Source organism: Pseudoalteromonas sp. CnMc7-15 (genome assembly GCF_022347925.1).
GTDB lineage: Bacteria > Pseudomonadota > Gammaproteobacteria > Enterobacterales > Alteromonadaceae > Pseudoalteromonas > Pseudoalteromonas ruthenica.
The window spans coordinates 634,387-680,890 of sequence record NZ_JAKRFT010000003.1 but is presented as its reverse complement, the minus strand read 5'-3'; the positions used below and the strand labels follow the sequence as shown (position 1 = coordinate 680,890).

Genomic DNA, 46,504 nt, shown 5'->3' with positions numbered 1-46,504 from the left:
AGCGTTCTGGACCCACCTGACCCCATGCCGAACTCAGAAGTGAAACGGAACTGCGCCGATGATAGTGTGGGTTCGCCCATGTGAAAGTAGGTCATCACCAGGCTCCTAATTAGAGAGACCCGTTGCATTAGTGCAGCGGGTTTTTTTATGCCTGTAGGCAAGGCTTCAGCCTTGCATCACCTAGTCAGGGTAGAACCCTGACCCACAACATAACTAAACATCAGAAAAACCCCATACCCGTAGGCAAGGCTTTAGCCTTGTATCATATAGTCGGGATAAATCCCGACCCACAACACACCGAAACCCCTGTCACCACACCTGTAGGCCAGGCTTGAGCCTTGCAGCATCTAGTCAGGATAAATCCTGACCTACAACACCGCATCCCAGTCAGGGTAAACCCTGACCTACAACACAGGCTAGCCTGGCAATATGCCACTCTCCCTTCGCAGAGCGCCTCTTGGGTGCTATCTTACTGTTTACTATAGAGCAATTGAGTATTGAGAAATGGGAGAACTCTATCATTGGTTTGACTTGCTAGGAGTCGCAGTCTTCGCCATTTCCGGCACTTTGTTGGCGCACGAAAAATCAATGGATGGCTTCGGTGTTATTGTACTCGCTTCGGTCACAGCAATAGGTGGCGGTACACTGCGAGATCTCATTCTCGATATGCCAGTGTTTTGGGTGCATGACACCAGTTACTTTATAACCATATTAGTGACAGTGGCGATAACTATAGTGTGGTTAAATATCCGCCAAAGCTTTCCTCATTTCTTACTGCAATTGGCAGATGCGCTGGGGATAGCCTTCTTTGCAATTATGGGGGCACAAAAGGCATTGGGAGCAGGGGTGCCAGTGATGACGGCGGTGATCATGGGAGTCTTGACTGGCTGTTTTGGCGGTATGATCCGTGATGTGTTAGCGAGAGAAGTCCCTATGCTGCTTAAGGGGCCGCTTTATGCTATTGCCTGTGCTATTGGGGCTGGCTTGTATGCACAACTAGTTAGTATGGAAATAAACCAACAGCTTGCTATGTGGATTGGCGGGCTGACGACACTGATTGTGCGCCTTGCCGCTATAAGATGGCAATTAAGCTTACATGTTTTCCGCTATCACAACTAAACTGTTTAGAGAACTAACTAGTGTAGGAACAAGGATGTGTCACTGGCTCATGTATTTACTCGTGCTCAAGTCGGTATAGAAACACCACAGGTGACGGTTGAGGTCTATCTTGGCTCCGGGTTACCCGCATTTAATATAGTTGGGCTTCCTGAAACCTCGGTTAAAGAGGCCAAAGATCGGGTACGCAGCGCATTGGAGAACAGTCACTTTGTGTTCCCCAGTCAAAGAATAACGGTGAATTTAGCCCCCGCTGACTTACCTAAGGAGGGTGGTCGTTATGACTTGGCTATCGCTATAGGCATACTTATCGCCTCTGGGCAGCTAACGGTGTCGCAACCCTTGGCTTGTGAGTTTTTAGCTGAGCTTGGGTTAGATGGTAAGTTAAGGCCTGTACGTGGGGTGTTACCGGCAATGATGGCGGTGAGAAATGCGCAGCGTACAGCATATTTGAGTTCAGAAAATGAAAGGGAAGCTGAACTTGTCGCTGATGCGCAGTGTAAATGTGCAAATTCACTGCACCAAGTTTGGCTAGACCTCAATAATCAGCAGTCGCTACCTTTGCTCCTGCCACAGTCCGAGATGGTTAATGCCAGCCCTGAACTGCCAGTTGATTTTAGTGAGGTGAAGGGCCAAGAGTTGGCGAAACGTGTACTTGAGATAGCTGCTGCCGGCGGACACAATGTCTTGTTTACAGGCCCTCCTGGCACTGGAAAATCAATGTTAGCGCAGCGCATGGCAACGATTATGCCCCGGATGACGACGGATCAGGCATTACAGACCGCAGCCGTATATTCGGTTTCAGGACACAATATTGATTTGGCGAGCTGGCGGCAGCGACCTTTTCGGTCTCCACATCATACCTGCTCAGCAGTAGCCCTTGTTGGCGGCTCATCAAAGCCAAAGCCCGGAGAAATATCACTGGCACACAACGGTGTGTTGTTTCTTGATGAGTTGCCAGAGTTTGAGCGCAAAGTTATTGATAGTCTGCGCGAGCCCATGGAAACAGGTGTCGTCACTATCTCTAGAGCGGCGATTCAAGTTGAGTTCCCTGCGCGCTTTCAACTTATTGCAGCGTTAAACCCAAGCCCAACGGGACACCATACCGACAAAAGAGCCAATCCTGAGCAAGTGCTCCGCTATTTGTCTCGTATTTCTGGGCCATTTGTTGACCGCATAGACTTACAGATAGAGTTATCTAGAATCCCCAGCACTGAGTTATTGAAAGACAGTAAACAAGAGTCAAGTGCTACGGTCAGGAAGCGCGTTGAGCAAGCTTATGAATTCCAGCTGCAGCGCCAAGGGGTTGTTAATGCCTTATTATCCAATAAAGAGCTCAGCCAACATTGTCGGTTAGATACGAAAAGTCATGAATATTTGGCGCTAGCTAGTGAGCGCTTACAGTTATCTCCGCGCTCGCACCATCGTGTGATAAAAGTAGCTCGAACTATTGCCGATTTGAATGCAATGGCGAATATCCAAGTAGAGCATATTAAAGAAGCGCTAAGCTACCGTGCCTTTGAACGTCTACTGGCTCGGCTTGGGGAATAGCCATTGCGCGGTTATTTACCAGCTGTTAACATTGGCGCTTAGAACTGCTAGGAGTGAACAATGAAAGCGTGGATTTTAACCGTAGCGCTTGCCCCCATGTTAAGCTGGGGTAATGCCAATGAAGCGATGGACCTGTATTTAAATCAAGATTATCAACGCGCCTTTACTCTTTTTGAAAAGACGGCCGAGTTAGGCGATGGTCGCAGCCAATTTAACTTAGCTGTACAGTACCTACGTGGTCAAGGCGTTAAGGCCGACCCCGTTAAAGCGTATGCATATTTTTCTGTGGCCATGGCCAACGATTTCAAAATGGCGCAACAGGCCCGAAAGTCTGTTATTAAGCGTCTAAGCAGTGATGAATTACAACGGGCACAGCGCCTAGCTCAGCAGCTGATTGCCGAGATTGGTCGTCAAGGTAGCGCCACTGTACGCTATGAACTAAGCCGTGCACTGACATATAACCCCGCACCAAGCAAACGCATTAATCCACCCACTGAATACCCTAGCGGACTAAAGAGCGATGGGGTCCCTGGTGTCGCGAGCTATATTTTTGATATAGATAGTCAAGGTATTCCGAGGGATTATATTTTACTGCACAGCTACCCTGCACCAGAGTTCGCACAAAGTATTGCCGAAAAGCTGGATGAAACACGCTTTAGTTATTCAGGTGAAGTATTTCATAATGCGGTTATACGAGGGGTGTTTAGTGGCTCACCTGATAGCGAGGTGATGCAGCAGTTACGTACCAAGCAGCAACACTTATTACAGCAAGCCCGGCGTGGAGATGTTGATGCTCAAGCTGAGTTGGCTGAACTGCTAAGAGTACTCGATTATCAACCTGAGTTATGGCCAGTGGATAGCGACGTGCAAGTTGTGGCAAAGCAAGCGCCAATGGTTCGTTTTAATTCGATTACACAGCCTGATTTTACTCCTACAAAAACGATTGACCCCAGTTACTATAATTTCAACTACCTAGTGAACGTTGATAATCAGGGGCGTGTTCAAGAAGTGTCGGCTTTTGAGCATATTGATATCCCCAGTCAATTAGACGAGCATGCGCGGGAAGTGATGAGTCAGTGGTCACTGGGTGCAGAGCAGGGATTGTTGGGTGATAGCAACTGGTATTTAGCACGGTTTTTTTACAATAACCAAGAGCAACAGGCGAGCTATGAGAACCACAGCGTAGTAGCTTACGCTGATGTAAAACCTTTGGTTAATAAAGAAAAGGAGCAGCAATGGCGCTATTGGCAGCTCAAAGCAGCGGCAGCCGGGCATAGCGATATGCTTTATCAACTCGGTATTAACTGTAACCAACGATTGCTACTCGAAGCCGCCGAGCGCCAGCATAGTCGTGCTCAGCTCCAGCTTGGTCGCTGTTTACTTACACAAGCATCAGGGCAACGAGAGCAATTAGAGCTAGCTCGCTACTGGCTTAATGAGGCCGCTAAGCAGGGTGAGTTAATCGCGATGCGAGAGTTAGCTGGGTGGTATGTTCGCTACTCGGATAATGGCGCACAGCTCAAAAATGCTATTGCCCTTGCGGAGCAGGTCAGTGATGAGACCGACCATCCTTTAGCGTACGCCTATTTAGCGGCCGCTCACGCGAAGTTAGGTAATTTTGATGAGGCGATCGACTACCAAGAACAGGCTTTGAGTGAAGCAGAAGATCAGTCTTATGCGCAACAGCCTTTTGAGCAAACTCTAGCGGCTTATCAAAAAGGGCAGCTCATTTTTTAGCTAGAAGAGAGCATATAACCCTTGCCACGAACAGTGACAATACGTTTTTGCTCTTTTTCATCCCCTAGCTTTTTGCGTAACCTGCCGATAAGAACATCTACCGTTCTATCGGTTGGGCTCCAATCTGGCTGGCCTATTTCTTCCGATACTTTTTCCCGTGATGTGGCCTTGCCAGCATTGGCAATTAGGCAAATAAGCACCTTGTGCTCGGCTTCGGTTAGGCGCATCTCCTCACCTGTTGCGGTAACGAGAGTGCGATTATCTGGATGAAGCTTGAAATCTGCATATTCAATGTACTCGGTAGAGTCTTCTTGACTTGCCGAGCCGTTTAAGCGCTTATAAACCGCACGCATTCTTAACTCGAGCTCTAACAAATCAACAGGTTTACAAATATAGTCGTCTGCGCCTTGTGCAAGTCCGGCAATACGATCGGATTGTGAGTCTCTGCTTGAGAGCACGATAACGCCGATTTCTGTCAAAGTAGTCAGCTCTCTGGCCAACATCAGGCCATCCTGCTCTGGTAGTACAATATCGACAATAGCCAGTTGAATCGGCTGCTGGCCAGTTGCTTGTGAGGCCTGAACCATAGGCAAAGCATTACTACCCGTAGTATCTACATGGATAGTAAACTCAGTGCCCGTGAAGTGATTCTCTATGCGCTTTACCAGCAACTCATCATCTTCAACAAGTAATACATTAATCGACATTCAAATACACCTAGAATCAAACAGACAGCTGCGACTGCATTCAATATTATCAGCTTGCTCAATGGGAACAAATTTCAACCATACTTTACGATAAAGTTGAGGTTTTTGCATTATTCTCTGGCTGCATGGGGGCAGCCTAGGAAAGAAGAATATCTGAATGTTGGTTCAATAAACAGTAGTTGGCACGCTTAGATTGTTAACAACTGTTTCAAAGGTAGGTTCACTCAGTTGCTAGCTTGTGTTGTTTGTTGTTCAAGCCAGACGAGTAAATCCTCTCGAGAAAGCGGCTTGCACACCAGTGGCCCCTGAACATACATATGTGGAAAGCGTTGAGCTAAGTAGTCTAACTCCTGCGTGCTGCTTAATCCAACGGCACATAAGCGTAACTTGCGGTCAGTGGCCAAATCATCCAAGCGATAGACTATCTGTTGCGCAAAATTGTCGCGTTCAATATGAGAAATGAGAGGTTGTCCCACTTTGATTTCATCAAGTGGCAAACTCCTCAGTTGCTCCTCCTCAGTAAAACCACTGCCGAAGTCGTCTAAAGAAAGCTCAAATCCACGCATCTTCAAGCGGCTAATGGTCTCTAGAATATGCTTATCATTAAGTGGCTGATGCTCTGTCATTTCAATTAAGATGTCTGCTGGAGCAAGCTGATTAAGTGATAATATTAACGCTAACTTGTCAGGACAACTAAGGTCTGCGAGCTGGCAAGGGTGGAGATTAATTGCCAATTTTAGGTGCGAGCCATAAGCGTGCCGAAAAGAACTTAAATCTTTGGCAGCCTTCTCAATTAGCTGAAAGGTCAATAAGTTAAGTAACTCATTGTCACGAGCAACGTCAACGAAGCACTCAGCCATGGAATCACTATCTTGATAGCGAGGCAGTATGCGTGACATCACTTCTAGGCTCACCACTTTACCGTTACTAATGTGGCGCTTGGGCTGGTAAAGAGGAAGGACACGGCTGTGACTAATGGCGTCTAAAAGAGCGATTTCAGAAACGGTGCGCAAAGGGTCTCTAGAAGAAGCATGTAAACATTCAAGTTTCTGAATTAGGTGCTCAACATAATGCAAGTGCACGGGTTTTTCTATATTTCCCAACAAATGCACTTGGTGCTGCCTAGCTACGCGTGCGGCAAGGGCTATGATCTCTGGATGCATCTCGGATACAATGACAACAGCTCCTCCGTATTTGAGCTCCCCGAGTTTACGCATAAAAGCCATACCGTCCATGCCGGGCATGTTCAGATCTGTTAACACAATATCGTAAAGACTAGGTGCTTTTTCGATCGCCGTATAGGCCGACTCAGCGTCATCGAACGTAGACACTTCTTCAATACCTAGCTCATTAAACACCGCGCGCAGCACCACTAAAATGGCTGGTGAGTCGTCGACGATGGCAACACGGTATTTATGTTGCAGATTGGCTTGCGTGTAGGTTTTCATCCATTCTCCCTCTAATCCCTTATTGTAATGTAGAAGTGGTTGCTAAGCCCTGCAACTAAATGACACGAGAATTATTGGTAATTATCTAAAAACCCATCCCTTTGTATTGCTTTATGCCACTATCAGCAAAATAACACTGATGTAGCCACCAGTGATGAGTAATTGAATGATACAAAAGCCCATAATGTCTTTTGCTTTTAACCCAGCAATCGCCAGTACAGGGATAGCCCAAAAAGGTTGAATAAGGTTCGTCCAAGCGTCTCCCCAAGCGACAGCCATAGCAACCGAAGCGATAGGGACTTCTAACGCTTGTGCGGCAGGAATAACAAGAGGTGCTTGAAGCGCCCACTGGCCTCCTCCTGAGGGGACAAATATGTTGACCAATCCAGCGCTCAAGAAACTTAAAAGAGGCAGCGTTTGGCTATTCGCTAAAGACATCAGTGCGGCCGATATATTCTCAGCAAGCCCGCTCTCACTCATTATGGCCATCAGCCCTGCATAGAAAGGAAATTGGATAACAATGCCACTGCCACTGCGAACAGCCTCATACAGATGCTCAAGCAGAGAGTGTGTGCTGTGATGTAGTAAAAAAGCGCAAAATAAAAACAGCGCAATAACGACGTTAAGATTAAGCCCGCCCTGCTGTTGCACAAAGAAATGAGCTAGGTAGCTGAGACCCAGTAAGCCAACTACAACACACGGCCAACGAGCGTGGTCTATTCCTTTAGCTGGCGGCTTTACAGTTTTATCCTTGGATTGTAAACGTGTACGGTCTACATAAACGCTGTGCTGAGGCTTAGGTAATAATAAATAATTGATAGTAGGTAGTAAGATAGATAACCCTAGCAATAAAGACAGGTTCAGGGTTGAAAATAGCGTATCACTCGTGGGTAGAAGACCAATTTCACTTTCGCTGAAGTGTCCCGGTGTCGCTATAGTCAATGGCACAGAACCAGAGAGGCCACCATGCCAAACAATAAACCCTGAGTAAGCGCTGGCCACTAAGACGCGATAGTCGATACGGCAGTATTGTGCCACGGCTTTGGCAAATAATGCACCAGCGACCAAGCCAAAGCCCCAGTTAATCCAACTTGCTAACAGAGCTACAAAGGTTGTTACTATGACTGCTAAAGCAGGTGATTTTAATCGCCGCGCCACGGCATGTAAGTACCGTGATACAACGGGCGTTGTGGCCAATAGGTAGCCGCTGACTAACACCAATAACATCTGCATTGCAAAGCTCAGTAGGTTGCTTAAGCCACTTCCCCACATAGTCAATATGGCAGTTGGCGAATGAGGTGTAGATAACAAAGCACTGAACATCGCTAAGAATGTAAGCAAGATCACTATAACAAGAGGGTCGGGTAAGTACTTTTCCACTAGCGCTGCGAGTGGACGAGATAATGTTGTTAACATAGCCTGATGATGTATTTTTATTCTGAATGAACCTGTATTAACATATTTCATGGTCAGCAAAAAAGGCTAACTTTTAGCATGAACAACTAAATTATGCTTTTGTTATCCAAGTGTTTATTTTTAACCTATTGAAAATAAGGCTGTTTTTACTTGGCCTGAAACTTGATAAGTAAAAGAGAAACTAACTATATATTGAGGTAATTATGTCAGGACAAGGCTCTGGTGGTAATGTCATTGCGGCGCTATGTAACGTGTTTTTCCCTGGGTTAGGACAACTTGTTCAAGGTCGCATCTTAGCCGCGCTGCTTTTTGCGATTTTTGTTTTCGGTGGTGCGGCACTGTGGTGGTTGATTGTACCGGGTATCATCGCCGCAATTGCTTATGTGTGGGCCATTATCGACGCTGCGAAGTATCGCCGAGATTATTAGCATAGCCGCGATAATATACCCCTCAATAATGAGGGGTGTTTATTTTGTTATCAATTTAGCAACATGGTAAGGTTAAAAATTTTTATTGTTGCTTAAAAAACACCTATTCACGCGATCTACTTATAAACTCCTTTTTTTTGTAAATAAATATCGAAAATATAAGTTCTATTCTCATTAATTTAACATTCTGGGCTTTTATTGTTCTGCTTTTGGTACTTTGATATGGCTCGTAACGCCATGTGAATGTTGAGTTTTTATTCTTTGTGATTAATATTATGTTCACCTTGTTATCTCAAGGTGAACATAATATTAGGTTTGTTTTTATTATATATCTATAATGGAAACCTTACAGGGAAAGACAAAATGAAAAACTATAGCAAATTATCAACAGGTATAAAGTTGGCGCTCTGTGCGGCTAGCTTAGGTGCATACTCCGGTTTATCCCATGCGGCTGAGGAAGGTGTTGAAGAAGTAGAGCGTATTCAGGTTACCGGATCGCGGATTCGTTCAGCCGAAGCAATGTCAGCTTCACCGATTCAAGTACTTGACGGTGCCAGTATTGATAAGTCTGGTACTCTAAACCTACAAGACTTATTAATGGAAAATCCAACCTTTGGTACTCCAGCAATAAGTCGAACTAACTCTAACTTCTCTACATCCAGTGGTGGTGTTGCTACTGTCGATCTACGTAACTTGGGTACAGCGCGTACCTTAGTGCTAGTTAATGGTCGTCGCTACGTTTCAGGTGTTCCTGGCAGCTCGGCTGTCGATTTAAATACTATCCCAGCGCAATTTGTTGAACGCGTAGAAATTATGACCGGTGGTGCGTCTTCGGTATATGGTTCAGATGCTGTAGCTGGTGTTGTTAACTTTGTGCTCAAAGATGATTTTGAAGGTATAGAGTTTGAAGGTCAGTATGGGGAATCTGCAGAGGGTGACAACACTGAGAAGCAGTTTTCTGTAACAACCGGAACAACAACCTCTGATGGTGCAGGTCAAGTTATGTTCCACCTCGGCTATTCTGACCAGGGTGCAGTATATTCACGTGACCGTGATATCTCAGCTGTTGACCAAATTTCGGCTATCTATTTCAACGACCCGTATGAAAACCCAGGTTCAATTTTCGAATATGTCCGCCCTTACTACTCAAGCTTCTCACCTCAGGGTCGCTTTGATGCTGGCGATACACGTTTCACTTTTGATGAAAACAACAACTTAAAAGAAGGTTTTGACACCAACGGTGATAACGGTCCTGCCGATGGCTTTAACCGTTCTGGGCGTCGTACTATTGCGATCCCAACCGAACGTTACCTGTTCGCATCCAATGGTAGTTATGAGCTTGATGATAACCATAAGTTCTTTTACGAAGCGACCTATGCAGCGACAACATCGGTAACTGAACTCGAGCCTTTCCCGTTCGCATCAGATGATATTTACAGCAATGGTCGGGTACCTATTGAGTTTATGCGAAACGGTGAGCTTCTGCGTAACCCATATGTTCCAGATGCCATTTATAACAGCGCTACAGACACTGATGGCGATGGTATGAGGGATATTTTCTTCGCTAAGCGTCTAGCTGACATTGGTAACCGAGGCTATCAGGCTGATCGTGATACCTTCCGCTTTACTACAGGTTTTGAAGGCCAAATCAGTGATAACTGGTACTATGATGCTTATTACATCTACGGCAAAACGAAAGAAAACCAAGTTTCTAATGGCCTAGTTAACGTGCAAAACTTCCGTTATGCATTAGAAGCGGTTACAGATACCCAAGATCTGGATGGCGATGGCATTACAGATGAAGCAATCTGTCTTGATGAGACAGCACGTGGTTTCGGGTGTACACCAATTAATGTATTTGGTTTTAACTCAATCACTAGCGACGCATTCGACTATGTTAAAGCGCCAAGTATGTTGTCAACGCGAGTAGAGCAGGAAATTATTGGTGCTAACTTCACTGGTGAGCTATTTGAACTGCCTGCTGGTTATGTTGGTGTGGCGTTCGGTGCAGAGTACCGTGAAGAGTTCTCACGCAGTGAGTTCGATGCCCTGCAGCAAGCTGGCTTGAACGCAGGTAATGCTATTCCTGCTACAGAGGGTGAGTTTGACGTTACCGAATATTATGTTGAAGCGAACGTTCCTGTACTAGATAGCTTGTCACTCAAAGCAGCAGTACGCCTTTCTGACTATTCTACAGTAGGCAATACTGAAAGCTGGAACGTGGGCTTAGATTGGACTGTCGTTGATGGTGTGCGTGTTCGTGCAACGCGCGCTCGTTCAACTCGTGCTCCTAACATCGACGAGTTGTACTCACCACCTAGCCAGACTTTCCCAAGTGATCTTATCGACCCTTGTAATGGTGTCACTGCTTCTTCAAGCGGCGCAGCAGCAGATGCATGTCGTGCTGATGCTGGCGTAGCTGCGAACATCGCTGAAAACGGTGAGTTCACACTGAATCAATCTGATATTCAAGGTATCAGTGGTTTCGACCGTGGTAACACTGAGCTAACCGAGGAAGTGGGTGACTCTTTCACGGTCGGTATCGTGTTAACTCCTGAGAACATTATCTCAGGCCTAGATATCACTATCGACTATTTCGATATTGAAATCGAAGATGCAATTGTATCAACTCCTCGTCAATTCATTCTTGATCAATGTTATGGCGGTGGTGATACAAGCTTCTGTGATTTCATAACACGTCGTCCAACGAATGCTGGTAATAACAGTGCGGGCTCTATTGAATTTATCGATTCAGGCCAATCAAACAGTGGTGGTACCGCAACTGAGGGTGTCGACTTAACTGCAACTTACTCAACTGACCTAGGTCCAGGTATGTTTAAGTCGCGTCTAGCTTATACTTACCTAATTGATGGTTACGATATTCCATTACCAGGTGCTGATAAGGACAATTGGGCGGGAGAAATTGGTTACTCTGATCACAAAGCAAACTGGACGTTTGGCTATGATGTCGATGATTTCAGCTTCAACTGGTCAATGACCTATATTGGCGCAGCTGACTTTGATGATCAATTCTTAGCTGGCCTTGTAAGCGACAGTGCGCCAGATGGTTTACCTGCAGGTTATATCGGTATTGGCAGCGAGGTGTATCACGATATTCAGCTATCTTACTACATCACTGAGCAATACGAGCTATATGGTGGTGTTGATAACTTACTTGATAACGAAGCACCACGTATCTTAACGGGTATATCAGGTAATGACACTGGCACAGAAACTGATGCGGGTACTTATGACCCTATCGGTCAGCGCTTCTATGTTGGTATTAGAGCTAAGTTCTAATTATTACTGTTAAAGTGCATTATTAAGCCCCTCGCAGAGGGGCTTTTTTATGAGCTTAATACAGCCAGCCATAAAACAAAGCTCACCACACTTAATAGCGTGCTGAGCACAACCGCACTGGCTAAGGTGGCTGACTCTCGTTGCAATTGTTTGCTCACCAAATACGCATTAACCCCTAAAGGAGAGGCGCTAAGTAGCACCAAAAGCAAGGTTTGCTTTTGAGCTAAAGCAAATCCGTAGGTCGCAGTTAGGTATACAAGCGTCGGCAATACTGCGAGCTTTAACAAGGTTAACGTAAGAGCCGATTTGATGCCTGGCTTGATCTGATAATGGTGCAGGTTTGCCCCAAGCACAAATAAGGCGCCGGCGATGGCTGGCTCTGCCAATAATGTCAGTCCTTCATTGATTACCTGGGGTAGCGCTAAATTGACTGCATTCGCTAACAGCCCTAGGGCAATTGCCAGTATTACCGGGTTGATAACTAATTGCCGGATGATGTTTGGCCAAGTAACGCGCTGCTCTTTACCGGCGAAGCTGTAAGTTAGCAAAAACAATAACGCACTATGAAAGGTGATGATGACGAAAACCGTTGCGGCTACGTGCTTACCGAGTGCTTGCATCGCGATAGGTAAACCGATAAGTACAGTATTGGAATAACACGCCCCAAGCGCGCGAATGGCACTTATACTCCACTGCCCACAGCGGCACCGATAAAACCCCAGTACCAGTAGATACAGGCCGATAACGGGAAGATAGAAGCTAAGCATGACATCGAGGCTGACTGCTTTGCTGAGCTCAGCTTGGGACATATTAACAAACAAAAAAGCCGGAATGCTGATGTAAAATACAAAGCGGCTTATGCCACTAAGGTGTTCGGCTGTTAAAAACGAGCGTGCTGCACTAATGTAACCGGCTGTCGCCACGAAAATGAGTGGAAAAATTATTGCTAGGGTGTTGAACATAATCGATATAGGAAGCCGACAGGGTAGGCGTATACTAACATGATGCCGTTAGTGCTGATATCGCAGTACAATGAGCAGCTCGATTTAGCGTATCGATATTGCTATTATGCGCGCCGCATCTTTTTGGCAGCACTATTATGGAATACCAACTCTACTCAGACCCAACATGGGGTAAGCGGGTAAAAATATCTGACGAACACCGGCTTATTGCCCGTTGGTTCAATGACGAGCTCTATGAAAACGATGAGCTCATTGAAGCGTTTTTTACCGCTCTTGATAGCACTGCAGAGCAGCTCGTGCAGGGACGAGAAATGAGATTGCTACTCGGTGATGGTGAGGCGTGTTTTCAAAGTCATGGCTTATTTCATGACGACGAGCAGACATTGGCGCTTTATAGTGGGGATGACCTCGCACTTGATGAATCGGAGCTGCAAGCATGGTGCGGAGTCGAGGATTTACGTGCGTTAGCGAGTGCGTGGCGGCATTTTCGCTAAGGAGTATGGCGCTCTAACAGGCTACTGAGGCGGGCGATGCGCTCGCTCATACCGAGTATCAATTGATCTTTTATTTTCTCACGCACCACCACAGGTAATTTAGTTAAAGCCAGTGGCTCAATGGCTAACACTATGGTGTCGGTGAGCGCTTTGGCATTAGTGCTGCGCTCGCGGTGGGCAATAAAGGCACCTTCACCGACAAAGTCGCCAGGTCGAATATGGCCCAGTTCTTTATGGTCAGATTGGCGGAACACTACCAGCTCGCCGCTTAACACGATATATAACTGCTGGCTTTGCTCGTGCAACTTGAATACGTAGCGCCCTTGTTGGCATAAATACAGCTGCGAGAATGACTCTAAGAGCATTTGCCGCTCGGCTAACTCAAAGCTACGGAAGAAAGGCACGCGATTGATAATCTCCATGCGTTTATACATGGCTATATGTTCAATCAGCTTCATGCCTATCCTCTTCGTCGGTGCGTTAATTGGCGTTTATATTGCGCTCTTTTAGCTTACGCGTCAACGTGTTGCGGCCCCAACCGATGCGTTGAGCAGCATCCTGTTTATGCCCTCCACAGCTTGCAAGGGCCGATTTAATCAGCCTTGTTTCCAGCTGTGCCTGAATTTCTGGCCAGACATTGTCTTTGCCTTGCTTAAACTCATTGTTTAGCCATTGTTGGAATAAGTCCAACCAATCGGCATCAACTTGAGACGTTTGCGCATTGAGTATTTCTGGCGGCAAGTCTTCTGCGGTTACGTACTCACCGGGAGCCATTACCGTTAGCCAGCGACAGGTGTTTTCAAGTTGCCGCACATTTCCAGGCCAATTGAACAAGCGCATTTGATCGCATGCTTGAGGGCTTAGCGTCTTGCTATCAATTTTTAACTCTTGTGCGCTTTTATTGAGGAAGTACTCTGCCAGTTGCTCTATGTCCTCTGGACGTTCTCGCAAAGCTGGCAGCTTTAAGCGAACCACATTTAAGCGGTGGAACAAGTCTTCTCGAAACTTACCTTGTTGAGCTAAACGCTCTAAATCCTGGTGAGTGGCAGCGATGATGCGCACATCAACTTTTATACTTTGATGGCCGCCCACACGGTAGAATTCGCCATCGGCGAGTACACGCAGTAGGCGAGTTTGCACATCAAGTGGCATATCGCCAATTTCATCAAGGAAGAGCGTTCCGCCATTTGCTTGTTCGAAGCGCCCTTTACGAACGCTGTCAGCCCCAGTAAACGCGCCTTTCTCGTGACCAAATAACTCTGACTCCACCAAATCCTTAGGGATGGCCGCCATATTTAAGGCGATAAACGGATTGTCTTTACGTGGGCTGTGCTGGTGTAAGGCACTGGCAACCAGCTCTTTACCGGTGCCAGACTCACCATTGATAAGTACGCTCATGCTTGATGCGCTCAACTTGCCAATGGCGCGAAACACCTCTTGCATGGCGGGGGCTTCACCGATAATAACTGAACGCTTTTGTTCACTATTGGCCTTTTTCGCTTTTTTCTGCGAATGCGCACGCATGGCTCGCTCAACAACGCTAACAGCTTCTTCTAAATCGAAGGGCTTAGCTAAGTATTCAAAGGCGCCTTTTTGGAATGCCTGCACTGCGGAGTCTAAATCTGAGTGAGCCGTCATAATGATCACCGGCAGATTGGGGTTATCTTCGCTGATCTGCTCCAATAAGCGCATACCATCCATACCCGGCATGCGCACATCCGAGAGCAACACGGCCGGTTTTGAAAACTCCAAGGCACTGAGAACATCATGGGCGTTGGCGAAACTTTCTACCTCATAGCCTGCACGGGAGAGTGCTTTTTGTAATACAAAGCGAATTGACGCATCATCATCGACTAGCCAAACAGATTTCATCGTATACCTCGTGGCCCAATTACAGTGGCAAGTATAGTGTAAACTCGGTATGGCCCGGCCAGCTATCGCATTCGATAAACCCTTGGTGTTGGTCTATGAGAGTTTGGGCAATAGATAACCCTAACCCTGAGCCCCCCTCTTTATTGGTCACCATGGGGTAGAACAAGGTCTCTCTAACCTCCGGAGCAATGCCCGGGCCGTTATCAGTTATTTTGATCTGCAAGGCTTTCTTTAGTGTCGTATCGTGTCGGCGTACATGGTATCGCACTCGGGTTTTAACATTAATATGACCCCCTTCACTGAGTGCTTGCATAGCATTGCGCACGATATTGAGAAGCACTTGTTGCAACTTATCACCATCAGCTTTTACATCTGGAATGCTCGGATCATAATCTTTGTGCAAGGTAATTGCCTTGCTGCTATCCAAAGTACAAAGACGTAAAACGTTCTCTAGCGTTTGGTGAATATTAATAGCCTGTTTTTGTAAACGCTGATTCGGGCCGAGTAACTTGTCTACTAAATGGCGTAAACGGTCAGCCTCATCAATAATAAGCTGTGCACATTCATCCCGCTCCTGCTGATCAACCTCATACTGCAATAATTGCGCCGCTCCGCGTATTCCCCCTAAAGGATTTTTAATTTCATGAGCAAGGTTACGAATTAAGGTACGCGCCGCTTGGTGTTGATGCATTTGGTTGGACGCCTGATCAAGGCGAATTTCTTCGTCGGTTTGGCGAATTTCAAACAGCAGAAAATACTGATCTTGGTGGCTTAAACGCCGACAGTTGAGCGCCAAATTGGCATGGCGAGAGTCTACGAATACCACGTCAGCTCTGTGTTGGTGGCAATCGACCCCTTGTTTAAGGGTATAGTCAGCGATACGCTCCAATTCTACCGAGTGGTAATTAAATAATGCTTTGAAAGGCTGGCCCACAATGCGTTTTAAGCCTAGCCCAAGGAGTTCGGTACAGCTGGTATTGGCATACACCAGATTGAAATCTTGGTCTAAGACTAAAATAGCGGTATGTAGGTTTTCCCACATTTGTTGGAAAAAATCACGAGGAAGCTTCATTATTAATTTCGGTATTGCACCAATTTGGTGCGAGTTATCTTAGCAGTATTTAGCCGGGTTGCCCAATCGGTGTGCAACCCGGAGTGATATGCAGCTTAAGGGCCTGTGATCACTGAACGGCGATGCAGATAAAATGTCACAGGCTCAGAAGTAGCCAGCTGTTTACCATTGCCATCCACTAGGCGTAACCGTACTTGATGCGCCCCTCTATCAACATTACGCATAACAAATACCGTTGATGATTGTGGTTTATCGTAAGGCTTTCCGTCGAGCATAAGTTGCACGCGGTGGCCTTGCATAAAGCGCGGTGACACTTGGCCGGTAACATGTACAGAGCCTGTGTTATCACGAATTGTTTCTTCTTGATTTGGAGTGGTAATAGCGACTGAGAAATTAACTCCTTGGTCAGCGCTATTATCTTGCTCAAGAATTTGCGTGTTAGTTGAGGGCATACTCATCGCTGGGGAGTTTAACTTTACCTTCTCAGCTCCTTTTCTTGGAGAGTCAGAAAAAACTAATACACCGTTCTCATCCTTCCATACATAGATGCTTTTATTGGTTGCGTTGGCGTTAAAGGCACTCAAACCCAGAACCATGAAAACGCATAAGATAGACCACTTCGTTGTCACGCTACTTCCTATTTTACGTTTATTATTCTTATAGTTAGCCGAAAATTAACCAATTGCTTGGTTAAACCCTAACTTTAGTCTATTTACAACTTTTTTACCATAAAAAAAGCCTGCTAAGCAGGCTTTGAGAACACACATGATATAACTAAGTGGTAGTTATGCGGTTTACACGCTGTAGTACATTTCAAATTCTACAGGGTGTGTAGTCATGTTGAGCTTTTCTACTTCAGCTGATTTCAAGCCGATGTATGCATCAATAAGGTCGTCAGTGAATACGCCGCCTTGCGTCAAGAATTCACGATCCGCATCAAGTGAATCAAGAGCTTCTTGCAATGACGCTGCCACTGTTGGAATCTCTGCTGCCTCTTCTGCAGGTAAGTCATATAGATCTTTATCCATGGCGTCGCCAGGGTGGATCTTATTCTTAATGCCGTCAAGACCCGCCATTAGCATCGCTGAGAAGGCAAGGTATGGGTTCGCTGTAGGATCTGGGAAGCGTACCTCAATACGGCGAGCTTTCTCTGATGGAACCACAGGGATACGAATAGACGCTGAGCGGTTACGTGCTGAATAAGCAAGCATAACAGGTGCTTCGAAACCCGGAACAAGGCGCTTGTATGAGTTTGTCGAAGCGTTGGCAAAGGCGTTAATAGCTTTGGCGTGCTTGATGATACCACCGATGTAGTAAAGCGCTTCTTCTGATAGACCACCATACTTGTCGCCTGCAAAGATGTTCTTACCATCTTTACCTAGAGATTGGTGACAATGCATGCCTGAACCGTTGTCGCCAACCACAGGCTTAGGCATGAAAGTAGCGGTTTTACCATATAGATGCGCCATGTTGTGAATAACATACTTCATCTCTTGAATTTCGTCCGCCTTCAAAACCATGGTGTTAAAGCGGGTGGCGATTTCGTTTTGGCCGGCTGTTGCTACTTCGTGGTGATGAGCTTCAACGACTTGGCCGAGTTCTTCAAGCACCATGCAAGTGGCACTACGCCAATCTTGTGATGAGTCCACTGGAGCAACAGGGAAGTAACCACCTTTGACGCCAGGACGGTGACCGGTGTTACCGCCTTCGTAATCTTTATCTGAGTTCCAGCATGCTTCTTCAGCGTCGATTTTATACATTGACCCAGACATATCTGTTTTGTACTTAACATCGTCAAAAAGGAAAAATTCTGGTTCAGGGCCAAACAGAATCGTATCGGCAATACCTGTTGAGCGCATATATTCTTCAGCACGCTTGGCCACAGAGCGAGGATCGCGCTCATAGCCTTGAAGAGTTGAAGGTTCAACAACGTCACAACGTACGATAAGTGTTGTTTCTTCGGCGAACGGATCAAGCTTAGCGCTTTCAGCATCAGGCATCAGCACCATGTCTGACTCGTTAATGCCTTTCCAGCCTGCAATTGAAGAGCCGTCAAACATTTTACCGTCTTCAAAGAAGTCTTCATCAGCCTGGTGATGAGGAATAGAGACATGCTGCTCTTTACCTTTGGTGTCGGTGAAACGAAGGTCAACGAATTTTACGTCGTGCTCTTTAATAAAATCTAATACCGATTGTGACATGTGTCCTCCAACTATGGATTATTATTTGCTGCAATTTACTGCATTTGTGCATGGGTAAGCTTAAACCATGCCAAAAGTGTAAGCGTCTGTTTAGTAAGGGGTTACTTTCTATTTGGTAATCTCAAACTTATTTTTTGCACCAACAGGGTGCGAACTTGCTACATTGTAGTGCAAATTTTTCAGGCTGCATTGTCATGTATCAAGGGATGACTCAAATAAGGATGTGAGCGCACTAAAAAACACTGATAGCACAATCTCGGTGTCATTTTTATGTCAAGCGACTAGGCTATGTTAGGCACGGAAGTAAATTAATTAGCTGGATAAACTTTCATCTAGTGGCGTTATAAGGGATAATACGCGACCTTTTAAACTCGACACAGGTGGCCCGCGCCGCTGGGTGTGGATCATTTAGGAAATATGGGGTTAGCCTCTAAGTAAATATATGAGCATCGAAAAGTTAAGAAATATCGCGATTATCGCACACGTTGACCATGGTAAAACGACTTTGGTTGATAAATTGCTTGAGCAATCGGGCACACTACAAACCCGTGGTGGCAACGAAGAGCGAGTGATGGACTCGAACGATCTTGAAAAAGAACGTGGTATTACCATCCTAGCTAAAAACACGGCAATCAACTGGAAAGACTACCATATCAATATCGTCGATACCCCTGGGCACGCCGACTTTGGTGGCGAGGTAGAGCGCGTACTTTCGATGGCTGACTCCGTACTATTACTTGTTGACGCACAAGAAGGGCCAATGCCGCAGACGCGCTTTGTAACGCAAAAAGCGTTCGCGCAAGGGCTGAAGCCAATCGTTGTTATTAACAAGGTTGATAAGCCGGGTGCACGCCCTGATTGGGTTATGGATCAAGTATTTGACTTGTTCGATAACTTAGGTGCAACCGACGAACAGTTAGACTTTAAAGTTATTTATGCATCAGCGATTAATGGTTGGGCAACGCTCGATTTAGATGAGCCTTCTGACAACATGGAGCCAATGTTTGAAGCCATCGTGAAAGAAGTTGAAGCACCAGATGCGGATCCAGAAGGGCCGCTACAGATGCAAATCTCACAGCTTGATTACAACTCGTATGTTGGCGTTATCGGCGTAGGCCGTATTAAGCGTGGTACTGTGAAAGTAAATCAGCAGGTTACTATTGTCGGTGCTGATGGTAGTAAACGTAACGGCAAAGTGGGCCAAGTGCTTACTTACTTAGGTCTTGACCGTCATGATGCGACAGAGGCAACTGCCGGCGACATCATCGCGGTGAGTGGCCTTGGCGAGTTGAAAATCTCTGATACCATCTGTGATGTCAACACAGTTGAAGCGTTACCAGCACTGAGTGTTGATGAGCCTACTGTTACCATGACGTTCTCTGTAAACACCTCACCTTTTGCTGGCCAAGAAGGTAAATACGTCACCTCACGTAATATCCTTGAGCGTTTGCAAGCCGAGCTAGTTCATAATGTGGCATTACGTGTAGAAGAGACCGATAACCCTGATAGCTTCCGTGTATCAGGCCGTGGTGAACTACACTTGGGCGTACTTATCGAAAACATGCGTCGTGAAGGCTATGAACTTGCCGTGTCTCGTCCAGAAGTTATCTTGCGTGAAGTTGATGGTGAAATCCAAGAACCTTACGAAACAGTGACTATCGACTGTGAAGACGAGCACCAAGGTTCTATCATGGAGCAGCTGGGTTTACGTAAAGCAGAAATGACTGATATGTCTCCAGATGGTAAAGGCCGTATTCGTATGGACTTTATGATCCCAAGCCGTGGCTTGATTGGTTTCCAGACTGATTTCATGACGTTAACCTCAGGTTCTGGTTTGATGTACCACACGTTTGATCATTACGGCCTACACAAAGGCGGTAAGATCGGCCAGCGTATGAACGGTGTATTGATAGCGAATGCCCAAGGTAAGGCGCTGACTAACGCGCTATTTAACTTGCAAGAGCGTGGTAAGCTATTTATCGGCCATGGTGTTGAAGTATACGAAGGTATGGTTATCGGTATTCACAGCCGTGACAATGACCTTACGGTTAATGCCCTAAAAGGCAAACAGTTAACCAACGTGCGTGCTTCAGGTACTGATGAAGCGCAAACACTTGTGCCACCAATCAAGATGACCCTTGAGCAAGCGCTTGAGTTCATTGATGATGATGAGCTGGTAGAAGTGACTCCGGAAAGCATCCGTATCCGTAAGAAATTATTGACTGAGAGCGAGCGTAAGCGCGCATCTCGTGAATCAAAGAAGAGCTAATTAGCCCTTAATTTGAAAAACCCGCACTGTGTTGCGGGTTTTTTTATGCCTAAAGCAAATGCTCTGGGTGTTGTTACCTGTGTGAAATCGTTGGAATAAAGTCTTGCTCATTTCACTCTTTTCCTAGATAGGCAAGAACATTTAGTGCTGGATATGCGGTTAACACATGTCGATGGCCAAGGGGCATGGCAATTCACCATGACTATTGAAAAGTTAGATAGTGGGGTGGGGCAGTTTACTGTAGTACAACAAGTAGAACATGCCCGCCATCAAGCGGGCAGTGGGTTATCAAAGAGAGTTAGCTTTGATTCATTTGCTCAATAAAGCGGTTAGAGTCTTCGATTGAACGATTCATATCATCAATAAGTACTTGAATGTCGCGCTTAAGATTCGTGAATTCACCTTTTATCGCGGCGATTGCTTGCGCGTTGAGGTTGTGCTTAAGGTAGAGCACGTTGTCTTGTAAAGACTCTAACACGGGTTGCATCTTCGCCTCGCTGGCACGCATAGAGCGCAGGAGCTGCTCAAATTGGCGCTCAGTGGCACGCAACTTTTTACTGCTTTCGCGTTTAAGAGCGGCGCTTTGGTACTCTTCTAGTTCATCGGCCCATTCGTCAAATAGAGCTTCTGCCACATCTTCTACTTTATCAATGTTAGTTGAGACCTCATCAGCCGCCGCTAGACTTGACTCATAGTCATCATTGAGCTGCTCGTACGCGTCTTGTAAATCACCGCCATCGAAGTTAATTAACGTACTTAAACGCTCCAATGCTGACTGAAATTCCTGTTGTGAATCCTGCTGTGACTCTTTAGTTTCCTCAACGCGATCAACAAGGATATCTCGTTTATGTACGCCGACAGATTCCATTGCCGAATAGTAAGCGGACTGGCACGCTGTGAGCGTCATAAATGCAGTAGCTAGCGCGATTTTTTTAATCATTTTCAACCCTTGTATGGATACTTGATACTGTAAATTATGTGGTCGATTGCTATGATAAGCAAAAGGTTTTTCATATTTTAGGTAACTCATGCAGTTCAACGGTGAGAAAATCAAAGCGCAACTCTCCATCTGGGTAAAAGCACAGCCGCGCTGGTGGCGGTATTTTTTTACTCGGTGTATGGAAGATCAAATCACTGTTAACGCAGGCTATCTAGCCTATGTAACCCTGCTTTCCTTAGTGCCTTTAATTGCTGTAGGTGTGGCCATTTTCTCGGCTTTTCCTGGCTTTGAAGATACCCGTATTGCCATCGAAAGCTTTATTTTTAATAACATGGTGCCCACCTCAACGGATGTAATTAAAGAGCATATCGGCGCATTTACAGGGAATGCGAATAAAATGACCGCCGTGGGGGTCTCTTTCTTGGCTGTTGTGGCGTTATTTTTAATACGTAATATCGATCTCACCTTAAACCGGATTTGGCGTATCAAAAAGAAACGCCCTGCGGTTATTTCTTTCGCTATTTATTGGATGGTGCTGAGTTTAGGGCCAGTATTGCTTGGGTTAAGTATTGGTGCCACGTCTTACATTGTGTCTTTGGTGTCTTTTGCTGATGGTGGCATTCCTGGTTTTAGTGGTTTTGTTTTAAAGTCGCTTCCTTACGTTATTTCTACTGTTGGCTTTGTGATGCTCTATACTCTAGTACCAAATACACGAGTTCCATTTAGAGCAGCGGTTCCCGGGGCTATTTTTGCAGCACTGTTATTTGAGCTGACAAAAAAGGGGTTTGCTATGTACATCAGTCATTTCCCCTCATATGAAGTGATTTATGGGGCGCTAGCGACAGTACCTATCTTATTTGTGTGGGTGTATCTGTCGTGGGCTGTGGTACTACTCGGTGCAGAGTTCACTGTGTGTATCAGTGTGAGCAAGCCTCCTATCGATGATATTGTCGCCGAGGAGAAGCGCGCACTTAAGGAGTAACAATGGCATTGAGCTACCCCGTTAGTGCGCCACGAAAAACCCACCATGTCTTGGTCGGACAAGGGCACCAACTAGAAATTGAGGAACATGGCAGCGGGGATGGCTTGCCGGTGATTGTCTGTCACGGGGGGCCTGGTGGAGGGCTCAGTCGCTTTGAATGCGCACACTTTAATCCCGAGCACTACCGAATTTTACTTTTCAGTCAAAGAGGGTGTGGTAATTCCACCCCCCATAGTTGCGAGCATAATACCCTGGAACACTTGATTGGCGATCTCGAATGCATTCGCCGTCATTTGGGAATTGGCCGCTGGGTTGTGTGTGGAGAGTCTTTCGGGGCTACCCTAGCGATGGTGTATGCTTTGCAACACCGTGAGCACGTAAGCGCTTTGATGCTTTGGGCCAGCTTTTTTGCAAGCCAACAGGATTACGACTGGTGTTTGGGGAAAAGTGGCGCCGGAGCACAATTTTACCCTGAATATTATCGCCAATTTAACCCACAAAACCAGCCAACGTCAGCATTGATCGAAGGTTTCCATCAGCAACTTTTTAGTGACAGCGAGCCCACGCAGCTCAAAGCCGCCAAAGCATGGGTGGCCTGGGAGGAAACCTTATGTTGCGGCACGGCACCAAGTATTAAACTGCTAGAACCCGCTGCTCTTATCAACCGAGCACAGCTACAGCTGCACTACTTCAAACACCAGTTTTTTCTACGTGACGATATGCTCATGGACCATGCCAAGGAATTCGCAGGCCTGCCGGTATGGATGGTTCACGGGCGCCACGACTTGGTGTGTTCATACGCGCGAGCCCAAGCATTTGCCACGGCCGCACAAGCACATTTAGATATTTTTGAAGGCCTTGGTCACAGCTTGGCTGATGAGGTATATTGCCAAGCTCAATGTCGGGCAACCGACCATATGTATTTGAAGTTAAAGAGGCAGCAGTGCAAGGATTAATACAGCGCGTTAGTCGCGCCGAAGTCACCGTTGAAGGGCATGTAGTAGGGAAAATAGACCAAGGGATTGTGCTGTTATTAGGCGTAGAAAAGGCCGATAGCGAACAACAGGTCGACAAACTACTCCATAAAGTGAGTCACTATCGTATTTTTACCGATGAGCAAGGTAAGATGAATTTAAGCCTAAAAGACACCTGTGGTGAGCTTTTGGTGGTGTCGCAGTTCACGCTTGCCGCCGATACTCGCAAAGGGATGCGTCCTAGCTTTTCCAGTGCGGCAACGCCACAACAAGCTAGACAGCTATATGAGCTGTTTGTTGATAAAGCTAAAGCAGCAGGCATCACTGTGGCGACCGGACAATTTGCTGCAGATATGCAAGTATCATTAGTCAATGATGGCCCGGTGACGTTCAATTTAGCCGTTTAACGGGACAAAAACACTAAATGATTGGAGTAGCCTTTTACTTTAACCATATCGGGTGGCTTGCCAAAACAAGTTATCAACAAGTGTTTAAGTTGCTGCAACTGTGACTCATGGTGGGCCAAAAAGTTGATAAAGAGGTGCCCATCATGGTTCAACGCAGCGCGTATTTTGTCGTAAAACCGATGTTTGTAGAGGAACATTGGAGCATCGAGCTCACTGAATAAATCAATGATTATCCAGTCGTAACACCCAGGCTCACTCAGTACTTGCTCGGCATCGGCACAGCGTAAAGTGGTGTCATGACGACCACCGAAGTAGCGTTTATAGCAATGAATAATATCGGGGTTTTGCTCCACGGAAATAAGCTCGGTATCAGGGTAGCTGTGGTGTAAATAGTTGCGTATCGCCCCCCCACCTAGCCCCAATTCCAGAACTCTGTCCGGGGTGGGCAAGGTGTGCCAATACTGAGCAAAAATTTGTAGGTGCGGAAAAAGTAGGTGATTAGGGCGACTGCGCTCAATAATGGATTGCAGTGTTTGGTTTATCAGCAACCAGCGAAACTGTTTATGTTGGCGTACCTGAATACTTGTGCAGCCGAATTTGTGCCAATACAAAAGTTGGCCGATATTTGCACAATCAGCAACAAAGCGCTCGGAGACGGCTCCGCTATGTTCGATTACTGTTTCCATAACAACAGCATAGACACCTTGTGACATTTTACCTAATTGTGCACTAAATTTTACGGTGCGAGAAACCGCAGTGCTTTGGTCTTATTTTATCCCGTTGGTAAATCTTGTAAGGTGAGGCATCACTTTTTATCTGGAGTTGGCATGTTCGAAGTAACTATTCCGCAAAGTAGCGATGATTGGCAGGCCTATTATCATTTACGTTGGCAAGTTTTGCGTGCACCTTGGGAGCAGCCTAGAGGCAGCGAGCAGGATGATTTAGAACAAGAGTCAGAGCATCGGTTTATTAAGAATAAGGACGGTGAGGTGATCGCCGTGGCACGTTTGCACTTTAATAACTCGCAACAAGCCCAAGTGCGTTATATGGCTGTGGATGACGCTCACCGAGGCCAACATCTGGGTAGCCGGCTATTACATGAGCTGGAGAAAATAGCTTGGAATCAGGATGCGAGTGAATTGGTTTTGTTTGCTCGCGAGCGAGCTTTGAAGTTTTATCAACGCCATGGCTACGAGCTTAAAGAAAAAGCGCATCTTGCCTTTGGTGATGTGCAGCATTGGAAAATGGTAAAGCAACGCCCTAGCGAGCCAGGTTGGTTTCGTCATCCAGATTGGACTCAGGTCTTGCAAGACACTTGGCGCGAATCGATTCCTATCAGCGATAAGATGGGAATCAAAGTAGAAACGTATACTGACTGGCAGTTTAGTGTCAGTGCTGATCTGGATGCTAATGTTAATGTGCACAACACCATGTTTGCTGGCTCTGTTTATTCTATGGCAACGCTAGCAGGGTGGGGAGCAACTTATTTGGCACTTCAAGAGTCCCAACTTATGGGGGACATTGTGCTTGCTGATGCGCAGATAAAGTACCTTAAACCTATAAACAAAGAGCCTAGAGCCCAGGTTGATTTAACCCAGTGTGAGGGGAATGTTGGCGATTTAACAACCCAAGGGAAAGCACGTTATCAGGTGCCAGTACACATTTATGATGGCGACATTTTGGTCGGGGAGTTTACCGGCCGCTTTGTTATCGTTAAAAGTGAGTAAGATTAAAAAAGCCCCTGAAGGGGCTTTCTTTTATACTACAGAAGGTCGGTGAGTAGAATACCGACACCAAAGCGCTCGGTGTCTTGGTTGTAGTCAATCAAGCTTTCACCATAACCATTAAAGTACTGAGCATAGCCACGAAGACGGCCCCACACAGGGAAAGACCAATCTAGTTGAATGGCACCGCGATTATCCGAGTTTAGGTTGTTGCGCAGCATAAAGCTAAACTCATGCTCTTCGAAACGGCGCACGCCTTTAAGCTCAAAGTAACCCATGTATTTATAAATATCTGGATTGTCATCACCATCGGCAACCATAGGATCTTCTTTTTCATCTTCAGGGATGCGGTACCACGGCTTAAAGCTAAATACATAGCCGTCTTTTTCCCAAATAAAGTCGACGTATAAGCGGTTCCAGGAACGCGAGTAAGGTTGGCTACGGCCGTTGGATTGATGCACAGCACCCACTGCAATGGCCATTTCGTCGCCCCAAAGCACGTTTTCAGGGTCTAGATAATTAATCCAAAAAATTTCCGGCTCATAATTGGTTTCTCTAAATGGCGCAGAAATATCTTTGTTGTAATACTGCCAATAAGATTGCAAAGTAAAGCCGAAATAGACGGCTTGGTCCTCGTCACTGAAGTTGTCGTAAAGCGGTACTTTTAGCGACAGCTGATACTTAATTTCAACATTATCTAAGTTTTCGCCGGTATTGGTGTCGCCTAAAGCACTGATATCCCCAAAGGGTTCTTCATTAGGGTGCTTCATGTAGGTCACGGGCAAAATATAGTTGCGCTTGTGCGGCGTGATCACATTGCGGTTTTTCTCCGTCACCTCTTCACGAGCCTTGCGCTTATCAATGGCTGTAAGCTGTTTACTTTCTTCTAAATCAGAGCACTTTTTACGAAGCTCATCCAAGGTTTGTTTACCATCACCGGCAATCGCTTCATTAAGGATGCACTGTTTGACAATACTTAGCTCATTGTCTTGTTCGTTATTTGCATTTGTTGCAGGCTCATCCGCCCACGCATGGCCGATCAGGGTCAAAGCCAATAAAGTGTATCGCCAATTCATAAAAATCCGTGTGCTGAATAAAAGGGACAGAAGATGAAATCAATAGTACACCTTTTTAGCAACAAGCGGGTGAATTTAGGCTGAAAAAGTGGGCGACAAAGTCGCCCACTGGCAGTGAGTAAACTCACTGACTCTCACGCAATGGTTTACAACTCGAAGGTGTTGGTAAAGAATTTATAGAGTTCGGTGCCCTGATTTACACTCGCAGAGGCAAAATGGAGAATGGCAATCGCATCGCTGTCAGCACGTAAAGTGTGCAGCGGCGTTTCACTTAAATATCGCTCCATACGCAATATGTTGGCGATTGGAGTTCCCGCTGCAATCGGCTCCCCCAGTGGGGCTAAATACTCCACCATTCCCCCCATCGGGGCATAATAGGTTTTATAATCGCTGAGCATACAACCATAGCGCGTCATTTCTTTTGGGTAGAAGGGTGCGTCTTGCAACACGCCTTGGTAGTTAAGATAAGTTAAAATATTGTCGGCATCGTCTTTGGCGGCACTGAGGTCGATACGCTCTTGTGAGCCAAGCTCAACGGTAAATGCTTCCACAGGCACTTCAAAAGCACAGTCCAATGCATTGAGCTGAGCCTTAAGTTGCCACCAAGGGCAAAATGCCGCTTCATCTAGGGCACCGTCGAACTCATTGGGTATAAGTAAAACGTTAGCGATATTAAAATACTTAGCGCTAGCACGAGCATATTCAGGACAATACAAATGCTGAGTAGATATCGGCCCGGTGTGTAAATCTAAAACAATATCGGCCTGATGTGCGAGCTGCTGAAGTTGCAAAGCGATGCGCTTACCCGTTGACAGCGTGTGCGCAGGGGCCTCAAGTTGAGCGTCGACACTCGCAATTAGCGCGTGCTGAAATGTATTGCGAATTTCGCCGCTAGACAGATGCGCGCATTGCTCGGCCATGAGCTTTGGCAACTGGCTATCGTAATGATACATACGATTCCAGTTAACACCGGTAATAGGGTCAAAGCGGCCCAGTGTGAACTCGCCTGATTTTTGGTTGCAACCAATGGGGTTCGCATAGGGGACTAGGGTGATGTCGCCGTTAAGCTCTAGGGTCTGTAACTGCTCCAATAGTTGGTAAATGACAGCATTACCTTGCACCTCTGCGCCATGCATATTGGCCTGAATATACACGCTTTTACCTGTGCCATTACCCTTTAAACGGTAAACTGGAATGGTTAATGGCAGGCCATTGGCTACCTCACCCACATAAATGTTTTCTTGACTGACAGGGTGCATATTTACCTCAGATAAAAACTGGCCGGTTGTGGCTCGCGAACCACGCGCAAAGTGCCGTGCTCAAACACGTATTCACCAGCCAATGAGTGGCACAGAAAAAATGGCATACTCTCGGTGAAGCCATAGGCTCCGGCCTGCATAAACACGAGCCAATCATGTTCATCAATATCCTCAGGCAGCGAGTGTTGTCCTAGGCTATCCAGCGCCGTACACAAAGGTCCATGGATACGATAGTTTACCTGTTCGGCTGTACTTCGGCGTAATAACTGCGCGGGGAAGTTTTGCCCTGCCACAGCGGGGCGTAAAAGATGATTAATACCACCAGCGACGATCAGTTGGCGCTCGCCATAATTTGTTTTTTGTTCAATGACGGGGTCTAAATAGTAACCACATTGTGCGACGGCGTAACGGCCCAGCTCCATCCACAACTCTTTTACGCCGCTTTGCCGCTTAATATCGCGCAGTGCGCCGAGCACATCCTGCCACTTTAGCGGGCTGCTTTCGCTGTCATAAGGAACGCCTAAGCCGCCACCCAAATCCAGTACTTGCATGGCAAAACCAAGGCGTTCACAGAGTGTTTGTAATGGCGCTAACATGCTTTGCCATAGGTGAAGCAGCTGGGCCGCATCAAGCATGTTGCCCCACTGAAAAATATGCAGGCCAATGCAATTCAGCGCAGGATAGTCGGCTAAGTAGAGCCCTTGCCACTGCTCTGGCGCTAAGCCAAACGGAGTCAGGGTATTGCCACCGAGCGGATTGCGCTCACCCTCTGGCCAGCGCAACTGCACTCTGAGCAACACATCCACTTCAATACCTTGGTTATACGCCAGCTCATTAAGCCAGCGAACTTGATTGATACTCTCCAACACAAAGGTACGTACCCCAGCGTCTAAGAATTCGCCTAACTGCTGGCGCGATTTTGCCGGCCCGGTGTTGAGGATGCGTTGTGCACCAACATGCTGTGAAAGCACCTGATTGAGCTCACCGCTGCTGGCGACATCAAAGTCAAAGCCAGCGGCTGCCAGAGTCTCGACAACCGCAGATAAAGGATTAGCTTTTACCGCATACCATAACTTCACCACATCTTGCGCCATCAGCTCATCAAGGTGCTTACGTAGACTGTCAAGATCGTAGACAAAGCAAGGTTCTTGGCGCTCCTGAGTGAGGGTATCAAAAGCGTTTAACAATGCGCCAGAGACAGGCATTAGCGTAATACCTCTTCTAACTCCAGCGATGCATCGCTGTGCTGATCGCGATATTTTACGATAAGCGCACAGCTCATACTGAGCCCTTGTTCGCGTCCCCAAGTGCTAGAGCTTGGGCGGGAGCCAGGTATAACGATGGCGTTGGCCGGAATCGCTTCGCCCTTATCGAGTTGTCGCTCGTTAACGCAGTCATATACTGGGATAGTGGCGCTTAAACGTACACCAGGGGCGAGTACCGCACCTTGGCGAACCACCACCCCTTCGACAATGACACAGCCCGCGCCGATAAAGGCATCATCTTCAATCACCACAGGGTTAGCGCCAATTGGCTCGAGCACGCCACCTAATTGCACGGCGGCACTGAGGTGAACGTTTTTGCCCACTTGCGCACATGACCCCACCAAGGCATGACTGTCGACCATAGTTCCACTATCGATGAAGGCACCAATATTGACATATGCAGGTGGCATGATGATGGTGCCAGGGGCAACGTAAGCGCCTCGACGCACAGCACTACCGCCAGGCACCATACGAACATTATCTTGGGCGCTAAAACCGCGAGGAGCTAGATTATGCTTATCAACAAAGCCGCCCGCAAACTCGGTGTTATTACCATTTTTGAAGGCTTCGAGAATGCCTTTTTTTACGTCCACATTGGCGTGCCATTGGCCGTGTTCGTCTTGTGTTGCGGCGCGTACGTGGCCGCTTTCGAGGTCATTTAGTAAGTCTAACCAACTCATAACTGAGGTACCTTGTTAACTAATTTTATCAATGTGCCCACGCAACAATGCGTTCATGGGCATTAAGAAGTGGTTGTGTGTCATTAAGCTCAAGGTGGCTTAATGGTGGTCGTAATACCGGGCTGTTGAGGCGTTCAAGAGCATGCAAAAGGCACTTAACGGGCACTGGATTGGCTGCACTGAACAGCGCATCAATTGCACTGCGCCAGGTGACAAAGGCATTGATGCTTTGCCCTTGAAGGCATTGTTGTACCAGGTGCTGTGTCTGCTGTGGCCAGACGTTGGCGGCCACAGATACAAGGCCCGCTGCACCGGCCTGAGCAAAATAAGGCATCAGCGCGTCGTCGCCACTGAAAATTGCTAACTCAGGCGCGGCTTCGCGGTAAGTCTCAAATTGTGCAATATCACCGCTGGCTTCTTTAAGTGCCCAGCACAGTGGGTGCTGCTGTAGCTGTGCTAAGACTGTTGGGGGAATACTAACTGCGGCGCGTCCGGGCACGTTGTACAACATGCACGGCTTTTTGCTGGCATCCAGCAGTGCCGAGTACCAATGTAGCTGCCCTTGAATACCCGGTTTAGCATATAGGGGCGCTCCCAGAAGGTAGGCGTCTATGGGGTGTTGGTTACAAAAACTAAGCCATTGTAGTTGCTGGCTAAGATTAAACCCCCCCACGCCAACCATCAGTGGCACACGCAAGGTGAGCGCCGTAACGTGACGAACTACGGCTTGTTGCTCATCTATACTGAGAGCCAGAGCTTCACCAGTAGAGCCAAGAATAAGAATGCCGTTTCCCGCTTGCTCTTGCTCGCGCACAAGTAGGGTTAAGGTGTTAAAATCAATACTGCCGTCAGCATGCATCGGAGTGATCAATGCTGTCCAGACAATGGTATCTGCTAAAGAATGAGTTGTAGTCATCTCTCACGAACTTAGTGCGAGTTCGATTGAATTAGGAAGGGGTTGCCCGCCTCGCATCGAACTGGTTAAATTCGAAGAGCGAATGGGCTTAAAACACAGAGCCAAATGGGCCCAGCGTTACTAAGACCAGAAGCTCTCCACCAAAAACATAGCGCTAAGCGCTTATGGTGACAGTCGCTGGGATTCAACCCATGCGCCCGAGACAGTAAGTAGCAAACTTTACAGGTCTCTCGGCGTACATTCCCCTCGTTATGGTGCTTTGGAGTTTGCTCTCCTTCCCATAACTACCTGAATGACGCTCCTCTTCTAGCCCTTGCGACCACAGCACATGCGGCCGACTCAATAAGGGTGCCTTTTTATTCAATCACTTTATGCTTAACGCTGTCAACGCTAAAGCGAGAACAAATTTTACAAAGGCTGATTTTGTGTCAGTATTAAGGGGTTATTGCAAAGGCCCTCTTATGCAACGTCTTACCAAACACTTACAAAAACGTTATTTCTGGGCAGCCAGTGTGCTTGTTGTTGTCATACTTAGCTCTACAGTGTATGTGATGAAAAGTATCAATATGCAGCGAAATGACGCGAAAGTAATAAATATTGCAGGTATGCAGCGGATGCTTTCGCAGAAGATTGCATTGCATAAATTGGCCGTCAATGACCGTGCTGTAAGTTTTGAGCAGCAGCAACTCGCTCGTGCCACTATGCGCTTTTATAATAACCATGAGTTTTTATTAGGCTCACAGTTGGTGCAGCAAAGCCCTCAGGTGCTGGCGCTTTATCACCAGCAGGGCTTGGATGGTCGGGTGCGCCAGTATGTGCAGTTAGCGAGTCGCAGCGATGCACCTTTAAGTGCTTTTCAGGGTCAAAAACTACTGTCGTTATTGCAGGACTTAGATGCTGTTGTCACCGTATTAGAGTCAAAATCTAAGCAAAAAATAGAACATTTACAGCTTGTTATTCCCCTTTTAACGCTGGCAGCCATTGCTACTATTTTATGTGAGTGGTGGCTCATCTTTAATCCTTTGACACGTCGAGTGTCAGCCATTCTTTATCGGCTTCGTTACCAACGGCGTCAAGCCGCGCATGCGCATCGGGTAAAATCTGACTTTTTAGCTAATATGAGTCATGAGCTAATGACGCCAATTACGGGGATTATTGGCCTATTGGACTCTCATAATGCGGCTGGTCGCGAAGAACAGCAAACGGCATTGGGCTGCGCCCGACATTTGCAGGCGCTAGTGCAAGAAATGTTGGAATTGCAGAAGCTTAAGTCGGGAGCGTTTACTACTTTAGTGACCGAGCAGTCATTAAAGCAAACGGTGAGTGCAATATTGGCGCCTTGGCAGCTTAAGTCTGAAACCCTGCAGCGATTGAGTGTCGAGGGTGAAGATAGCCTACCTGTTCAAGCACAAACTGATCATCTGCATTTAATCCAAGCAGTTAATCAGCTATTGAGCAACGCCTTTATACATACGCGCGCTGCGGTGCATGTGCAATTTGAATACCATGAACCATCTGGGCTGCTGAGTGTTGTCGTTAAAGATAACGGCGATGGCATTGCTACTGCTGATATTGAGGCTGCTCAGCAACATGCTGTGTATTACAACACCGAGCAGGTACAGCACTTTCAGGGCGCGAAATTAGGTCTCAGCCTCGTGTATGCGTTGGCTCAAGAGGTGGGTGGAAGCCTTACGATTCGTAGTACCACAACAGGCACTGAGGCCAAGCTAACTTGGCCCGTACTTACTATCGACAAAGCCCGGTTAGAGCCAAGCAGCCAGCATGGCGATATTCTGATTGTTGAAGATAACCCAATAAATCAGTTAGTGCTTGCTAAACAAGCTCAGCAAATAGGCTTTAACACCACCATTGTTGATGATGGTGAGCAAGCACTCAATAAATTACTAGAACATCACTATCAATGCGTATTAATGGATTTAAATATGCCAAACAAAGACGGCATAAGTACCATTATTGAGATTCGTGAGCGCTTAGCGCTCAGCGTGCCTATTTTTTTGGTGACTGCCAGTCAAGATGAGCATCGCATCGCGCAGAGTATCACTGTCGGTGCCAATGCCGTACTTAACAAGCCGGTCAATACTCAGCAGTTGAGCGCGTTATTGAAAAAACACGTTATTGAGAGGGCTGCCTTTTCGTAACCGTAAATCCTTGTTCGCGCAGTAGGTTAACGAGCCCATTTTTTTCCGGTAAATGGAGCGCACCTACGGCGATAAACAGTGACTGCTGCTGCATTGGCTGGTTAAGTTGTGCGACCCAGTTTTGATTACGCTCAATAAGTAAAATATGCTCGTTAAGTTGGCCGAATTCAGAGTCATCAAAAGCATCGTGGTAGTACTGCCTCAGTATGTCAGTATCTCCCTGCTTCCACGCGCTGATCAATCGAGCAAAATAGTGGTCGAGGTCTTTGAGTTGGCGAAAAGTATCGTTGACCATTTCATCAGCGTAATTATCTAAGGCGCTGAACATTTCTAGTTGCTGCTCTAGCGACTCGAGCTCCATTATCGGCTTACCTATTGCGTTTGCCTTAGCTAACACTTGCTTGTCGATTCCGTTTTGCTCTGAATAGCCTGCATTTTGATACTCGATTTGCACCATAGTGAGTAAAACGGCCCAAGGCTTTAAGCCCGAGAACATGGCAATATTAATACTCTTTTGTGCAAAATAGTCACTGAGGCGTTGATAATTTTTACTGCTCAGTTCAGTTTCTAGCGTGCGGCCGTTACGCAGCATCATTAGCGGCATGGAGCGTTGTTGAATCTGCATAGGTGAGAGCGCGCTAATATCTACTTCAACGACCACTTTATCACTGCGGCTGATTGCTTGCTCAACATAAGAGGGGAGGCCTTTCATTGCTTCATCACCAACATGCACAGTGCCAAACAAATAGGAAGTAACGCCATTTTTCTCCACTTGCCACAGTGCCGGAGTGGTGTTTGCGAGGCAGAGCTGAGTGAAAAATGCAAAACAAATGTACAGCAGTGGCCAGAAGGTTTTTTTCATAATGGTATCCAGAGGTAGTTGTTTTTAGCCAGTGTAACTGAGTTCGGTAATTTAGCCTATTGGCTGACCATTTTTACTAAAAATATTCAGCTGTTACAGCACACTATGTTAAATACGTTTTAATGTCGCAATGAAAAAGTTGGAATTATTTTTCTCTTAACTGACTTTTGAGGTTTTTTTATGTGATTAATGTCGTCATTTTTAGTTGTTTCGCATTGTTTTTATGGTTGACTTAGAGGGGCTGCCAAGGTACTAATAGAAAAAGAGCGCAGAAATGCGGTAACAAACTTAAAAAAGCGAAGCGAAAAGTACATGTTGAATACGCAACTTAGCCTAGTCCTAGTGATTAACGTCGTGGTGATTATTATTACCACGGGGGCTTTGTAGTGCGTTAAAAAAGTAATTTCGCAAAGAAGCCCCCCGCACTGAAAAGTTCGGGGGGCTTCTTCGTTTATGGGCCAACACATTGAGGAATGAGGAAAAATGACTGGCGCAGAATTAGTGATCGACATATTAGCCAAAGAGGGCATAAACGAGGTATTTGGTTACCCTGGTGGGGCCATCATGCCCATTTACGATGCCCTTTATGAATCTCCAGTCACTCATTACTTAACTCGCCATGAGCAAGGAGCTGGCTTCGCCGCTGTGGGTTATGCATGCAGTAGCGGCAAACTGGGTGTGTGCATGGCCACTAGTGGCCCGGGAGCCACAAACCTGATCACCGCCCTTGCCGATGCCATGATGGACTCCGTGCCGTTATTAGCCATCACCGGGCAGGTACCCACAGCGGCAATCGGCTCGGATGCATTCCAAGAAGTTGACGTCTTGGGAATGTCTCTTTCATGCACTAAGCATAGTTTTATGGTTGAGCGCAGTGAAGATTTAGCGCATACCCTGCAACAAGCCATCCACTTAGCTCAAAGTGGTCGTCCAGGCCCTGTGCTTGTTGATATTCCAAAAGATATTCAAATGAATGAGGCGCATTACCAGCCTTGGCTAGCCGAATCAGAGCCGACGTCGCAACCTTGCCAGCAACAAGTTCAATTGGCTAATCAGTTGCTAAGCGAAGCTCAGCGGCCAGTGGCCTATATCGGTGGTGGGGTTCAAAGTGCTGGAGCCCAGCAGCAACTCATGCAGTTTCTATACAAGACCAATATGCCAGCGGTGCAAACACTTAAGGCGTTAGGCAGCGTCACACCGGATTATCCACTTAATTTGGGCATGTTAGGTATGCATGGCACTAAGGCCGCTAACTTGGCGGTACAAGAATGTGACCTGCTGTTGTGTATAGGTGCCCGTTTTGACGATCGCGTGACCGGCAACCTGACTAAGTTCGCGGCGAACGCGAAAGTTGTGCACCTTGATATCGATGCTGCTGAAGTTGGCAAGCGAAAGCCTACAGATGCATCGCTGGTGGCGGATTTAAAAATATCACTGCCGCAATTGCAGTGTTTTGTCAGCGAGCCGCAATGGTGTAACTATGTTGAGGAGCTAAACCAAGAGCATGCGTGGCGCTACGACTACCCCGGTGAAACCGTGTATGCACCAGCTTTACTTAATCAACTGTCGCAGCAGCTAAGTGCCGATGCAGTGGTATGTTGTGACGTTGGTCAGCACCAAATGTGGGTCGCGCAGCACATGCAATTTAGCCACCCGAGCAACCATTTAAGTAGCGGCGGCGCAGGAACTATGGGGTTTGGTTTACCTGCTGCCATTGGCGCGAAAATCGCCCGCCCCGAAGATACCGTGGTGGTGGTCTCTGGTGATGGCTCCATCATGATGAATATTCAAGAGCTGGCCACCATCCGCCGTAATAATTTAGATATTAAAATAGTGGTTATTGATAACCAAAGGTTGGGTATGGTGCGCCAATGGCAGCAGCTATTTTTCGCTGAACGCTACAGTGAAACGACCCTTTCTGACAATCCAGATTTTGTCGCTTTAGCGCGCGTTTTTGGCATCGCAGGGCGCTGCATCACTTCCCAGGAGCAAGTACAGGCTGCGCTTAGCGAGTTGCATAGCAGTGACGGCCCGTATTTGCTGCATGTGTGTATTGATGATGCCGATAACGTCTGGCCATTGGTACCGCCAGGTGCCGCGAACGATCAAATGCTGACGCAAACAAACCAACAGGGGCAACCATGAAACATCGCTTAACTTTACATCTTGCCAATCAAACCGTCGCCGTTGAACGCTTTTTACGAGTTGCTCGCCACCGTGGTTTCAAGCTAACGGCGTTGGAATTAGCCAGCAGTGAAGAGCATTATGCTATCAATATGACTGTCGACAGCGACAAACCCATCTATCTTTTAACGCAACAACTGAATAAGCTGGTAGATGTGCAAAGCGTGACTTTGCAACAACTACAACAACAAGCGATTTAGCGCTGCGACCAGCAAGGCGCACAGCAACACGGATTTATAAGAAGGTATTAACACATGACACAAACATCCGAATTAATCTGGCACAACGGCGAGATGATCCCTTACCAGCAAGCCACCACGCACGTATTAAGCCATGCCTTACATTATGGTAGCTCGGTATTTGAGGGGATCCGTGCCTATGACACCGCTAATGGGCCGGCTATTTTTCGTTTAACTGACCATATGAAGCGGCTTTTTGATTCAGCAAAAATCTACCGCATGGAAATCCCATTTTCACTGGAAGAATTAAATCAGGCGTGTAAAGAAGCGGTGAAACAAAATGGCTTTAGCGATGCTTATCTGCGCCCGTTTGCCTTTTTAGGTCACGTTGGTTTGGGGTTAAACCCCAAATCACACCTAGCCGATGTCACCGTAGCGGCCATGGAATGGGGCGCCTATCTCGGTGAGGACAGTCTCGCTCAAGGCGTTGATGTATGTATCTCTTCATGGAACCGCCTAGCGCCTAATACCATGCCCACGGCGGCAAAAGCGGGCGGCAACTATTTGTCTTCGCAGCTTATATCAGGTGAAGCCAAGCGTAACGGCTATGTTGAAGGCATTGCCTTAGACACCAATGGGTGTTTGAGTGAAGGAGCAGGCGAAAACCTCTTTGTGATTAAAAATGGTGTGCTATACACGCCACCGACCACCGCCTGTATTTTACCTGGCCTGACCCGCGACACCATTATGACGCTTGCCAAAGAGCGCGGTTATGAAGTACGTGAAGAGTCAATAGCCCGTGAGGCATTGTACCTTGCCGACGAATTCTTTATGACCGGTACGGCAGCCGAGGTCGTTCCGGTGCGCAGTGTCGACCAAATTCAGGTTGGCGAAGGTCAGCGTGGCGCTATCACCGAAGAGCTGCAAACCGCCTATTTTGATTTGGTCAAAGGGCGCAGTGAAGACCCGCGCGGCTGGCTAGAGTACGTAAACGACTAACGACGAGGTGCCACTAGCACCACTATTTTGGGAATGAGGTAAGTCAAGGCAGCCACGGCTGCGCTTGCAAATATATAGAGGTAAACATGGCAAAACTGCGCAGCGCAACAACCACCGAAGGACGCAAAAGAGCAGGGGCTCGGGCGCTTTGGCGAGCGACCGGCATGAACGACAGCGATTTTAAAAAACCGATTATCGCGGTGGTTAATTCATATACTCAGTTCGTGCCAGGGCACGTGCATTTGAACCAGCTCAGCGAGCTAATGGCACACACCATTCGTGATGCCGGTGGGGTGCCACGTGAATTTAATACCATCGCCATTGATGACGGTATCGCCATGGGCCACGGCGGCATGCTGTATTCTCTGCCGTCACGAGACCTCATTGCCGATTCGGTGGAGTATATGGTTAATGCTCACTGTGCCGATGCCATGGTATGTATCTCTAACTGTGACAAAATCACCCCAGGGATGATGTTAGCCGCGTTGCGATTAAATATTCCGGTGATCTTCGTTTCTGGCGGGCCGATGGAAGCGGGCAAAACCCGTCTTGCGGATATCGACATTAAATTAGATTTGGTTGATGCCATGATCAAAGGCGCCGACCCTAGTGTCAGCGATGAAGACTCAGAACAAGTAGAGCGCTCTGCGTGTCCAACCTGCGGCTCATGCTCGGGTATGTTTACCGCCAACTCGATGAATTGTTTATTGGAAGCCCTAGGCTTGGCTCTTCCAGGAAACGGCACCACGTTAGCAACGCATAAGGATCGGATGCAGCTTTATGTTGAAGCCGGTCAACGCATCGTAGATTTATGTCAGCGTTACTATGGCCAAGAAGACGACTCGGTGCTGCCGCGTAACATCGCCAATCAGGCTGCCTTTATGAACTCAATGACGTTGGATATCGCCATGGGCGGTTCATCCAATACGGTGTTGCATTTATTAGCCGCCGCCCAAGAGGCAGGGGTGGATTTCGATATGAGTGACATTGATCGGCTTTCACGCAGCACCCCATTTTTATGTAAAGTCGCTCCTGCGACGCAGCAATACCATATCGAGGATGTGCATCGCGCCGGCGGGATTATGGCCATTCTCAATGAATTGGCGAAAGCGGATAAGTTGGATTTATCCGTCGGCCATGTTGGGGGGGCCAACCTTGGCGAGGTGATCGCTCGCTATGATGCCAGCAAAGAAGAGAACACGTCGGCGCGCACATTTTACCGTGCTGGTCCTGCTGGCATCCGCACCACCAAAGCCATGAGTCAGGATTACCGTTGGCAAGAGATGGACTTGGACCGCGAGCAGGGCTGTATTCGCAGTGTCGAACATGCCTTTCGCCAAGATGGCGGGCTGGCGGTGCTTTATGGCAACTTAGCTCCCAACGGCTGTATTGTGAAAAGCGCGGGGGTCAGTGATGACATGTTAGTGTTTAAAGGCACTGCCAGGGTGTTTGAATCACAAGACGATGCAGTGGAAGGCATTTTAGGCGGCCAGGTACAAAAAGGCGATGTGGTGGTGATCCGCTACGAGGGCCCCAAGGGCGGCCCGGGCATGCAGGAAATGCTGTACCCGACTAGTTATCTAAAATCCATGGCCTTAGACAAGGATTGTGCGCTTATTACCGATGGCCGCTTTTCCGGTGGTACGTCGGGCTTTTCTGTGGGCCATGTTTCTCCTGAGGCTGCCAGTGGCGGTGCGATTGCTTTAGTTGAAGATGGGGATGAAGTGATACTCGATATCCCCAATCGGGGTATCAATCTGGGTTTATCGCAGCAGCAGCTTGAGGCGCGGGCACAAAAACAGCAGCAACGTGGCAAAGATGCATATAAGCCGCTCAACCGTAATCGTCCTGTAACAGCCGCGCTCAAGGCGTATGCGCTGTTGGCAACCAGTGCGGACAAAGGCGCTGTTCGCGACCTTGAAAAGCTTGAGGAGTTAAGCTGATGGCCGCCTCCGAGCTTGACTATTTTCGCGCTATTATCCAAGCCAATATGGAGCCTTTGGTTAAGTTCACAGAGGTCAGTGAACTGACTGCGTTAGAGCAAAAACTAGGGTGCAAGGTGTGGCTTAAGCGTGAGGACCAACAACCCGTTTACTCCTTTAAGTTACGGGGTGCATACAACAAGCTAAGGCAACTGGAAAAAGGCAGCAAGGTGATCACCGCCTCAGCTGGCAATCACGCACAAGGAGTGGCGTTAAGTGCCACCGAGTTAGGGCATCAAGCCATTATCGTGATGCCCCTTACCACGCCGCAGATCAAGGTCAGTGCAGTACGTGGCTTCGGCGGTGAGGTGATTTTACACGGCCATCACTTTGATGCTGCAAAAGCCCATGCCTTAAAACTGGCCGAGCAACTGCAGGCGGTGTTTGTGCCGCCATTCGATGATCCCGATGTGATCATTGGCCAAGGCACGATTGCGCGCGAGCTAATGCAGCAGCTTCCGCAGTTGGATGCGGTGTTTGTTCCGGTTGGCGGCGGCGGTTTGTTAGCCGGTATGGCGGTGTATATTAAATCGCTGCGCCCAGATATCCGCATCATTGCTGTGGAGGCCGAGGAAAGCGCCTGTTTGCAAGCGGCTATGGCCGCCGGAAAACCTGTAGAGCTCGAGCGGGTGGGCAGTTTTGCCGATGGCGTCGCGGTGAAGACCATCGGCAGTGAAACCTTTCGTCTGGCACAGCAGTTTTGCGACGAAGTCGTGACCGTCAGTGGTGATGAAATTTGTGCTGCGGTACAAGATATTTTTGTCAGCACGCGGGCTGTAGCGGAGCCCTCTGGCGCGCTGTCTTTGGCAGGGCTAAAAAAATGGGCGACAACACAGGCTCAGCAAGGAGCTAATTTAGCGGCGGTGCTCTCCGGGGCGAACTTAAATTTTGACCGTCTTCGTCACATCGCCGAGAGAACGGCGCTCGGTGAGAAGAACGAGGCGTTATTGGCGGTGACCATTAAAGAAGAGAAAGGTAGCTTTAAGCGCTTTTGCCAATGCTTAGGCGGGCGTGCGATCACTGAGTTTAATTACCGTTATGCCGGCCCGGGTGAAGCACAAATCTTTGTCGGTATCGGGTTGCGTCAAGGTGTTAGTGAGCTTGAAGAACTACTCGGTGAGCTTGAACATCAGGGCTATCACTATGTTGATATGTCCGACAACGAGCTTGCTAAATTACATGTGCGTTATATGGTTGGCGGCAAGCCGACACAGCAGCTACAAGAGCGGGTACTGCGCTTTGAATTTCCCGAATACCCTGGTGCGCTAGCGCGGTTTCTCGATACTTTGGGGAGCAAATGGAATATTAGCTTATTCCACTATCGTAATCATGGGGCTGCGCTGGGTAATGTGTTGGCGGCATTTGAAGTACCTGGGCAAGATTATAATGCCTTTGATGAGCACTTGAAACGCCTTGGATATGGGTTTGTAGAAGAAACAGGTAATTCGTGTTATCAGCAGTTTCTCGCACACAACGGCTGCGAAGAGGAGGGTAAAATTGCCCAACAAGCTGGTATTTAAGCCTAAGCTTTAATATAGTATTAACAGCATTAGCACAAGGAAGTACAGTGAAGCAGCGCATGGAATGGAAAAAGGGCCTACTGAGTTTATTTTTGCTTTTTGGCCCTTTTTTTTCAGTAATGGCCAGCCCTACTAAAGTGACCTTACAGTTAAAATGGCGACATCAATTTCAATTTGCAGGTTATTATGTTGCCAAAGAGCTGGGTTATTACCGTGATCTGGGCTTAGAGGTCGACATTGTCGAGGCTGTTGGTAACGACACTGACAGCGTGGCCAAGGTGCTCGATAATCATGCTCAGTTTGGTATCAGTCACTCCGGTTTGCTTAAGCATCGTCTGCAGGGTCAGCCTGTAGTCGCAATGGCCGCACTGATGCAATCCTCCCCCTATTGCTGGCTAGTAAAGAAACACTCACCAATATTCGCTCCGCAAGATTTCGATAGTAAGAAAATCAGCTCGCTTAGCGCCAGTGAGAATGCTGAGCTTATCACTATGCTTGCCAATGAAGGCATACAGCCAGAGGTTGTTGATATTGGTGCTCAGGAGCCATTGGCTGCATGGATTGAAGGGCGCCTCGATGCCATTCAGGTGTACATTACCAACGAGCCCTATACCTTGGCGCAACAAGGTATTGATTATCGTCTCGTATGCCCAAAGCAACATGGCTTCAATGTATATGGTGACGTGTTGTTTACATCACAGACCTTTCTTGATGCTCAGCCTGAAGTGGTAGCGCGTTTTTATCAAGCGAGCATGCGCGGTTGGCGTTACGCGTTACTCAACCTACAGCACAGTATTGCCCTCACTAAGCGTCATTATGCCGTTGATAAAAGCTTACAAGAGCTGGCTTTTGAAGCAGACCAACTCAAACCTTTGATGATGCGAACTGGCAGTACGCTAGGTGCAATGTCTGATGCGCGATGGCGACTGATTGCAGAGCTTTATGCACTGGATGATAAGCCTATGCAGGAGTACTTTCGCGGTTTTATGTACCAGCCAATACAACAAAGTGGTATGCGCTTGTCGTGGATGTTCATTTTGGCTATTGCCATCATCTTAGTTGCCGTCCCGACTTATGTTCGACTCGTGGTGCAAGCGCGAAAATCTAAATAGTATAGTGGCGAGATAAAGTTTTCTGCGCTTGAGCCAAGCGATTTGATATAATCTAACAATTGCAGTCCGTTAGTCTTTCTCATGCCATCGTTAACATCGCACTTTCAACGCCTAGATCAATTGCTTAATGACACTCGAGATTACTGGCAATGTGTAGCATTTTCATGCGAGCACTACCCTTGGCCTGAACTGACAACGGTGCTGGAGAATCTCAGCGATGAGCAAGTGGCTGAGCTTGATGCCCAGCCATCACAGTTAATAGACTACTTCAGTGCTCATATTGATCAGCTTTCGCAGTTGCCAGAACTAACCGATTTGCCTACCAGCACACAGGCACAGCCTCAAGCGCTACCATTTTGGCTAAGTAATGGTATTAAAGGCCGTAAATTGACCCAGCTACAGTGCTTTGTTGATGGACTCGCACCTGCGCAGGAAGGCAGTACCGTCTTAGAGTGGTGTGCGGGTAAAGGTCATCTCGGGCGCCTCCTCGCGCACCAACATCAGGTACCCGTGCATAGTGTGGAAATTCAGCAGCATCTATGTGAGCAAGGTGAACAGCTAGCGGATAAGCTAAACTTACCGATTCACTTTCACCAAGGCAATGTACTGACAGATGATTTTAGTGCCCTAATTGAGCAGTGTGATCACGCTGTTGCCCTACATGCTTGCGGTGGCTTGCATCAATCCTTGTTACGTCAGGCCTGTCAGCAGCAAACACCTCGTATTTCAATTTCTCCCTGTTGCTATCATCTGTTTATCGATGGCGACTATTACCAACCAATGAGCGCAGCTGCACAGGCAAGCTCATTGCAGTTGACCAGCAGTGATCTAAAACTTGCGCTGCAACAAACAGTGACTGCACCACAGCGAGTGCGGCGCGTGCGGCAAAAAGAGGTGTTATGGCGACTCGGGTTTGAACAGTTGGTGCGTGAGCAATTTAAGCGCTCACAGTACACGCCCGTGCCTTCGGTTGGTAAGCAGATATTCAGCGGTGAATTCTCAGATTTTTGTTTATGGGCGGCACGAGAAAAGGGCTTAACCCTGCCAGAAAAGTGCGATTTTACTCGCTATTTGAAGCTCGCAGAGCAAAGGAAGCGCATGACGGAGCGAATCGAACTGGTAAGACATCTCTTTAGAAGGGCAATAGAAGTTTGGCTGGTTTTAGATCGTGCTTTATATTTGCAGCAACACAATTATCAGGTGGGCCTCAGTGAGTTTTGCGAAACTGAAATCACACCTCGTAATATCTTAATTGAAGCCAGCATAAACAGTGAGATGCAATGAAGAATCTAGGTCACCTTTTTGAAAGTAATAGGCAATGGGCTGAACGAACTACGGACCATGACCCAGAATTTTTTCAAAAGTTATCGCAGCAGCAAAGCCCTAAATATTTGTGGATTGGTTGTTCAGATTCTCGCGTCCCTGCAAACCAAATAGTAGACCTTATGCCCGGCGAGTTATTTGTTCATCGCAACGTCGCCAATGTTGTGGTGCACACTGATCATAACTGTTTGTCGGTGATGCAATATGCAGTAGAAGTTTTGAAAGTTCAGCATATTATGGTGGTGGGTCATTATGGCTGTGGCGGCGTTAAGGCAGTGCTCGATGAGGCCAAGCTGGGGTTAATTGATAATTGGTTACGCCATGTTGATGACGTTAAAGCCCAGCATTTATCACTGTTAAATAGCGCACCTGAGGCTCAGCGTCTGGCTCGCTTAATTGAGCTTAATGTGATTGAACAAGTACGTAATGTTTGCCGTACCAACATAGTCCAAGATGCATGGGCTAGAGAGCAGCCGTTGACGGTGCATGGTTGGGTGTATGGGCTTGAAAACGGCCGTTTACATGACCTCGATGCCGTGGTTCGCTGTCATCAAGAGCTACACAGCAGCTACAAAGAGGCGCTGCACAACGTTGCCTTGCGCGTGAGAGCTAATGCGCAATAACGAATAGTTGGGCAGCCAATCTCGTCTCGAATTAACCTTCGTCTTGGTTTTCTTGGTTACCCTGAATTTGCGCTTCTAAAAGCGCCACTTTTTGCTCTAGCGCCGTCAGCTTTTCACGTGTTCTTACTAGCACTTGGCTTTGAATATCGAACTCTTCGCGGCTCACGAAGTCCATCTCTGAGAGTTTATTTTGCAGTACTTGTTTAGTCTTACTTTCAAAGTTTTCGGCCATATCGCGCATGCCTTTAGGCATGTTACTGCCAATCTGGCGAGCAATTTCTTCAATTTTTGCAGGGTTTATCATTGCACAGCTCCTTTTCTCACAGACTTAAGTGTAACTAACCTCAAGCACAAATAACAACTTGTTTGCCTTAGAGCAACGTTTATATACGCTGTATCTAACCCAAGTCACAATACAGTTTGCGTTAGTGCATACTTATTTATTTGTCACGGCCCTGATATCGCGGCTGTATCACTTGCGCTAATAAGATAAAATACGTAGCCCACGGATACTCAGATTAGGTTTTATGAAGCTCAACCCTCAACAAAACGAAGCAGTGAAATACATTAGCGGGCCTTGTCTCGTCCTCGCTGGTGCGGGCTCTGGTAAAACCCGCGTGATCACTAATAAGATAGCTTATTTGGTTCAGCAGTGTGAGTATCGAGCCCGTAACATCGCAGCGGTAACCTTCACCAACAAGGCTGCCAAGGAAATGCGTGAGCGCGTTGCGCAAACTTTAGGTAAGCAAGAGGCCAAAGGGCTGTGGGTATCCACCTTTCATACCCTCGGCTTAGAGATAATTAAAAAAGAGTTGAAAACCTTAGGTTTCAAAGCAGGCTTTTCACTCTTTGACGACCAAGATACGAATCAGCTTCTCAATGAGCTGACCGCAGACGAGCTAGATGGTGACAAAGACTTACTTAAGTTGTTGAAAATGCAAATCAGCGACTGGAAAAACGAGCTGATCTTGCCACAACAGGCTATTGCGGCTGCTCGAGAGCAGCAAAAAGCCCTTTTTGCACAACTTTATGCCCGCTATCAAACCCAGTTGCGTGCTTACAATGCGCTCGACTTTGACGATCTGATTATGATCCCGACGTTATTGCTTAATAGTCATGCCGAGGTGCGTGAGCGTTGGCAAAATCGCTTTCGTTATATGCTGGTGGATGAATATCAAGATACCAATACCAGCCAATACCAATTGGTTAAGCTATTGGTCGGGCAGCGGGCGCGCTTTACTGTCGTAGGTGATGATGACCAATCTATTTATTCGTGGCGCGGGGCAAAGCCACAAAATCTCGTACAATTGAGTAAAGACTACCCGCATCTGCGTCTTATCAAGCTAGAGCAAAATTACCGTAGTGCTGGACGCATTCTTAAAGCGGCTAATATTCTCATTGCCAATAATCCGCATGTTTTTGATAAAAAACTGTTTAGTGAGCTGGGCTTTGGTGATCAGATTAAAGTCATTGGTACTCGCGATGAGGAACACGAAGCCGAACGTGTGGTAGCAGAGATTATTTCCCATAAGTTTACCAAGCGCACAAGCTACCGCGACTACGCTATTCTATATCGCGGTAATCACCAAGCGCGGGTGTTTGAAAAGGCGCTGATGAGTAACCGTATACCCTATAAAATCAGTGGTGGGATGTCCTTCTTTGCGCGTGCTGAGATCAAGGACATGATGGCTTACCTGCGATTGCTGGTAAACCAAGATGACGATAATGCGTTTTTGCGCATCGTAAACACTCCCAAGCGTGAAATTGGTCCTATGACCTTGGAGAAGCTGGGTTCGTTGGCGAATGACAAGCACATTAGCTTATTTGCTGCATGTTTTGAGCCCGAGCTTGCACAGCGTTTACAAGGGCGAGGTTTTAACGCGTTAATGGGGTTTGCTCGGTGGGTCTTGGAGTTAGCCGATAACTGCCAACGTAGTGACACCCTTGAGGCGGTGAAAGACTTAGTGCGACAAATTAATTATGAAGCCTATTTGTATGAGACTTCGACTAGCGCTAAAGCCGCTGAGATGCGCATGAAGAATGTCTCTGAGTTATATCGTTGGATCACTGACATGCTCACTGGTGATGCTGACAATCCAGCCCTTACCCTACCTGAGGTGGTGATGAAGCTCACCCTGCGCGATATGATGGAGCGTAATGAAGAGGAAGATGACAGTGATGCGGTGCAACTACTGACACTGCATGCCTCTAAGGGCTTGGAGTACCCTTATGTATTTATGGTCGGTATGGAAGAGGGGCTGTTGCCACACCAAACCAGTATTGACGAGGACAATGTTGAAGAGGAGCGTCGCTTGGCCTATGTGGGGATCACCCGAGCGCAACAAGAGTTAGTGATGACGTATGCCAAAAGCCGTCGTCAATTTGGTGAAACCATGACCCCAGAAATTAGCCGTTTTGTGGAAGAACTCCCGCAGCAAGATTTGGCTTTCGAAGCACGAAAAGCACCACAAAATCAGCAACAACGCATGGAGCAAGGGCAGGCCCGAGTGGCTAATTTAAGGGCCATGCTTAAGAAGGAATAGCGTGAAGTGGTTGTTGCTCGGCAATGGCGTGTTGCTGACCAATAAAGTGGTGTACACCGTGATGCTCAAGCAGCGAGCGATAATTAAGAATACAGGGCCCTTTAGCGATCACCATGCAGTCATTTAGTTGTGTGACTGCCAACACGCCTTGCAGCATATGATCGTAACGTGGGTCCTGTAATACTCGACGGCTAAAGGTAGCATTGAGTAATACACAGAAGT

Annotated in this window: 41 protein-coding genes, 1 rRNA gene and 1 riboswitch (1 of these 43 cut by a window edge); of the genes, 23 read left to right on the top strand and 19 right to left on the bottom strand. The window is 47.2% G+C overall.

The window, feature by feature from the left end; translation table 11 throughout:
- The 4 genes from rrf to MHM95_RS10395 form a co-directional block, all read left to right on the top strand.
- Window positions 1-103, top strand: a 5S ribosomal RNA gene (gene rrf / locus MHM95_RS10410); the annotation flags it as partial.
- Between the two features lie 401 nt (window positions 104-504).
- Entirely contained in the window at window positions 505-1,119 is a 615-nt protein-coding gene (locus tag MHM95_RS10405; protein ID WP_138549070.1) for a trimeric intracellular cation channel family protein, read from the top strand.
- Between the two features lie 36 nt (window positions 1,120-1,155).
- The gene (locus tag MHM95_RS10400) at window positions 1,156-2,667 is read left to right on the top strand and encodes a YifB family Mg chelatase-like AAA ATPase (protein WP_239385226.1); all 1,512 of its coding nucleotides are present in this window, start codon (window positions 1,156-1,158) and stop codon (window positions 2,665-2,667) included.
- A gap of 60 nt (window positions 2,668-2,727) precedes the next feature.
- Window positions 2,728-4,404, top strand: a complete 1,677-nt coding sequence (locus tag MHM95_RS10395) for an SEL1-like repeat protein (RefSeq protein ID WP_022946697.1) — start codon at window positions 2,728-2,730, stop codon at window positions 4,402-4,404.
- On the opposite strand, the gene MHM95_RS10390 is transcribed toward MHM95_RS10395, so the two are convergent.
- From MHM95_RS10390 to MHM95_RS10380, 3 genes are all read right to left on the bottom strand, one after another.
- Window positions 4,401-5,111 carry a response regulator transcription factor gene (locus tag MHM95_RS10390; protein ID WP_045980468.1) on the bottom strand — a complete coding sequence of 237 codons (711 nt, stop codon included), beginning with the start codon at window positions 5,109-5,111 and terminating at the stop codon, window positions 4,401-4,403. The two genes, MHM95_RS10395 and MHM95_RS10390, sit on opposite strands and share 4 nt — an antisense overlap.
- Before the next feature lie 224 nt (window positions 5,112-5,335).
- Window positions 5,336-6,559: an EAL domain-containing response regulator gene (locus MHM95_RS10385; RefSeq protein ID WP_239385225.1), complete on the bottom strand. Its 1,224-nt coding sequence runs from the start codon at window positions 6,557-6,559 to the stop codon at window positions 5,336-5,338.
- 111 nt (window positions 6,560-6,670) lie between these two features.
- Entirely contained in the window at window positions 6,671-7,975 is a 1,305-nt protein-coding gene (locus tag MHM95_RS10380; RefSeq protein ID WP_239385224.1) for a TIGR00366 family protein, read from the bottom strand.
- 203 nt (window positions 7,976-8,178) lie between these two features.
- On the opposite strand from MHM95_RS10380, the gene MHM95_RS10375 reads away from it, so the two are divergent.
- The gene (locus MHM95_RS10375) at window positions 8,179-8,403 is read left to right on the top strand and encodes a hypothetical protein (protein ID WP_022946693.1); all 225 of its coding nucleotides are present in this window, start codon (window positions 8,179-8,181) and stop codon (window positions 8,401-8,403) included.
- A 363-nt stretch (window positions 8,404-8,766) separates the two neighbouring features.
- Window positions 8,767-11,703 carry a TonB-dependent receptor gene (locus tag MHM95_RS10370; RefSeq protein WP_239385223.1) on the top strand — a complete coding sequence of 979 codons (2,937 nt, stop codon included), beginning with the start codon at window positions 8,767-8,769 and terminating at the stop codon, window positions 11,701-11,703.
- Window positions 11,704-11,750: 47 nt separating this feature from the next.
- On the opposite strand, the gene MHM95_RS10365 is transcribed toward MHM95_RS10370, so the two are convergent.
- Window positions 11,751-12,665: an AEC family transporter gene (locus MHM95_RS10365; RefSeq protein ID WP_239385222.1), complete on the bottom strand. Its 915-nt coding sequence runs from the start codon at window positions 12,663-12,665 to the stop codon at window positions 11,751-11,753.
- A 137-nt stretch (window positions 12,666-12,802) separates the two neighbouring features.
- On the opposite strand from MHM95_RS10365, the gene MHM95_RS10360 reads away from it, so the two are divergent.
- Window positions 12,803-13,159 (top strand): YacL family protein, encoded by a 357-nt coding sequence (locus tag MHM95_RS10360; protein WP_022946690.1) that lies wholly within the window; start codon window positions 12,803-12,805, stop codon window positions 13,157-13,159.
- Here MHM95_RS10360 and MHM95_RS10355 read toward each other — a convergent pair.
- The 5 genes from MHM95_RS10355 to glnA all read right to left on the bottom strand — a co-directional run bounded on the left by MHM95_RS10355 (window position 13,156) and on the right by glnA (window position 18,304).
- Window positions 13,156-13,617 (bottom strand): cyclic nucleotide-binding domain-containing protein, encoded by a 462-nt coding sequence (locus tag MHM95_RS10355; RefSeq protein ID WP_045980464.1) that lies wholly within the window; start codon window positions 13,615-13,617, stop codon window positions 13,156-13,158. The genes MHM95_RS10360 and MHM95_RS10355 overlap by 4 nt on opposite strands.
- Before the next feature lie 22 nt (window positions 13,618-13,639).
- Window positions 13,640-15,031 carry a nitrogen regulation protein NR(I) gene (gene ntrC, locus MHM95_RS10350; protein ID WP_022946688.1) on the bottom strand — a complete coding sequence of 464 codons (1,392 nt, stop codon included), beginning with the start codon at window positions 15,029-15,031 and terminating at the stop codon, window positions 13,640-13,642.
- A gap of 19 nt (window positions 15,032-15,050) precedes the next feature.
- Window positions 15,051-16,103 (bottom strand): nitrogen regulation protein NR(II), encoded by a 1,053-nt coding sequence (glnL, locus tag MHM95_RS10345; protein WP_045980463.1) that lies wholly within the window; start codon window positions 16,101-16,103, stop codon window positions 15,051-15,053.
- 95 nt (window positions 16,104-16,198) lie between these two features.
- Window positions 16,199-16,732 carry a DUF4124 domain-containing protein gene (locus tag MHM95_RS10340; RefSeq protein ID WP_239385221.1) on the bottom strand — a complete coding sequence of 178 codons (534 nt, stop codon included), beginning with the start codon at window positions 16,730-16,732 and terminating at the stop codon, window positions 16,199-16,201.
- A 165-nt stretch (window positions 16,733-16,897) separates the two neighbouring features.
- On the bottom strand, window positions 16,898-18,304 hold the full coding sequence (gene glnA, locus MHM95_RS10335) for a glutamate--ammonia ligase (protein WP_022946685.1): 1,407 nt from the start codon (window positions 18,302-18,304) through the stop codon (window positions 16,898-16,900).
- A 442-nt stretch (window positions 18,305-18,746) separates the two neighbouring features.
- On the opposite strand from glnA, the gene typA reads away from it, so the two are divergent.
- Window positions 18,747-20,573, top strand: a complete 1,827-nt coding sequence (gene typA / locus MHM95_RS10330; protein ID WP_239385220.1) for a translational GTPase TypA — start codon at window positions 18,747-18,749, stop codon at window positions 20,571-20,573.
- Window positions 20,574-20,726: 153 nt separating this feature from the next.
- Window positions 20,727-20,897 (top strand): hypothetical protein, encoded by a 171-nt coding sequence (locus MHM95_RS10325; protein ID WP_156148010.1) that lies wholly within the window; start codon window positions 20,727-20,729, stop codon window positions 20,895-20,897.
- Here the strand turns inward: MHM95_RS10325 and MHM95_RS10320 are convergent.
- Window positions 20,872-21,513 (bottom strand): DUF2959 domain-containing protein, encoded by a 642-nt coding sequence (locus MHM95_RS10320; protein ID WP_026111368.1) that lies wholly within the window; start codon window positions 21,511-21,513, stop codon window positions 20,872-20,874. The genes MHM95_RS10325 and MHM95_RS10320 overlap by 26 nt on opposite strands.
- An 88-nt stretch (window positions 21,514-21,601) precedes the next feature.
- Here MHM95_RS10320 and MHM95_RS10315 point away from each other — a divergent pair, with 88 nt between their 5' ends.
- From MHM95_RS10315 to dtd, 3 genes are read left to right on the top strand one after another with little or no spacing between them, the layout of a single operon-like run.
- Window positions 21,602-22,495, top strand: coding sequence for a virulence factor BrkB family protein (locus MHM95_RS10315; RefSeq protein ID WP_130148017.1), 894 nt, complete (start codon window positions 21,602-21,604; stop codon window positions 22,493-22,495).
- A 2-nt stretch (window positions 22,496-22,497) separates the two neighbouring features.
- Window positions 22,498-23,451 carry an alpha/beta fold hydrolase gene (locus tag MHM95_RS10310; RefSeq protein ID WP_138549096.1) on the top strand — a complete coding sequence of 318 codons (954 nt, stop codon included), beginning with the start codon at window positions 22,498-22,500 and terminating at the stop codon, window positions 23,449-23,451.
- The gene (gene dtd / locus MHM95_RS10305) at window positions 23,439-23,876 is read left to right on the top strand and encodes a D-aminoacyl-tRNA deacylase (RefSeq protein WP_239385219.1); all 438 of its coding nucleotides are present in this window, start codon (window positions 23,439-23,441) and stop codon (window positions 23,874-23,876) included. The genes MHM95_RS10310 and dtd overlap by 13 nt, the downstream gene beginning before the upstream one ends.
- Here the strand turns inward: dtd and MHM95_RS10300 are convergent.
- Window positions 23,873-24,562 carry an SAM-dependent methyltransferase gene (locus MHM95_RS10300; RefSeq protein WP_239385218.1) on the bottom strand — a complete coding sequence of 230 codons (690 nt, stop codon included), beginning with the start codon at window positions 24,560-24,562 and terminating at the stop codon, window positions 23,873-23,875. The genes dtd and MHM95_RS10300 overlap by 4 nt on opposite strands.
- A gap of 141 nt (window positions 24,563-24,703) precedes the next feature.
- Between MHM95_RS10300 and MHM95_RS10295 the strand changes: the two genes are divergently transcribed.
- Window positions 24,704-25,603 carry a bifunctional GNAT family N-acetyltransferase/hotdog fold thioesterase gene (locus MHM95_RS10295; protein WP_022946677.1) on the top strand — a complete coding sequence of 300 codons (900 nt, stop codon included), beginning with the start codon at window positions 24,704-24,706 and terminating at the stop codon, window positions 25,601-25,603.
- 35 nt (window positions 25,604-25,638) lie between these two features.
- On the opposite strand, the gene MHM95_RS10290 is transcribed toward MHM95_RS10295, so the two are convergent.
- From MHM95_RS10290 to dapA, 5 genes are all read right to left on the bottom strand, one after another.
- Window positions 25,639-26,676 carry a phospholipase A gene (locus MHM95_RS10290; protein ID WP_239385217.1) on the bottom strand — a complete coding sequence of 346 codons (1,038 nt, stop codon included), beginning with the start codon at window positions 26,674-26,676 and terminating at the stop codon, window positions 25,639-25,641.
- 146 nt (window positions 26,677-26,822) lie between these two features.
- On the bottom strand, window positions 26,823-27,935 hold the full coding sequence (locus MHM95_RS10285) for a succinylglutamate desuccinylase/aspartoacylase family protein (RefSeq protein WP_239385216.1): 1,113 nt from the start codon (window positions 27,933-27,935) through the stop codon (window positions 26,823-26,825).
- Between the two features lie 2 nt (window positions 27,936-27,937).
- A complete protein-coding gene (locus tag MHM95_RS10280) occupies window positions 27,938-29,140 on the bottom strand; it encodes a PLP-dependent decarboxylase (protein ID WP_239385215.1) in 1,203 nt (400 codons plus the stop codon).
- Complete coding sequence (locus tag MHM95_RS10275; protein WP_151173312.1) at window positions 29,140-29,880, bottom strand: 2,3,4,5-tetrahydropyridine-2,6-dicarboxylate N-succinyltransferase; 741 nt, start codon at window positions 29,878-29,880, stop codon at window positions 29,140-29,142. The genes MHM95_RS10280 and MHM95_RS10275 overlap by 1 nt, the downstream gene beginning before the upstream one ends.
- Window positions 29,881-29,908: 28 nt before the next feature.
- The gene (gene dapA, locus MHM95_RS10270) at window positions 29,909-30,796 is read right to left on the bottom strand and encodes a 4-hydroxy-tetrahydrodipicolinate synthase (protein WP_239385214.1); all 888 of its coding nucleotides are present in this window, start codon (window positions 30,794-30,796) and stop codon (window positions 29,909-29,911) included.
- A gap of 122 nt (window positions 30,797-30,918) precedes the next feature.
- Window positions 30,919-31,110: riboswitch (Lysine riboswitch) on the bottom strand.
- 147 nt (window positions 31,111-31,257) lie between these two features.
- Between dapA and MHM95_RS10265 the strand changes: the two genes are divergently transcribed.
- On the top strand, window positions 31,258-32,955 hold the full coding sequence (locus MHM95_RS10265; RefSeq protein ID WP_239385213.1) for a response regulator: 1,698 nt from the start codon (window positions 31,258-31,260) through the stop codon (window positions 32,953-32,955).
- Here MHM95_RS10265 and MHM95_RS10260 read toward each other — a convergent pair.
- A complete protein-coding gene (locus MHM95_RS10260; RefSeq protein ID WP_053910198.1) occupies window positions 32,930-33,817 on the bottom strand; it encodes a TraB/GumN family protein in 888 nt (295 codons plus the stop codon). The genes MHM95_RS10265 and MHM95_RS10260 overlap by 26 nt on opposite strands.
- Window positions 33,818-34,300: 483 nt before the next feature.
- On the opposite strand from MHM95_RS10260, the gene ilvG reads away from it, so the two are divergent.
- The 8 genes from ilvG (at window position 34,301) to can (ending at window position 43,739) form a co-directional block, all read left to right on the top strand.
- Window positions 34,301-35,962: an acetolactate synthase 2 catalytic subunit gene (ilvG, locus tag MHM95_RS10255; RefSeq protein ID WP_239385212.1), complete on the top strand. Its 1,662-nt coding sequence runs from the start codon at window positions 34,301-34,303 to the stop codon at window positions 35,960-35,962.
- A complete protein-coding gene (gene ilvM / locus MHM95_RS10250; protein ID WP_022943892.1) occupies window positions 35,959-36,201 on the top strand; it encodes an acetolactate synthase 2 small subunit in 243 nt (80 codons plus the stop codon). The genes ilvG and ilvM overlap by 4 nt, the downstream gene beginning before the upstream one ends.
- 54 nt (window positions 36,202-36,255) lie before the next feature.
- Window positions 36,256-37,179, top strand: a complete 924-nt coding sequence (locus MHM95_RS10245) for a branched-chain amino acid transaminase (RefSeq protein WP_053910196.1) — start codon at window positions 36,256-36,258, stop codon at window positions 37,177-37,179.
- A gap of 86 nt (window positions 37,180-37,265) precedes the next feature.
- Window positions 37,266-39,122, top strand: coding sequence for a dihydroxy-acid dehydratase (gene ilvD, locus MHM95_RS10240; RefSeq protein WP_239385211.1), 1,857 nt, complete (start codon window positions 37,266-37,268; stop codon window positions 39,120-39,122).
- A complete protein-coding gene (gene ilvA / locus MHM95_RS10235) occupies window positions 39,122-40,681 on the top strand; it encodes a threonine ammonia-lyase, biosynthetic (protein WP_239385210.1) in 1,560 nt (519 codons plus the stop codon). The genes ilvD and ilvA overlap by 1 nt, the downstream gene beginning before the upstream one ends.
- A gap of 47 nt (window positions 40,682-40,728) precedes the next feature.
- Window positions 40,729-41,793 carry an ABC transporter substrate-binding protein gene (locus tag MHM95_RS10230; protein WP_082079370.1) on the top strand — a complete coding sequence of 355 codons (1,065 nt, stop codon included), beginning with the start codon at window positions 40,729-40,731 and terminating at the stop codon, window positions 41,791-41,793.
- Between the two features lie 81 nt (window positions 41,794-41,874).
- Window positions 41,875-43,077 (top strand): methyltransferase, encoded by a 1,203-nt coding sequence (locus MHM95_RS10225; RefSeq protein WP_239385209.1) that lies wholly within the window; start codon window positions 41,875-41,877, stop codon window positions 43,075-43,077.
- Complete coding sequence (gene can, locus MHM95_RS10220) at window positions 43,074-43,739, top strand: carbonate dehydratase (protein WP_022946622.1); 666 nt, start codon at window positions 43,074-43,076, stop codon at window positions 43,737-43,739. The genes MHM95_RS10225 and can overlap by 4 nt, the downstream gene beginning before the upstream one ends.
- A 31-nt stretch (window positions 43,740-43,770) precedes the next feature.
- On the opposite strand, the gene MHM95_RS10215 is transcribed toward can, so the two are convergent.
- A complete protein-coding gene (locus MHM95_RS10215) occupies window positions 43,771-44,043 on the bottom strand; it encodes an accessory factor UbiK family protein (RefSeq protein ID WP_022946623.1) in 273 nt (90 codons plus the stop codon).
- A gap of 223 nt (window positions 44,044-44,266) precedes the next feature.
- Between MHM95_RS10215 and rep the strand changes: the two genes are divergently transcribed.
- Window positions 44,267-46,282: a DNA helicase Rep gene (gene rep / locus MHM95_RS10210; protein ID WP_239385208.1), complete on the top strand. Its 2,016-nt coding sequence runs from the start codon at window positions 44,267-44,269 to the stop codon at window positions 46,280-46,282.
- Here rep and MHM95_RS10205 read toward each other — a convergent pair.
- Window positions 46,269-46,504: the final stretch of a diguanylate cyclase gene (locus MHM95_RS10205; RefSeq protein WP_022946625.1), read on the bottom strand. Its footprint extends 2,329 nt past the window's final position; 236 of the gene's 2,565 nt are visible here — the last part of the coding sequence; its start codon lies off the right edge, out of view — the gene reads right to left on this strand; it ends in the stop codon at window positions 46,269-46,271. The two genes, rep and MHM95_RS10205, sit on opposite strands and share 14 nt — an antisense overlap.

Coding starts and splice junctions, on each gene's coding strand:
- MHM95_RS10390 (WP_045980468.1), bottom strand. CDS start 5,111: ATGTCGATTAATGTATTACTTGTTGAAGATGATGAGTTGCTGGTAAAG.
- MHM95_RS10325 (WP_156148010.1), top strand. CDS start 20,727: ATGCGGTTAACACATGTCGATGGCCAAGGGGCATGGCAATTCACCATG.
- MHM95_RS10385 (WP_239385225.1), bottom strand. CDS start 6,559: ATGAAAACCTACACGCAAGCCAATCTGCAACATAAATACCGTGTTGCC.
- MHM95_RS10380 (WP_239385224.1), bottom strand. CDS start 7,975: ATGTTAACAACATTATCTCGTCCACTCGCAGCGCTAGTGGAAAAGTAC.
- ntrC (WP_022946688.1), bottom strand. CDS start 15,031: ATGAAATCTGTTTGGCTAGTCGATGATGATGCGTCAATTCGCTTTGTA.
- rep (WP_239385208.1), top strand. CDS start 44,267: ATGAAGCTCAACCCTCAACAAAACGAAGCAGTGAAATACATTAGCGGG.
- MHM95_RS10290 (WP_239385217.1), bottom strand. CDS start 26,676: ATGAATTGGCGATACACTTTATTGGCTTTGACCCTGATCGGCCATGCG.
- MHM95_RS10285 (WP_239385216.1), bottom strand. CDS start 27,935: ATGCACCCTGTCAGTCAAGAAAACATTTATGTGGGTGAGGTAGCCAAT.
- ilvA (WP_239385210.1), top strand. CDS start 39,122: ATGGCCGCCTCCGAGCTTGACTATTTTCGCGCTATTATCCAAGCCAAT.
- glnL (WP_045980463.1), bottom strand. CDS start 16,103: ATGAAGCTTCCTCGTGATTTTTTCCAACAAATGTGGGAAAACCTACAT.
- MHM95_RS10375 (WP_022946693.1), top strand. CDS start 8,179: ATGTCAGGACAAGGCTCTGGTGGTAATGTCATTGCGGCGCTATGTAAC.
- MHM95_RS10215 (WP_022946623.1), bottom strand. CDS start 44,043: ATGATAAACCCTGCAAAAATTGAAGAAATTGCTCGCCAGATTGGCAGT.
- MHM95_RS10395 (WP_022946697.1), top strand. CDS start 2,728: ATGAAAGCGTGGATTTTAACCGTAGCGCTTGCCCCCATGTTAAGCTGG.
- ilvM (WP_022943892.1), top strand. CDS start 35,959: ATGAAACATCGCTTAACTTTACATCTTGCCAATCAAACCGTCGCCGTT.
- MHM95_RS10315 (WP_130148017.1), top strand. CDS start 21,602: ATGCAGTTCAACGGTGAGAAAATCAAAGCGCAACTCTCCATCTGGGTA.
- MHM95_RS10260 (WP_053910198.1), bottom strand. CDS start 33,817: ATGAAAAAAACCTTCTGGCCACTGCTGTACATTTGTTTTGCATTTTTC.
- MHM95_RS10295 (WP_022946677.1), top strand. CDS start 24,704: ATGTTCGAAGTAACTATTCCGCAAAGTAGCGATGATTGGCAGGCCTAT.
- MHM95_RS10310 (WP_138549096.1), top strand. CDS start 22,498: ATGGCATTGAGCTACCCCGTTAGTGCGCCACGAAAAACCCACCATGTC.
- MHM95_RS10365 (WP_239385222.1), bottom strand. CDS start 12,665: ATGTTCAACACCCTAGCAATAATTTTTCCACTCATTTTCGTGGCGACA.
- can (WP_022946622.1), top strand. CDS start 43,074: ATGAAGAATCTAGGTCACCTTTTTGAAAGTAATAGGCAATGGGCTGAA.
- MHM95_RS10370 (WP_239385223.1), top strand. CDS start 8,767: ATGAAAAACTATAGCAAATTATCAACAGGTATAAAGTTGGCGCTCTGT.
- MHM95_RS10355 (WP_045980464.1), bottom strand. CDS start 13,617: ATGAAGCTGATTGAACATATAGCCATGTATAAACGCATGGAGATTATC.
- MHM95_RS10245 (WP_053910196.1), top strand. CDS start 36,256: ATGACACAAACATCCGAATTAATCTGGCACAACGGCGAGATGATCCCT.
- MHM95_RS10320 (WP_026111368.1), bottom strand. CDS start 21,513: ATGATTAAAAAAATCGCGCTAGCTACTGCATTTATGACGCTCACAGCG.
- MHM95_RS10225 (WP_239385209.1), top strand. CDS start 41,875: ATGCCATCGTTAACATCGCACTTTCAACGCCTAGATCAATTGCTTAAT.
- glnA (WP_022946685.1), bottom strand. CDS start 18,304: ATGTCACAATCGGTATTAGATTTTATTAAAGAGCACGACGTAAAATTC.
- MHM95_RS10300 (WP_239385218.1), bottom strand. CDS start 24,562: ATGGAAACAGTAATCGAACATAGCGGAGCCGTCTCCGAGCGCTTTGTT.
- MHM95_RS10280 (WP_239385215.1), bottom strand. CDS start 29,140: ATGCCTGTCTCTGGCGCATTGTTAAACGCTTTTGATACCCTCACTCAG.
- ilvG (WP_239385212.1), top strand. CDS start 34,301: ATGACTGGCGCAGAATTAGTGATCGACATATTAGCCAAAGAGGGCATA.
- MHM95_RS10360 (WP_022946690.1), top strand. CDS start 12,803: ATGGAATACCAACTCTACTCAGACCCAACATGGGGTAAGCGGGTAAAA.
- ilvD (WP_239385211.1), top strand. CDS start 37,266: ATGGCAAAACTGCGCAGCGCAACAACCACCGAAGGACGCAAAAGAGCA.
- MHM95_RS10405 (WP_138549070.1), top strand. CDS start 505: ATGGGAGAACTCTATCATTGGTTTGACTTGCTAGGAGTCGCAGTCTTC.
- MHM95_RS10275 (WP_151173312.1), bottom strand. CDS start 29,880: ATGAGTTGGTTAGACTTACTAAATGACCTCGAAAGCGGCCACGTACGC.
- typA (WP_239385220.1), top strand. CDS start 18,747: ATGAGCATCGAAAAGTTAAGAAATATCGCGATTATCGCACACGTTGAC.
- MHM95_RS10265 (WP_239385213.1), top strand. CDS start 31,258: ATGCAACGTCTTACCAAACACTTACAAAAACGTTATTTCTGGGCAGCC.
- dapA (WP_239385214.1), bottom strand. CDS start 30,796: ATGACTACAACTCATTCTTTAGCAGATACCATTGTCTGGACAGCATTG.